The 55345-nt window shown below is 75.5% G+C and carries 53 protein-coding genes and 1 pseudogene; 40 read left to right on the top strand and 14 right to left on the bottom strand.

Annotation, left to right across the window (positions count from 1 at the left end; genetic code table 11):
• Positions 1 to 56: 56 nt before the first annotated feature.
• From NF338_RS11135 to NF338_RS11125, 3 genes are all read right to left on the bottom strand, one after another.
• Positions 57 to 365: an SHOCT domain-containing protein gene (locus tag NF338_RS11135; protein ID WP_264030832.1), complete on the bottom strand. Its 309-nt coding sequence runs from the start codon at positions 363 to 365 to the stop codon at positions 57 to 59.
• A 171-nt stretch (positions 366 to 536) separates the two neighbouring features.
• Positions 537 to 1202, bottom strand: a complete 666-nt coding sequence (locus NF338_RS11130; RefSeq protein ID WP_087470667.1) for a response regulator — start codon at positions 1200 to 1202, stop codon at positions 537 to 539.
• On the bottom strand, positions 1199 to 2527 hold the full coding sequence (locus NF338_RS11125) for a sensor histidine kinase (RefSeq protein WP_264030831.1): 1329 nt from the start codon (positions 2525 to 2527) through the stop codon (positions 1199 to 1201). Before NF338_RS11125 ends, NF338_RS11130 begins: the two co-directional genes overlap by 4 nt.
• A 233-nt stretch (positions 2528 to 2760) precedes the next feature.
• Here NF338_RS11125 and NF338_RS11120 point away from each other — a divergent pair, with 233 nt between their 5' ends.
• A complete protein-coding gene (locus NF338_RS11120) occupies positions 2761 to 3126 on the top strand; it encodes a hypothetical protein (protein WP_264030830.1) in 366 nt (121 codons plus the stop codon).
• A 20-nt stretch (positions 3127 to 3146) separates the two neighbouring features.
• Positions 3147 to 3743 (top strand): VanZ family protein, encoded by a 597-nt coding sequence (locus NF338_RS11115; RefSeq protein WP_264030829.1) that lies wholly within the window; start codon positions 3147 to 3149, stop codon positions 3741 to 3743.
• A 57-nt stretch (positions 3744 to 3800) separates the two neighbouring features.
• On the opposite strand, the gene NF338_RS11110 is transcribed toward NF338_RS11115, so the two are convergent.
• The 3 genes from NF338_RS11110 to NF338_RS11100 all read right to left on the bottom strand — a co-directional run bounded on the left by NF338_RS11110 (position 3801) and on the right by NF338_RS11100 (position 5908).
• A complete protein-coding gene (locus NF338_RS11110) occupies positions 3801 to 4283 on the bottom strand; it encodes an SRPBCC family protein (RefSeq protein WP_264030828.1) in 483 nt (160 codons plus the stop codon).
• Positions 4284 to 4381: 98 nt separating this feature from the next.
• Positions 4382 to 4843 carry a hypothetical protein gene (locus NF338_RS11105; protein ID WP_264030827.1) on the bottom strand — a complete coding sequence of 154 codons (462 nt, stop codon included), beginning with the start codon at positions 4841 to 4843 and terminating at the stop codon, positions 4382 to 4384.
• Positions 4844 to 4978: 135 nt separating this feature from the next.
• Entirely contained in the window at positions 4979 to 5908 is a 930-nt protein-coding gene (locus NF338_RS11100; protein ID WP_264030826.1) for a quinone oxidoreductase family protein, read from the bottom strand.
• A gap of 189 nt (positions 5909 to 6097) precedes the next feature.
• On the opposite strand from NF338_RS11100, the gene NF338_RS11095 reads away from it, so the two are divergent.
• From NF338_RS11095 to NF338_RS11085, 3 genes are all read left to right on the top strand, one after another.
• Positions 6098 to 6475 carry a TraR/DksA family transcriptional regulator gene (locus tag NF338_RS11095; protein WP_264030825.1) on the top strand — a complete coding sequence of 126 codons (378 nt, stop codon included), beginning with the start codon at positions 6098 to 6100 and terminating at the stop codon, positions 6473 to 6475.
• A gap of 131 nt (positions 6476 to 6606) precedes the next feature.
• Positions 6607 to 9930, top strand: coding sequence for a bifunctional lysylphosphatidylglycerol synthetase/lysine--tRNA ligase LysX (gene lysX, locus NF338_RS11090; RefSeq protein ID WP_264030824.1), 3324 nt, complete (start codon positions 6607 to 6609; stop codon positions 9928 to 9930).
• Positions 9931 to 9932: 2 nt separating this feature from the next.
• Complete coding sequence (locus NF338_RS11085; protein ID WP_264030823.1) at positions 9933 to 11126, top strand: alpha/beta hydrolase; 1194 nt, start codon at positions 9933 to 9935, stop codon at positions 11124 to 11126.
• Between the two features lie 25 nt (positions 11127 to 11151).
• Here NF338_RS11085 and NF338_RS11080 read toward each other — a convergent pair whose 3' ends face one another.
• From NF338_RS11080 to NF338_RS11070, 3 genes are all read right to left on the bottom strand, one after another.
• A complete protein-coding gene (locus tag NF338_RS11080) occupies positions 11152 to 11574 on the bottom strand; it encodes a hypothetical protein (protein WP_264030822.1) in 423 nt (140 codons plus the stop codon).
• A gap of 50 nt (positions 11575 to 11624) precedes the next feature.
• Entirely contained in the window at positions 11625 to 13160 is a 1536-nt protein-coding gene (gene gadC / locus NF338_RS11075) for a putative glutamine/gamma-aminobutyrate antiporter GadC (protein ID WP_264030821.1), read from the bottom strand.
• An 81-nt stretch (positions 13161 to 13241) separates the two neighbouring features.
• The gene (locus NF338_RS11070) at positions 13242 to 14516 is read right to left on the bottom strand and encodes an amidohydrolase (protein WP_264030820.1); all 1275 of its coding nucleotides are present in this window, start codon (positions 14514 to 14516) and stop codon (positions 13242 to 13244) included.
• 574 nt (positions 14517 to 15090) lie between these two features.
• On the opposite strand from NF338_RS11070, the gene NF338_RS11065 reads away from it, so the two are divergent.
• The 10 genes from NF338_RS11065 to NF338_RS11020 all read left to right on the top strand — a co-directional run bounded on the left by NF338_RS11065 (position 15091) and on the right by NF338_RS11020 (position 23227).
• On the top strand, positions 15091 to 15294 hold the full coding sequence (locus NF338_RS11065) for a cold-shock protein (RefSeq protein WP_087472681.1): 204 nt from the start codon (positions 15091 to 15093) through the stop codon (positions 15292 to 15294).
• Between the two features lie 206 nt (positions 15295 to 15500).
• Complete coding sequence (locus tag NF338_RS11060; RefSeq protein WP_264030819.1) at positions 15501 to 16193, top strand: Pr6Pr family membrane protein; 693 nt, start codon at positions 15501 to 15503, stop codon at positions 16191 to 16193.
• 10 nt (positions 16194 to 16203) lie between these two features.
• Positions 16204 to 16899 (top strand): hypothetical protein, encoded by a 696-nt coding sequence (locus NF338_RS11055; RefSeq protein ID WP_264030818.1) that lies wholly within the window; start codon positions 16204 to 16206, stop codon positions 16897 to 16899.
• Between the two features lie 89 nt (positions 16900 to 16988).
• Positions 16989 to 17675, top strand: coding sequence for a copper resistance protein CopC (locus tag NF338_RS11050; protein WP_264030817.1), 687 nt, complete (start codon positions 16989 to 16991; stop codon positions 17673 to 17675).
• Between the two features lie 88 nt (positions 17676 to 17763).
• On the top strand, positions 17764 to 18300 hold the full coding sequence (locus tag NF338_RS11045) for a hypothetical protein (protein ID WP_264030816.1): 537 nt from the start codon (positions 17764 to 17766) through the stop codon (positions 18298 to 18300).
• A 169-nt stretch (positions 18301 to 18469) separates the two neighbouring features.
• Positions 18470 to 19216 (top strand): YcnI family protein, encoded by a 747-nt coding sequence (locus NF338_RS11040; protein ID WP_264030815.1) that lies wholly within the window; start codon positions 18470 to 18472, stop codon positions 19214 to 19216.
• Between the two features lie 3 nt (positions 19217 to 19219).
• Positions 19220 to 20947 carry a FixH family protein gene (locus NF338_RS11035; RefSeq protein WP_264030814.1) on the top strand — a complete coding sequence of 576 codons (1728 nt, stop codon included), beginning with the start codon at positions 19220 to 19222 and terminating at the stop codon, positions 20945 to 20947.
• Positions 20944 to 21564 carry a DUF1775 domain-containing protein gene (locus NF338_RS11030; RefSeq protein WP_264030812.1) on the top strand — a complete coding sequence of 207 codons (621 nt, stop codon included), beginning with the start codon at positions 20944 to 20946 and terminating at the stop codon, positions 21562 to 21564. Before NF338_RS11035 ends, NF338_RS11030 begins: the two co-directional genes overlap by 4 nt.
• A gap of 236 nt (positions 21565 to 21800) precedes the next feature.
• Positions 21801 to 22442, top strand: a complete 642-nt coding sequence (locus NF338_RS11025) for an RNA polymerase sigma factor (RefSeq protein ID WP_264030811.1) — start codon at positions 21801 to 21803, stop codon at positions 22440 to 22442.
• The gene (locus NF338_RS11020; RefSeq protein ID WP_264030810.1) at positions 22439 to 23227 is read left to right on the top strand and encodes a peptidase M56 family protein; all 789 of its coding nucleotides are present in this window, start codon (positions 22439 to 22441) and stop codon (positions 23225 to 23227) included. The genes NF338_RS11025 and NF338_RS11020 overlap by 4 nt, the downstream gene beginning before the upstream one ends.
• A 309-nt stretch (positions 23228 to 23536) precedes the next feature.
• Here NF338_RS11020 and NF338_RS11015 read toward each other — a convergent pair whose 3' ends face one another.
• Positions 23537 to 23977, bottom strand: coding sequence for a DUF1772 domain-containing protein (locus NF338_RS11015; protein WP_264030809.1), 441 nt, complete (start codon positions 23975 to 23977; stop codon positions 23537 to 23539).
• A gap of 79 nt (positions 23978 to 24056) precedes the next feature.
• Between NF338_RS11015 and NF338_RS11010 the strand changes: the two genes are divergently transcribed.
• The gene (locus tag NF338_RS11010) at positions 24057 to 24650 is read left to right on the top strand and encodes a TetR/AcrR family transcriptional regulator (protein WP_264030808.1); all 594 of its coding nucleotides are present in this window, start codon (positions 24057 to 24059) and stop codon (positions 24648 to 24650) included.
• A 56-nt stretch (positions 24651 to 24706) separates the two neighbouring features.
• Entirely contained in the window at positions 24707 to 25453 is a 747-nt protein-coding gene (locus NF338_RS11005) for an SDR family oxidoreductase (protein ID WP_264030807.1), read from the top strand.
• 66 nt (positions 25454 to 25519) lie between these two features.
• On the opposite strand, the gene NF338_RS11000 is transcribed toward NF338_RS11005, so the two are convergent.
• The gene (locus tag NF338_RS11000; RefSeq protein WP_264030806.1) at positions 25520 to 26782 is read right to left on the bottom strand and encodes a GTP-binding protein; all 1263 of its coding nucleotides are present in this window, start codon (positions 26780 to 26782) and stop codon (positions 25520 to 25522) included.
• 175 nt (positions 26783 to 26957) lie between these two features.
• On the opposite strand from NF338_RS11000, the gene rpmB reads away from it, so the two are divergent.
• The 7 genes from rpmB (at position 26958) to NF338_RS10965 (ending at position 30118) form a co-directional block, all read left to right on the top strand.
• A complete protein-coding gene (rpmB, locus tag NF338_RS10995) occupies positions 26958 to 27194 on the top strand; it encodes a 50S ribosomal protein L28 (protein WP_021483267.1) in 237 nt (78 codons plus the stop codon).
• Positions 27194 to 27361, top strand: coding sequence for a 50S ribosomal protein L33 (gene rpmG, locus NF338_RS10990; protein ID WP_021483268.1), 168 nt, complete (start codon positions 27194 to 27196; stop codon positions 27359 to 27361). The genes rpmB and rpmG overlap by 1 nt, the downstream gene beginning before the upstream one ends.
• The gene (rpsN, locus tag NF338_RS10985; RefSeq protein WP_264030805.1) at positions 27361 to 27666 is read left to right on the top strand and encodes a 30S ribosomal protein S14; all 306 of its coding nucleotides are present in this window, start codon (positions 27361 to 27363) and stop codon (positions 27664 to 27666) included. Before rpmG ends, rpsN begins: the two co-directional genes overlap by 1 nt.
• A gap of 61 nt (positions 27667 to 27727) precedes the next feature.
• Positions 27728 to 28039, top strand: a complete 312-nt coding sequence (locus NF338_RS10980) for a type B 50S ribosomal protein L31 (protein ID WP_264030804.1) — start codon at positions 27728 to 27730, stop codon at positions 28037 to 28039.
• Entirely contained in the window at positions 28036 to 28158 is a 123-nt protein-coding gene (gene ykgO / locus NF338_RS10975; protein ID WP_021483271.1) for a type B 50S ribosomal protein L36, read from the top strand. The genes NF338_RS10980 and ykgO overlap by 4 nt, the downstream gene beginning before the upstream one ends.
• Positions 28159 to 28220: 62 nt before the next feature.
• A complete protein-coding gene (gene aztD, locus NF338_RS10970) occupies positions 28221 to 29681 on the top strand; it encodes a zinc metallochaperone AztD (RefSeq protein WP_264030803.1) in 1461 nt (486 codons plus the stop codon).
• Positions 29682 to 29836: 155 nt separating this feature from the next.
• Positions 29837 to 30118 carry an HU family DNA-binding protein gene (locus NF338_RS10965; protein WP_087470693.1) on the top strand — a complete coding sequence of 94 codons (282 nt, stop codon included), beginning with the start codon at positions 29837 to 29839 and terminating at the stop codon, positions 30116 to 30118.
• A gap of 193 nt (positions 30119 to 30311) precedes the next feature.
• Here NF338_RS10965 and NF338_RS10960 read toward each other — a convergent pair whose 3' ends face one another.
• On the bottom strand, positions 30312 to 30683 hold the full coding sequence (locus tag NF338_RS10960) for a hypothetical protein (protein ID WP_087470694.1): 372 nt from the start codon (positions 30681 to 30683) through the stop codon (positions 30312 to 30314).
• Between the two features lie 178 nt (positions 30684 to 30861).
• Between NF338_RS10960 and rpmF the strand changes: the two genes are divergently transcribed.
• The 5 genes from rpmF (at position 30862) to NF338_RS10935 (ending at position 39203) form a co-directional block, all read left to right on the top strand.
• Complete coding sequence (gene rpmF / locus NF338_RS10955) at positions 30862 to 31032, top strand: 50S ribosomal protein L32 (RefSeq protein WP_264030802.1); 171 nt, start codon at positions 30862 to 30864, stop codon at positions 31030 to 31032.
• A gap of 230 nt (positions 31033 to 31262) precedes the next feature.
• Positions 31263 to 32573, top strand: coding sequence for an aspartate--tRNA(Asn) ligase (gene aspS / locus NF338_RS10950; RefSeq protein WP_264030801.1), 1311 nt, complete (start codon positions 31263 to 31265; stop codon positions 32571 to 32573).
• A gap of 56 nt (positions 32574 to 32629) precedes the next feature.
• Positions 32630 to 33919, top strand: coding sequence for a YibE/F family protein (locus tag NF338_RS10945; protein ID WP_264030800.1), 1290 nt, complete (start codon positions 32630 to 32632; stop codon positions 33917 to 33919).
• Positions 33920 to 33975: 56 nt separating this feature from the next.
• Positions 33976 to 34893, top strand: coding sequence for a ketopantoate reductase family protein (locus NF338_RS10940; RefSeq protein WP_264030799.1), 918 nt, complete (start codon positions 33976 to 33978; stop codon positions 34891 to 34893).
• Positions 34894 to 35000: 107 nt separating this feature from the next.
• Positions 35001 to 39203, top strand: a complete 4203-nt coding sequence (locus NF338_RS10935; RefSeq protein WP_264030798.1) for an SCO7613 C-terminal domain-containing membrane protein — start codon at positions 35001 to 35003, stop codon at positions 39201 to 39203.
• Positions 39204 to 39314: 111 nt separating this feature from the next.
• Here the strand turns inward: NF338_RS10935 and NF338_RS10930 are convergent, their stop codons facing one another.
• Positions 39315 to 39788, bottom strand: a complete 474-nt coding sequence (locus NF338_RS10930) for an Lrp/AsnC family transcriptional regulator (RefSeq protein ID WP_264030797.1) — start codon at positions 39786 to 39788, stop codon at positions 39315 to 39317.
• 142 nt (positions 39789 to 39930) lie between these two features.
• On the opposite strand from NF338_RS10930, the gene NF338_RS10925 reads away from it, so the two are divergent.
• From NF338_RS10925 to NF338_RS10880, 10 genes and pseudogenes are all read left to right on the top strand, one after another.
• Positions 39931 to 41382: a thiamine pyrophosphate-dependent dehydrogenase E1 component subunit alpha gene (locus NF338_RS10925; protein WP_264030796.1), complete on the top strand. Its 1452-nt coding sequence runs from the start codon at positions 39931 to 39933 to the stop codon at positions 41380 to 41382.
• Entirely contained in the window at positions 41379 to 42455 is a 1077-nt protein-coding gene (locus NF338_RS10920) for an alpha-ketoacid dehydrogenase subunit beta (RefSeq protein WP_264030795.1), read from the top strand. The genes NF338_RS10925 and NF338_RS10920 overlap by 4 nt, the downstream gene beginning before the upstream one ends.
• Positions 42452 to 44200: a dihydrolipoamide acetyltransferase family protein gene (locus NF338_RS10915; protein WP_412846625.1), complete on the top strand. Its 1749-nt coding sequence runs from the start codon at positions 42452 to 42454 to the stop codon at positions 44198 to 44200. Before NF338_RS10920 ends, NF338_RS10915 begins: the two co-directional genes overlap by 4 nt.
• Positions 44197 to 45861, top strand: coding sequence for a carboxyl transferase domain-containing protein (locus NF338_RS10910; RefSeq protein ID WP_264030794.1), 1665 nt, complete (start codon positions 44197 to 44199; stop codon positions 45859 to 45861). The genes NF338_RS10915 and NF338_RS10910 overlap by 4 nt, the downstream gene beginning before the upstream one ends.
• A gap of 4 nt (positions 45862 to 45865) precedes the next feature.
• The gene (locus tag NF338_RS10905) at positions 45866 to 48508 is read left to right on the top strand and encodes a biotin carboxylase N-terminal domain-containing protein (protein ID WP_264030793.1); all 2643 of its coding nucleotides are present in this window, start codon (positions 45866 to 45868) and stop codon (positions 48506 to 48508) included.
• Positions 48505 to 49680, top strand: coding sequence for an acyl-CoA dehydrogenase family protein (locus NF338_RS10900; protein WP_264030792.1), 1176 nt, complete (start codon positions 48505 to 48507; stop codon positions 49678 to 49680). Before NF338_RS10905 ends, NF338_RS10900 begins: the two co-directional genes overlap by 4 nt.
• 133 nt (positions 49681 to 49813) lie before the next feature.
• Positions 49814 to 50287, top strand: a pseudogene (locus NF338_RS10895) (MaoC family dehydratase); the annotation flags it as partial.
• Between the two features lie 191 nt (positions 50288 to 50478).
• Positions 50479 to 51372: an HpcH/HpaI aldolase/citrate lyase family protein gene (locus NF338_RS10890; RefSeq protein ID WP_412846622.1), complete on the top strand. Its 894-nt coding sequence runs from the start codon at positions 50479 to 50481 to the stop codon at positions 51370 to 51372.
• A 74-nt stretch (positions 51373 to 51446) separates the two neighbouring features.
• A complete protein-coding gene (locus NF338_RS10885; protein WP_264030791.1) occupies positions 51447 to 53603 on the top strand; it encodes a tetratricopeptide repeat protein in 2157 nt (718 codons plus the stop codon).
• Between the two features lie 62 nt (positions 53604 to 53665).
• Positions 53666 to 54253: a hypothetical protein gene (locus NF338_RS10880; RefSeq protein WP_087470716.1), complete on the top strand. Its 588-nt coding sequence runs from the start codon at positions 53666 to 53668 to the stop codon at positions 54251 to 54253.
• Between the two features lie 6 nt (positions 54254 to 54259).
• Here NF338_RS10880 and NF338_RS10875 read toward each other — a convergent pair whose 3' ends face one another.
• Positions 54260 to 54745 carry a MarR family winged helix-turn-helix transcriptional regulator gene (locus tag NF338_RS10875; RefSeq protein WP_264030790.1) on the bottom strand — a complete coding sequence of 162 codons (486 nt, stop codon included), beginning with the start codon at positions 54743 to 54745 and terminating at the stop codon, positions 54260 to 54262.
• A 92-nt stretch (positions 54746 to 54837) separates the two neighbouring features.
• On the opposite strand from NF338_RS10875, the gene NF338_RS10870 reads away from it, so the two are divergent.
• Positions 54838 to 55272, top strand: a complete 435-nt coding sequence (locus NF338_RS10870) for a nuclear transport factor 2 family protein (RefSeq protein WP_264030789.1) — start codon at positions 54838 to 54840, stop codon at positions 55270 to 55272.
• The last annotated feature ends 73 nt before the right edge of the window (positions 55273 to 55345 follow it).

Genomic DNA, 55345 nt, shown 5'->3' with positions numbered 1-55345 from the left:
AGCACGACGTTGCTGCCGTTGTCCGCGGGATAACGGCAGCAACGTCGTTTTCGGCGTCAGGGTTGGGGGCGACCCTCGCGCAGGACGGCGAGGCGCGAGCGGTACTCCTGCTCGTCGATCTCGCCGCGCGCGTACCGCTCGCCGAGGATCGCGACCGGGTCCGGGCCGGTGGCGCGCCAGCCGCCGGGAGCGCCCGGGCCCCAGCCGCGCCGCGCGCGGCGGGCGACGAGGAAGATCACGGACGCGAACAGCAGGAACCACAGCAGGGGGAAGACGAACCACCACGGTCCGGGCCCCCAGCCGGCGTGCGCCACGGACGCGACGGCCTCCGTGGGGACCACGGCCCCGGTGAGTGCGGTGAGCATGACGACCTCCGGTGTCGGTGCGCCCCGCCGGTCGGCGGGGGCGGCCACGATCCGGCCGCACCTCCAGGCTCCCCGTCGCCCGACGGCGCGTCGTCACCCGTGCGTGCCGACCTCGCTCGTCCCGTGGTGCCGGTCGGGACGACGCCGCGTGGACCGACGGCAGGGTGCCGGTCAGCCCGCCCAGCCCGGGCGCACGAGCCCGGACTCGTAGGCCGCGACGACGAGCTGCGCGCGGTCGCGCGCGCCCACCTTGGCCATGACGCGCGACACGTGCGTCTTCACCGTCGACTCCGACAGGTAGAGCGTCCCCGCGATCTCGTCGTTCGAGAGCCCGCCCGCGACCTCGACGAGCACCTCGCGCTCGCGCGGCGTGAGCTCCGTGAGACCGGGGACCGGCCCGACGGCGCGCGTCGCGTCCGCGACCCGGGACAGCAGGCGACGGGTCACCGTGGGCGAGAGCAGGGCGTCGCCGCGCGCCGCGACCCGCACCGCCCGGACGAGGTCGACCGGCTCGGTGTCCTTGACGAGGAACCCGCTCGCACCGCCGCGGATCGCGTCCGTCACGTACTCGTCGAGCTCGAACGTGGTGACCACCACGACGTGCACGTGCGCCGCCGCGCGGTCGGCGACGATCCGCCGGGTCGCCTCGAGCCCGTCGAGCCCGGGCATCCGGATGTCCATGAGCACGACGTCGGGCAGGTGCTCCAGCGCGAGCCGGACGGCGTCGTCCCCGGTCGCGGCCTCGGCGACGACGCGCATGTCGTCCTCGGAGTCGATGAGCGCGCGGAACCCGCCGCGCACGAGCGCCTGGTCGTCGGCCAGCACGACGTCGATCATGGTGCCTCCTCGTGCCGCGGCGGTTCCTCGTCGGACCGCCCGGTGGTGCTCGGCCGGGGCGTGGTGCCCGGCCAGGGAAAGACTGCCCGCACCCGGAATCCGCGTCCAGCGGTGTCGTTCTCCGGTGGTCCGTGGGTCGGCTCGGCCACCGACCCCGTCGTGAGCGTGCCGCCGACGCTCTCCACGCGCTCGCGCATGCCGCGCAGGCCGTAGCCGGGCTCGGCGTCCGACCGCGTGCCCGGGCCGTCGTCGGTGACCGTCACCGTCACGCTCCGCGAGGCACGGTCCCCGTCCACCCCGGCGGCGCGGGCGTCGGACCCGGACCTGCTGCCCGCGTCGACGTCGACGCGGACGTCGACGTGCGTCGCCCCGAGCGCGTGCCGCCGCACGTTCGTCAGCGCCTCCTGCACCACGCGGTAGACGACCCCGGCGAGGCGGTCGGGCAGTCCTGCGGTGGCGGGGTCCACGGCGAGCGCGACCGTGAGCCCGCCTCCCGCCGCCTGCCGCACGAGCCGGGGGAGCGCGGCGAGGTCCCACGTCGGGGCGAGCGGGGCGCCGTCGTCGATCGCGGGGCCGTCCGCGCGCGACTCTCCCCGGACGACGCCGAGCACCGCGCGGACCTCGTCGAGGGCCTCCGTGCTCGTCGCGCGGATCGCGGTGAGGGCGCTGCGGGCCTGGTCCGGGTCGCGGTCGAGCAGGTGCAGCCCGACGCCCGCCTGCACGGTGATCGCGGAGAGCGAGTGCGCGAGGACGTCGTGGACCTCGCGCGCGATGCGCAGCCGCTCGTCCGCGACGGCCGTGCGCTCCCGCTCGGCGCGCGCGACCCGCTCGGCCTCGCGCGCGGCGGCGATGCGGGCGGACCGGTCGCGGATCCCGCCCGCGACGAGCAGCACGACGACGGTCCAGGCCGCCCCGCCCAGGAGCGTCGCCCGCGGCGGGGCGTCGGGACGCAGCGCCGCGGCCCCCACGACGGCCCCCGCCAGCAGCACGGCCCCGCCCCACGCCACGCGGCGCCCGCGCTCCGCGGGCCCGCTGAGGAGCACCCCCACGAGCACGCCGACGGGCCCCGCGAGCACCGGTCCCCACGCGTACCCGGCGACGAGGAAGACCCCGGCGGCCGCGACCGACACCGCGACCGCGACGACCGGCCGCGGCACGAGGAGCACGAGCGCGAGCGGCGACACGAGGAGCAGGGCGACGGCGGCGAGGTCGAGCGGCCGCGCGCCCGGCTGACCGTGCGTCGCGCCCGCCGACCCGAGGACCGAGACCACCGCGAGCACCACGGCGAGGAACGCCCGGGGGCGGCGACGGTCGAGCGGGCCCATGCGTCGCACGCTACGCCGCGCAGGGCCGGGCCGCGTCCGACCGGGGTGCCGGCCGCCGTCGTCCCGGGGTGCCGTGCGCGGGCGAACCCGCATCCCCGAGCGGTCCGATCCGTCCGAGGCGTCACACGCGAAGCCCCGCCGGCGACATCGCGGGAGACGCTCGGAACGGCCCGGACCCGCACGGTTCCCGCGCACAGGGCGCACCGGACGTGCAGGAGGATGCGTCAGGATCCATGACCGTGGACACCGACCAGGGCCCGATCGCTCCTCGCACGGCCGACGAGTTCCGAGCGCACCGTCGCCGCGTGATCGCGGGCTGGGTCGTCGGCTCGGTCGCGCTCGTCCTCGTCGCACTGCCGGCTGCGGTGGCGCTCCTGCTCGGACTGGACGCGAGCAGCGACCAGTGCGTCGATCCGCCGACCTTCGACGCGCCCGCGTGCAAGAACGCCCCGGGAGCGTTCGCCGTCCTGGTGACCCTGCTCGCGCTGCCTCCGCTCCTCGGAGTCCTCACCGCGCGGCCGCGGCGCGCGATGCGCACCGTCGCGGCGATCGGGACGGTGGCGCTCCTCGCCTACGCGATCCTGCTGTTCGCGCTCTGAGCGCCGGTAGCCTGCGCCCCATGGCAACGCACGACCCGCACGTCGACCCCCGGCTCGTCGAGGAGCACGAGGACCGCGCCGCCGACGGCGGCGCGCCCGCCCCGGCCCGCCCGGGCAGGACCGCGGAGCGTGTCGTCCTCGGGCTCTACGTCCTGGTGCTCGTGTGGGTCGTGCTGCTCAAGATCCACACCGGCGACTTCGGCGACCTCGTCGGCCGCCGGTCGGTCAACCTCGTTCCGCTGGGCGGCACGGCCACCGGCGGGCTCGGCTCCCGAGAGCTCGCCGTCAACGTCCTCGCGTTCGTCCCGCTCGGCGTCCTCGTCTACCTGGCGGCCCGGCAGCGGCGCCTCGCCACGATGCTCCTCGTCGTCGTCGGGGTGTCCGTGGCCTTCGAGATCGTCCAGTACGTCGCCGGCATCGGAGCCAGCGACGTCACCGACGTCCTCACCAACACCGCCGGAGGCCTGGTCGGCCTGGGCGTCGCCTGGCTCGCCCTGCGCCTGTTCGGCGACCGCGCCCAGCGGCCGCTCCTCGTCGCCCTCGTCGTCGTCCTCGTCGCGCTGGCCGCGGGGTTCTTCGCCTGGCTCCAGGTGACCGGCGTCCGGTTCCGGCTGTAGCGCCGCCGCGGGACGGCCGGGCCGGCGGCCCGGGGCGCGGGGCCGAGGCGCCGGCGTCTACCCGGTCGGCTCGCGCACCGCGGCGAGCACGACGGGGTCGGCGCAGCCGCGCGCGAAGCCCGCGATCCGGTGGTCGACGTCGCGCCCGAGCACCCACGAGCCGACGCGCTCCGCGAGCGGGGCGAGCCAGCGGGGGCGGCACCGGAAGGAGTAGCGCCACGTCGCGCGCGTGCCCCCGGACGGGTCGGGGGCGAACCGCCACCCGCCCGCGAGGTTCTCGAAGAACCACGACCCGCGGACCATGCGCATCCCGACGTTCGTCGGCGGGTTGTACGAGACGTACTCGCTCACCATGGACAGGCCGCTGCGGTGCCGGGTGAAGGTGCGCACGCCCTTCGCAGGCGCCGTGGCGCCGTCGAGGAAGTGCTGCCGTCGGATGAACGGGTCCCAGCGCAGGCGGACCGCACCGGTCGTCTGCGAGACGGCGAACGCGGTCGCGGGGTCGACGGGGACCACCAGCGAGGACTCGACGACGGGCATCCTCGGATGCTCCCACGGCGTGCCCGGATGCACGAACGGCCCGCCCCTGGGTGAGGGACGGGCCGCACGGACCGCGGCGCGCGGGGGCGTGCGAGGGGTCAGGACGCGAACGCGTACCCGGCCTCGGTGCACTGCGCACGGAAGGCGTCGATGGACTCCTGCAGGCTCGACGTGTCGATCGTCTCGCCCTGCACGGCGGCCTCGAACGGGGCCTTGATCCCGTTGAGGTTCTGCTGGAGGTCGGGGTCCGCGAAGTTCTGGACCGCGACGAGGCGCTCGCGCGTGGTGTAGATCGCGGCGGCGGCGGCCTCGTCCTCGGGCGTCTCGAGCAGCGGCGTCGACTCGGTGACGAGTCGCTCGGCGGAGTACTCGCCGCCGTAGTACATGTTGCACGTGGTGGTCACGGCGACGACGGCGGGCGTCACCTCGGGGGTCGCCTCGGTCGTGGTCGTGGTCTCGGGGGTCGCCGCGTCGTCGCTCGCCGGGTCGGTCGGCGAGGCGCAGGACGCCAGCAGGAGGGCACAGGAGAGCGCCGCGGTAGCGGCAAGAAACTTACGCATGCTAACGATTTCACACTCTCGCGCACTCGGGGCGCAAGAAGATTCGCGCGCGACACGTGCAGGAACGGCGGAATCCTGCGGTTCCCGGGGCAACCTTGTGCCCAGCGTCACAACCTTCCGGGACCGAGGTCCCGGTCAGGGCACGTCGAGGACGACCTTGCCGCGGACGTGCCCGTCGGCGACGAGGCGCAAGGCCTCGGCCGCCCCCGTCAACGGGAACCGGGCCGAGACCTCCGCCCGGAGCCGCCCGTCCTCCGCGAGCGCGAGCACCTCGTCCAGGGCACCCTTCGCGTCGACCTTGTCGACGACGCCCGCCGCGCGCGACGCGTCGGACCCGACGATCGTCACCGCGCTCGGCGGGTCGTCCGGCGTCGCGGGGGCCAGGTCCTCGCCCAGCAGGGCGACGGTCGCGGCGACCGTGTCCGCGGAGCCCACGAGGTCCACGACGACGCTCACCTCGTCCAGGCCGTCCGGCAGCGCCCGCACCGCGTCGACGAGCCCCGGCCCGTACGCCACCGGGGTCGCGCCGAGGCCCCGCAGGTAGTCGTGGTTCGCGGGCGACGCCGTCCCGACGACGCGCGCCCCGAGCGCGGTCGCGATCTGCACCGCCGCCGACCCGACGCCCCCGCTCGCGCCGTGCACCAGCACCACGTCGCCCTCGCCGACGTCGGCCTGGACGAGCGCGGAGAACGCGGTCGCCGCCGCGACGGGCAGCACCGCCGCCTGCTCGAAGGGCACGGACGCGGGCTTGCGCCGGACGTGGTCGGCACGCACGAGCGACAGCTCGCGCTGCGCGCCCGTCCCGTGCCACACGACCTCGTCGCCGGGCGCGAGGTCGGGCACGTCCGGGCCGACGGCGTCGATCACGCCCGCGGCCTCGAACCCCAGGACGCCGGGCACGCGACCCCCGAACGCGCCCGCGAGCCGCTTGAGGTCCGCGGGGTTGACGCCGACGACCCGGTTCGCGACGCGCACCTGGCCGGGTCCGGGCTCGCCGACGTGCTCGTCGTCGACCCGCAGCGTCTCCGGCCCGCCGAAGGCCTCGAAGACGACGACCGTGCTCATGCAGACCCCCTGTGGTCTCGCCGTCGGACGTCGGTCGCGCGCCGCGGGGGCGAGACCGCGCGGGCGGGCCCGGGGGGAGCCGGGCGGTTCCACTCTTCCATCCGCCGCCCGCCGCTGTCATGCGTCGGCCCCGGGCAGGACTCCCCGCCCGGGACGGTTTCACCCCCTCCCTGACGTTGAGGGAGCGAGATGACGACACCAGGCACCGGCCGAGCATCCGGCCCCGACGACGCCGCGCGCGAGCGCCTGCTCGCCGTACGGCACGACGCCGTCGCGCGGCTCGGCGCGCTGCGCGCGGAGGTCGCGGGCATCGTGGAGGCCTCGCGCGACTCGAACGCGGACGACGAGCACGACCCGGACGGCGCGACCATCGCGTTCGAGCGCGCCCAGGTGGACGCGCTCGCGCGCGACGCGGCGGCGCGGGTCGAGGAGGTCGACGCCGCCCTCGCCCGGCTCGACGCGGGCTCCTACGGCGTGTGCGAGGCGTGCGGGCAGCCGATCGCCGCCGGGCGCCTGGAGGCGCGACCCACGGCGCGGACGTGCGTCGGCTGCGCCGCGAGCCGCTGAGGCCGACGGCGGACGACGGTGGACGGCGGCGTGGACTGCCCGTGCGCGCTCCGCCGGGCACTCGCCCGGCCGCGGTCGTACCGTCGGACGAGCGGCCCGCGCTCGCGGGCGGACCAGACCGAGGGGCGAGCATGGTCACGAGCGAGCCACGTCCTGGATCGACGCCGTCCCGCCCCGCGGAGCGGTCCGACGCCGCGTCGCCGTGGGCCGAGGCCGTCGCCCGGTGGGGCGGGCGGGTGCTCCAGGTCTACGCCGTCTGGCTCCTGGCCGGGTTGCTCTTCCGGCCCGTCGCGCGGCACGCCGAGCGACCGGTCGCGGAGGTCCTGTCGATCACGAACGTCCCGTCGTACCCGTCGCTCTTCACCGCGGTGGTCGTCGGCCTCGTCGCGAGCGGCTTCCTGCGGAGGCGGCGCGTCGCCCTGTGGTTCGTGATCCTCGTCTGGCAGCTCCCGTCCGCTCTGGTCATGCTCCTCGCGGTCGCGCTCGACCGCGTCGACCCGACCGCCGGCGTCCTCGACGACGTGCACTGGACCGCGTACGCGGGAGGCGTCATCGGCCTCGTCCTGACCGTCGTGCTCATCGCCGCTCGTCGCGCCTTCCCGGCCCGCATCGCGCGCGGCGCATGGTGGGCGGCAGGCCTCGTCCTCCTGCTCGGCATCTCGCTCGCCGCCGCGATCGTCACCGCGCTCCTGTGGGTCGTCCCGTCGAGCCTCGACACCCCGGCAGAGCGGATCGGCTGGGCGGCGAGCGTGTCCGTCGGCCTGTCTCCGCACGAGGAACCGTTCGCCATCGACGGCAGCGCGCCGGGCTGGCTCGCGCTCGTGGGCGGCCTCGTCGCCGGGGCGGCGCTCCTGCTCGCCGTCGTCGTGTTCCTGCGCACCGGTCCGCGGGACGCGCCCCGCCGGCCCGACGAGGAGCTCGCCCTGCGTCGTCTGCTCCTGGAGCACCCGAGCGACGACTCGCTCGAGTACTTCGCGACGCGCGACGACCGCGACGCCATCTTCTCCGCCGACGGGCGAGCCGCCGTCTCCTATCGCGTCGTGAGCGGGGTCGTCCTCGCCGCCGGAGACCCGCTCGGGGACCCCGCCTCGTGGCCGGACGCCATCGACCGGACCCTGGCCTTCGCGCGCGGGCACGGCTGGGCGCCCGGCGTGCTGTCCGCGAGCGAGAAGGGCGCCCGCGCCTACCGCGACGCGGGGCTCGCCGTCGTCACCATGGGCGACGAGGCGATCGTCGAGACGCGTGAGTTCGACCTTGCGGCACCGTCGATGCGGCCCGTGCGTCACGCGGTCGCCCGACCCCAGCGAGAGGGGTACTCGGTGCGCCTGCGCCGCCAGCGCGAGATCCCGGCCGACGAGCTCGCGGCGCTCGCGCGTGCCGCCGACGAGTGGCGGCACGGAGAGGACGAGCGCGGCTTCTCGATGGCGCTCGAACGGCTCGGCAGCCCCCGGGACCCGCGCGTCCTCGTGGTCACCGCGCACGACCGCGACGGGGAGCCGCGCGGCCTGCTCACCTTCGTCCCGTGGGGGCGCAAGGGCGTCTCGCTCGACTACATGCGTCGGTCCCCGGACGCGGCCCCCGGGGTCACGGAGCTCATGATCTCGACCCTCGCGAGCGAGGGCGCCGGGATGGCGATCGACCGGGTCTCCCTCAACTTCGCGATGTTCCGCGGGCTCATCGAGCAGGGTGAGTCGGTCGCGGCGAACCCGTGGCAGCGGTTCCTCCGCCGGCTCGTGCTCGCGGCGTCGCGGTGGTGGCAGCTCGACCAGCTCTACCGGTCCAACCAGAAGTACGAACCCCGGTGGCGCACGCGCTACCTCTGCTACGCGGCGTCCGCGCAGCTCACCTCCGTGACGGTCGCGGCCGGGCAGGCGGAGGGGTTCGTCCCGCTCTGGCCGACCCCACGGAGCGCCCGTGCGGGGGCCGGGTCGTCCGCCGACGCCGCGCTCGGCACGGCCGTGCGCGAGCAGGAGGACGCGCTCCTCGCGCTCGACGTCCCGACGCAGCGGCTCACCGACCAGGAACGGGCCCGCCGCGCCAAGCTCGACGTGCTCGCGGCCGCGGGCATGCCCGCCTACCCCGTCGGCGTGCCGCGCACGCACCGCCTCGCGGACGTCGACGAGCTGCTCCTCGGCCACGGGGTGTCGGTGTCGGGGCGGGTCGTGCGGCTGCGCGACCTGGGCGGGGTGTGCTTCGCCGTCCTGCGCGAGGAGAACCACGAGCGCCAGGTGCTGCTCACGGCCGACGGGGCCGCGGACATCGCGCTCTGGCGGCGTGCGGTCGACCTGGCGGACCAGGTGAGCGTCACGGGGACGGTCGTGCGGAGCCGCACGGGCGAGCTCTCCGTGCACGCGGACTCGTGGGTCATGGCGTCCAAGTCGCTCAAGGCCCCGCCGGACAAGTTCCGCGGGCTCGCGGACCCCGAGACGCGCATGCGCCTGCGGCACGTCGACCTCGCTCTCGACACCAAGGCGTCGGTGACGCTCCGGGGTCGTTCCGCGGCGGTCCACGCGCTGCGGACGTCGCTCGTCGAGCGGGGGTTCATCGAGGTGGAGACCCCGATCCTGCAGCGCGTCCACGGCGGCGCGAACGCGCGCCCGTTCCGGACCCACATCAACGCGTACGACATGGACCTGTACCTGCGCATCGCGCCCGAGCTGTTCCTCAAGCAGCTCGCGATCGGCGGCATCGAGCGTGTCTTCGAGCTCGGCCGCAACTTCCGCAACGAGGGGGCGGACGCGACGCACAACCCCGAGTTCACGTCGCTCGAGGCGTACCAGGCGTTCGGTGACTACACGACGATGCGCCACCTCACGCGCGAGCTCGTCGTCGCGGCCGCCGTCGCGGTGCACGGCGACGCCGTCTCGCGCCGTCCCGACGGGAGCGAGGTCCGGCTCGACGGTGAGTGGCCGGTCGTCACCGTGCACGACGCCGTCTCGCGCGCCGTCGGGGCCGAGGTCACGCCCGACACTCCCGAGCACGAGCTGCACGCCCTGTGCGCGCGGTTCGGCATCGAGGTCGGCGAGGACGAGACGCACGGCGCCGTCGTCAACGAGATGTACGACCGCCTCGTCGAGGGGCAGACCGTCGAGCCCACGTTCTACACCGACTTCCCCGTGGAGACGTCGCCGCTCACACGCGTCCACCGCCGCGACCCCCGGCTCGCCGAGCGCTGGGACCTCGTCGGCTTCGGGGCGGAGCTGGGCACGGCGTACTCCGAGCTCATCGACCCGATCGACCAGCGCGAGCGGTTCACGCAGCAGTCGCTCCTCGCAGCGGCGGGCGACCCCGAGGCGATGGAGATCGACGAGGACTTCCTCTCCGCGCTCGAGTTCGCCATGCCGCCGACCGGGGGCCTCGGCCTCGGTGTCGACCGGATCTACATGACGATCATCGGCGCGTCGATCCGCGAGACGCTCGCGTTCCCGTTCGTGAAGCCCCAGCGGCGGTCCTGACCGTGGGCGCGGACCTGCCGACCCCGGACACGGACCCCGCGCTCCCCACGGACGTCCTGCACCAGCTCCAGCCCACGGGCACGTACCTCACGAGCTACCCGGTCGCGGTCGGCCTCGCCGTGGTCGGGGTGGCGGGCATCGTCTGGGCGGTCGTCCGAGCGCGACGCGCCCGGCGTCGTCGCCCGGAGCGACGAGCACGGAGCGACGACGCGCGCCGGCCGCGCCGCTACGGGTGGGCGACGGCGGGCCTCGCCGTCGTCGGCACGCTGTCCCTCGCGCTGGGGCTCGCGATCGGGGTCAACGCGTACGTCGGCTACGTGCCGACGTGGGACGCCGCCCGCGTCCAGCTCGTCGGGCTCGGGCTGACCGACCTCTCGCCGCGCTCGCCGGGCGGCGCGCACCGCGGCCAGGTGCGCACCCTGGCGATCCCGGGCACGGCGGCCGAGCAGATGGAGGACCAGGACGCCTGGATCTACCTGCCCCCAGGGTTCGACCCGGACGCGTCGACGCGCTACCCCGTCGTCTACCTGGTCCACGGGTCGCCCGACGAGCCGAGCAGCTGGTTCGCCGCGGGTCGGGTCCCCCGCACCATGGACGTGCTGATCCGCCGCGGCCTGGTCGACCCGATGATCGTCGTCGCGCCGACCGTGAACGGCACCGGGCCGGGGGGCCTGGACACCGAGTGCCTCGACTCGACCAAGGGTGGGGAGCAGGTCGAGACCTACCTCACGACGACCGTCGTCGAGGCGATCGACTCGACGTACCCCACGCTCGCGGACCGAGAGCACCGGATCATCGGTGGCATGTCGTCGGGCGGCTTCTGCGCGCTCAACGTCGGGCTGCGCCACCTCGACCTGTACGGGACGGTCCTCGGGATCGAGCCCTACGGGAACCCCGGCGCGGGGCCGGAACGGACGATGCTCTCGACGCAGGCGGAGGTGGACGCCAACACCCCGACCACCTACCTGCCGACGATGACGTTCACGCACCCCCTGCCCGTCTTCCTCGACTCCGGCGAGGACGCGCCGCAGGAGGCACTCACGACCGTCCGGCAGATCGCCGCCGACCTCGAGGCCCAGGGGCAGACCGTCGAGCTCCGCGAGGAGCCCGGTCAGGCGCACACGTGGTCGATGGCCGCGATCGCGCTCCCGTACGGGCTCGTCTTCGCGCACGAGCAGATGGCGTCCGACGGCTGATCGCGTCCGCCGGGTCGTCCACCCGTCAGAGGTCGGAGAGGAAGTCGCCGCCGATCCCCGCCTGGGTCTCCAGGAGGTCGCCGGTGTCGCCGAGGACCACCCAGTTCGGGCCTGCCAGCGCCGCCTGGCCCTCCACGGCCGGCTCGACCGGCAGCAGGCCGAGGAACTCGTCCTCGTCGACGCCGTCCGCGAAGACGGCGAGGAGCGTGGTGTCGTCGCACTCGCCGAGCTCGACGTCGGGTGAGCCGGAGTCCTCGGGCGTGAACGACAGGCACGTCAGCCCGGCCGTGGTCGCGGCCTCGTGGAGCGCGTCGAGCGAGTCGTACTCCACGTCCTTCTCACCGGGGCCCGGGCCGGAGCACGCGGCGAGGAGCCCGGCGAGCACGACGAGGCCGGCGAGGGGTGCTCGTGCGGGTCGACGGGACGAGGATCCGAGTCGGGTGCGCATGCCTCGATGGTCCGCCGTCGCCCGGGATCGCGCCACGGGAGACGCGCCGGTCAGCGGTCGTGCGCCGTGCGGTCGGGTGCGGCTCGACGTCGCGGAGGGTCGTCCGTGGCGCCGGTCGACTGCCAGGTGAACGGCTCGAACGACGACTCGGCGTCCCGCCACCCGGGCGTGCGTGCCCGGTAGACGAGCAGCGGGAGCACGACGAAGACGACCGACAGGACGACGAGCAGGACGACGTACGTGACCGGGCTGCCCACCGCGACCTGGCCGGGGGGCGCGAAGCTCGTGACCAGCGCGAGGAGCGAGGCGACGAAGCCGACGCCGCCGACGACCCACACCCCGGGGCGACCACCGGGGACGCGGTACGGTCGCGGACGCTCCGGCTGGCTGCGGCGCAGCGCGACGACCGCGGCGAACATGAGCAGGTACGCGACGAGGTACAGGATCACGGTGAGCTGGCTGAGGAGCTGGTAGGCCGACTGCACCGAGGGCATGACGACGAACATCACCGACAGGACGGTGACGACGAGCGCCTGGACGAGCAGGATGTTCGTGGCCATACCGCGGCGGTTCGTCCGGTGGAACCACCGGGGGAGGAACCCGGCGCGCGCGACCGCGTGGAGACCGGTCGCCGGACCGGCGACCCACGTCGTGACGCCCGCCAGCACGCCGACCGCGAGCATCGCCGCGACGACCGGCCCCGCCCAGGGGATCCCGGCCCAGGCGAGCAGGTGGTCGAACGCCTGCAGCAGGCTCGTGGTGAGGCTGATGTCGTCCTGCGGCACGACGACGGCGATGGTCAGCGTCCCGAGCGTGAGGACGACGACGGCGACGAGGGCCGCGACGAGGATCGCGACGGGGTACGTCCGCTCGGGACGCCGGATCGACCCGACGTGCACGGCGTTCACCTCGATGCCCGCGTAGAAGAGGAAGATCCCTGCCGCGAGGACGACGTTGTCGAACCGGGTCAGGTCCGGGACGAACGCGCCCCAGGACAGCGTCGTCCGGGAGGGTTCCCCGCTGAGGAGGTAGGCCGCCCCGAGCCCGACGAGCAGCGCCGCCGGCACGAGCGTCCCGACGATCCCGCCCCAGCGAGCGGTCCGGGCGAACGCGGAGGCGCCACGGAGCGCGATGAGCGTCGCCGCCCAGAACACGACGAGAACGATCGCCAGCACGAAGACGCGGTCGTCGGCGACCTGCTCGTCGAGGCGCGCGTCGGGGCCGGTGTACGCGAGGGTCACGGCGGCGAACGTCAGGACCGTGGGGAACCAGATGCAGCCCTCGACGAACACCATGGCGATCGCGAGGAACCCCCACCGGCTCCCGAACGCCTCGCCGACCCAGCGGAACATCCCACCCTCGGCCGGCCACGTCGAGGCGAGCTCCGCCGCGACGATCGCGACCGGCGCGAGGAAGCACACGGCGGCGAGGAGGTAGTAGAACGCCGACGAGAGCCCGTACTCCGCCTCGGCCGGCAGGCCGCGCAGGCTGACGACCGCGGCGACGTTGAGCATGACCAGCGAGGTCGCGGTGATGGTCGCCGCCGCGGGGCGGGCGGGGCGCTGCGGGATGTCGGTCCGAGCCATGCCTTCCCCCTCGGCGGGCGCACCGGCCCTCGAGGGAACGCTAGCGACGCCAGCCCGGACAGGCGAGCGGTGGCTCTCGCGTCAGGCGCGGAAGCGCTCGCTGCGCTCGACGACGCGGCCCGCGCCGCGGCCGTCGTTCGCCGTCGCGTCCCAGATGTAGACCTCCGTGCCCGTGACGAGCACGTGCTCGGCACGTGACGTCACGTCCAGCGGGTCGCCCGACCACACGACGACGTCGCCGTCGAGGCCCGGGACGAGCGCGCCGACCCGGTCGTCGAGGCCCAGGAACGCCGCCGGGTTGACGGTGAGCGCCCGCAGCGCGGTGTCGCGGTCGAGGCCCTCCTTCACCGCGAGCGACGCCTGGTGCACGAGGAAGTTGATCGGCACGACCGGGTGGTCGGTCGTGATCGCCACGCGGACGCCCGCGCGCGCCAGCGCCCCGAGGTTCGCGATGTCGCGGTTGCGCAGCTCGATCTTGGATCGCGAGGTGAACAGGGGGCCGAAGATGACGGGCACGTCGCGCTCCGCGAGCACGTCCGCGACGGCGGCGCCGTCGGTCCCGTGGTTCACCACGAGCTTGTAGCCGAACTCGTCCGCGAGGCGCAGCGCCGTCGCGATGTCGTCGGCGCGGTGCGTGTGCTGGTCCCAGTAGAGCTCGCCCGCGAGGACGCGCGCGAGGGTCTCCTTGGCGAGGTCGCGGTCGAACGGCTCGCCCTTCGCCTCGGCCGCGTCGCGCTTCGCGGCGTAGTTCTGCGCGTCGACGAACGCCGCACGGATGACCTTCGCGACGCCGAGGCGCGTGGACGGCGTCTTCTTCTGGTCCCCGTACACGCGCTTGGGGTTCTCGCCGAGCGCCGACTTCACGGACACCGCCTCGCGGATCACCTGCTCGTCGACCGTGCGTCCGCCCCACGTCTTGATCGCGACCGTCTGGCCGCCGATCGGGTTGCCCGAGCCCGGCTTCACGACGGCGCTCGTCACGCCGCCCACGAGCGCGTCGCGGAAGCCCTCGTCCTCGACGTTGATCGCGTCGATCGCGCGCAGGGCGGCGCCGTTCGGGTCGGTCATCTCGTTGGTGTCGTTGCCGGCCCAGCCCTCGGCCTCCTCCATGACGCCCATGTGGGCGTGCGCCTCGACGAAGCCGGGGAGCACCCAGCGACCGCCCGCGTCGAGGGTGGGCACGCCGTCGGGGACGACGACGTCCGCCCCGACCGCAGTGATGACCCCGTCCTCGACGAGGACGGTCCCGTTCTCGATCGGGTCGGAGGCGACCGGGACGACGTAGCCGTTCACGACGGCGACGCTGCGGCGGGCGGTGCGAGGAGCGGTGCGGGCGGGGGTGGGGGGAGTCGTCATGCCCTCATCATCGCCCGGGGCAAGAGTCGTCGCCGACCCCTGCTCTCCGGGCCGCCGCTCCGGGCGGCGGACCGCTCTCGTGTACCCTGGAGGTCGCGCTCATGTCGCCGGACCCGTTCCGCGACGTTCTTCGGTCCTCAGCATCGGAGCAAGGCCGTGCGCGCCAGGCAGCAGAAGCTGCCATCGACGATCTCCGCCCACAGAGCGCGGAGCGAGAGCAGAGAACATCTTTTCCTCCATCCTTGAAAACCCCGAGACTGCCCCTGCGGTCACGGACACGTCCGGACCAGACCTCGTGCTGCGCCGCGCCGACGACGACCTGTGGGTCGCGACGGCCGACGGCGAGTACGCCGGTCTGGTCACCCGACTCCCCGACGGCTTCCACGTCCACGACCGCTACACGCGGCCCGTGGGCGTCGTCGCCGACCTCCACCACGCGAAGCGACACCTCGTCGCCCGGCGTGAACGCCCGGCGGGCCCTCGCGGGACCCGCCTCCACGACCGTCGGCGCCCTGCGGGGCGCGACAACCGGACCCGCGCTCGTGGGCCGGTCGCATCAACGAGAGAAGACATCATGGCTACAGGCACCGTGAAGTGGTTCAACGCGGAGAAGGGCTTCGGCTTCATCGCCCCCTCCGACGGCACCGCCGACGTGTTCGCCCACTACAGCGAGATCAACTCGAGCGGCTACCGCTCGCTCGAGGAGAACCAGAGCGTCTCGTTCGACGTCACCCAGGGCCCCAAGGGCCCGCAGGCGACGAACATCCAGGCACTCTGACCTCGCTCCCGCCCGGCGTGCAGCCCCGGGCGGGCGACGACGTCCCGAGGGGGCCGCGCCACCGCGCGGCCCCTTCGGCGTTCCCGGACGGACCGCGCGGCCGGCCTCGCGCGACCCCGGTCGAAGGCGCCCGCCGGGTGCACCGGGGTGGGTGGGGAGCACTAGGCTCCTGAACGCACCACCGCACCGCGCGCGAAGGAGCTCGCATGCACGTCGTCGTCGGACTGTTCCGGCTGTTCCTCGTCGTCCTCGCCCTCGTCGGTACGCGCGCCATCTGGCGCGACGGCGACGTCGAGGGGCTGATCTACTTCACGAACCAGACGGGCTTCCTCATCGCCGTCGTGTTCACGTGGGCGGGCGTGGCGTCGATCCTGCGCCGTCGCCAGCCGCCGGGATGGCTCAAGGGCGGCGTCACCCTGTTCGCCGCCATCACCGGTCTCGTCGCCAACCTCGTGCTCGCGCCCGAGGCGCCCGACGCCCCGGTGGTGTTCCTCGGCCTGACCGACGGTCAGATCGAGCACGAGCTCCTGCCGCTCGCGGTGTTCGTCGACTTCCTCCTGCTCGACGCGCACCGGCGCCTGCGCGGCCTCGACGCCGCACGCTGGCTCCTGTACCCGCTGGCGTACTTCGCGTTCACGACGATCCGCGGGTTCGTGAGCCCGGGCAGCGAGTACCCGTACGGGTTCGTCGACCTCGACGCCCTCGGGTGGACCGGCCTGCTCGTCAACGTCGTGCTGTACGGGGCGGGCTTCTTCGTGCTCGGCCTCCTCATCGTCGGGATCGACCGGCTCCTGCCCACCGGTCCTGCGATCGGCCGGTACGCGGACCGCTCGCCCGCCCCGGCGTCGCCGGAGCCGGCGGCGGCAGGCAGCCCGGACGACGCGCCCTCGTCGCGCTAGGGTGGCCGTCGTGCCCTCCCCGGTCGTCGGTCCGCTGCGCGTCGCCCGCGCCGCGCTCGTGGCGACCCTCGTGCTCGCGCTGACGGCCCTCGCGCACCGCGTCGCCGGGGGAGTCCTCCCGGACCCGCTGGTCCTCGCCGCGCTCGCCGCGTTCACGCTCGCCGGCACGACGGCGGCCGCGCGGCTGCGCTTCACGCCCGCCCGGCTCGTCGTGCTCCTCGGCGGTGCGCAGGTCGCGCTCCACCAGGCGCTCGTCGTGCTCGCGCCCGTCGGGTCGTGCGTCCCGGTCGGGGTCACGTCCGGGCACGGCGGGCACGTCGCCTCGGTCGGCGACGTCGTGTGCACGGCGCCCGTCGGCGCGACGCCGCCGGCCGACGGCGGGGCGAGCCTCGCGCACCCGGAGCACCTCGCGACGTCGGGCACCGCGGGGCTGTGGATGGTCGTCGCGCACGCGGTCGCGACCGTCGTGCTGGCGCTCGTCCTCGCGCGCGGCGAGCGTGCGCTCGAGCGGCTCCTCGCGTGGGTGACCCCGCGCGACGCCCTCCCCGCCCTCGCGCCCGTGGCGCCGGTCGCACGCCCCGTCGTGCCGTCGACCGGTCCGGTGCGCGTCGCGTCGCGGTGGCGCTCGCGCCGCGCTCCGACCCGGGGTCCGCCCCGGTCGGCCGGCCCGTCGGGAGCACTGCTGCGCCCCCTCGCCGCGTCCTGACGCGGCCCCCGACGAGGCCGACCCGGTGACGACCGCGCCACGGGGCACCACCGTGCGGCGACCGCCGCGCCTCGGACGGAAGAACCCTCATGACCCTCTCCCTGCGCCGACCCCTGTCGGCCGTCCTCACCCTCCTCGCCGCCGCCGCACTGGCCCTGGGCCTCACCGCCGCGCTCGCCGCCCTCACCGCGGCGCCGGCGTCCGCGCACGACCGCATCCTCAGCTCGGACCCGGCCGACGGCGCGCAGCTCGCGGCGCCCCCGGCCGCGATCACCCTGACCTTCAACACGGAGCCGCTCCCCGTCGAGCCGCAGGTCGTGATCTCGGACTCCGCCGGCACGGTCGTCACGCAGGGCGCGCCCGCGATCGACGGCAGCACCGCGACGTTCGCGCTCGACCCCGCCGTCGCGCTCGGCGGCGACACCTACACCGTCGCGTGGCGTGTCGTCTCGTCCGACGGCCACCCCATCGAGGGCACGTTCGCGTTCACCGTCGCGGCCCAGCCCGAGGCGCCGGTCGCCGAGGAGCCCGCCACGGACGAGGCGACGCCGGAGGAGTCCGCGTCCGAGGAGGCCACCACCGACGCGGCCGAGGAGACGTCGCCGGAGCCCGCGACGCCGGTGGCGACGGACGCGGAGGACGGCGGATCGTCGGCCGTCCCCGTGCTCGTGGGGCTCGGCGCGCTCGTGGTCGTCGCCGCGGTCGTCGTCGTGATCGTCCTGCGCCGCCGCGGCGCGGCGCCGGGCGACGACGCGCCGCACGACCCCGAGGACTGACCGTGCCGGCGCACGCCGTCCTCCCCGCCCCGGGGAGGACGGCGGCCGACCCTGCCGCGCGCACCCCTCCTGCAGCTAGGGTGCGTCCGTGACGTCGCCCGGAGCAGGGGTGCTCCGCGGCGTGCGGGTGCTGCTGCTCGCCGCCGCGGTCGTCGGGCTGTCCGTCGTCGCCCACGCCCTCGCCGGCGGGACCGATCCGGGAGCCGTCCCGCTCGGCGTGCTCGCCGTCCTCACCGCCGTCGCCGTGCGACCCCTCACGCGCCGCCAGGTCGGGCTGCCGCGGCTGCTCGGCCTGCTCGGCGCGGGCCAGCTCGTGCTGCACGTCGTCTTCGACCGCTGCGCCGCGCTGTCCCCGGCCGACGCGTCCGCGCACGCGCACGCCGCCTCGCCGCTGACGATGCTCGGGGCCCACGCCGTCGCGACGCTCGCCGTCGCGCTCGTCCTGCGCTACGGCGACGCCGTCCTGTGGCGCCTGTGGACGTGGCTCGCCGGACGCCGGGTCCCCGGCCGCCCGCGCGCCGTCGTCGTCCTCGCGGCGCCTCCCGCGGTCGGCGCGCTGCCGACGGTCCGCGACCTGCTCGTGCGCGGCGCCGCGCCCGGGCGCGGTCCGCCCGCCGTCGCCTGACCTCTCCCGGACGCTCCGCGGACTCTCCGCGGCGTCCCGCTCCCGCGCGCCTGCGCGTCCCGTGCCCACCCCGCCCGGCCGGCTCCGCCCGGCCGCCCCGGGGCGTGCCCTGACGTGCCGTCGAGCGCCGGAGCCCTCCCGCTTCCTCATCTCCCCGAAAGGCACCACCATGCGAAAGACCCTGCGCGCCGTCGGCGCCGCCGCCCTCACCACCGGGATCGTCGTCGTCGGCGCGGGCGCCGCGTCCGCCCACGTCACCGTCACGCCGGACACGACCGACGCGGGCGCGTACGCGCTCCTGACGTTCGGCGTCCCGCACGGCTGCGGCGACTCGCCGACCACGAAGGTCTCCATCCAGGTCCCCGAGCAGGTCGTCACCGTGACGCCCACGGTCAACCCCGGCTGGGACGTCGAGAAGGTCATGGCGGCTCTCGACGAGCCGGTCGACGACGGGCACGGCGGCCAGTACACCGAGCGCGTCGCCGAGGTCGTGTACACCACCAAGGCCCCGCTGCCCGACGGCTACCGTGACGCCCTCGTGCTCTCGCTCAAGCTCCCCGACGCGGCGGGGGACACGCTCGTCTTCCCGACGGTCCAGGAGTGCGCCGAGGGCGAGACCGCCTGGGTCCAGGTCGCGGCCGAGGGCGAGGACGGGCACGACCTCGAGGCGCCCGCGCCGCTGGTCGAGCTGACGGCCGCCGAGGGCGACGGGCACGACGCCGCGGCCGAGACCGTCGCGGACGACACCGACGCCGCGGTGTCGGACGGCTCGGCGGCCGACGGTGCGGCGTCCGCGGAGCCGGCGGACGGTTCCGACGGCGCGCCCGCAGCGCTCACCTGGACGGCGCTCGTCCTCGCGGCGGCGGGCCTCGTGCTCGGGGCGCTCGGGTTCGTGCGCTCGCGTCCGAAGGCCTGACCGGTGGGCCGCCCCTCGGTGCTGCGCCGGGTGGTGGCCGTCGTCGTCGGTGCCGCGGCCGCGGTCCTGCTCGCGATCCTCGCGAGCGGCCCGGCCGCGGCCCACGCCGTCCTCGTGGGCACGGACCCGCGGGACGGCACCGTCCTCGACGCGCCGCCCGACGCGCTGACCATCACCTTCAACGAGCCCGTCCAGGTCGTGACCGGCGGGACGACGGTCCTCGCCGCCGACGGCTCGCCCGTCGACGTGGACGTCGCCGCGGTCGACGACGCGCTCGTCGTCACCCCGGCCACGACGCTCGACGACGGCACGTACGTCGTGAGCTGGCGCGTCGTGTCCCTCGACACCCACCCCGTGGCGGGCGCCTTCACGTTCTCGGTGGGTGCGCCGAGCGCGACGTCCGTCGAGGCCCGGGTGGCCGAGCCGACGGCGGCGCTCGTGGCCGTGCGCGCGCTCGACCAGGCCGCGGTCTACGCGGGGACGTTCCTCGTCGCGGGACTCGTCGGGTTCGAGCTCCTCGTGCTGCACGCGTCGCCCGGGGCCGCGCCGGTCCTGCGCCGCCGCCTGCAGCGCGTCCGACGGTGGGCGCTCGTCGCCGCGGGCGTCGGCATCGTGCTCGCGGTCCCGCTCACCCCGGCCTGGCAGGCCGGCGGCGGGCTGGGGGCGCTCGCCGACCCGGCGACCTGGGCGGCGGGCCTCGCCACCGACTCCACGCTCGCGGGTGCGCTCGGCCTCGCCGGGCTCGTCGTCGCGACCCTGCTCGCCCCTCGTGCGGCGCGCGAGACCCGGGCGGCGTGGCCCGCTGGCACCGTGCTCGGCGCGGCGGCCCTGGCGCTGGGGTCGCTCGTGCTCGTGGGGCACACCCGCACGTTCGGCCCGCCCTGGCTGGTCGTCACGGCGGACGCGCTCCACGTCGTGGCCGGGGCCGTGTGGCTCGGCGGGGTCGTCGGCCTCGCGCTCGTGCTCGCACCGTCCGCGCGCGTCGACGCGCGGCGGTCGGCGGTCACCGTCGCGCGGTTCTCGGCGCTCGGCGCGTGGGTCGTCCTCGCGCTCGCCGTCACCGGGACCGTCCTGGGATGGCGCATCCTCGGCACGCTCGATGCGCTCGTGTCGACGACGTACGGCCAGACCCTGCTCGTCAAGGTCGGCGTCGCGCTGTGCCTCGTCGGCATCGCGGCCTGGAACCGGTACCGGCTCGTCCCCGCGCTCGCGGGCGACGACGGTCCGGGCGGGCACGGTGCCCGGCAGGTGGGTGGGACGGCCGGGGCGGCCGCGCGCCGTCGGCTCGGTCGGACGGTCGCGGCCGAGGCCCTGCTGCTCGTGCTCGTGCTCGTCGTGACGGGCGTGCTCGTCTCGCGCAGCCCGGTCATCACCGCCGACCCGTCCGCCGAGGAGGCCACGACCCCGGCCGTCGAGGTGGTCGAGGAGCTCGGCGACGGGACCCTGCACGCACGGGTCACCCCGGGCCGGGTGGGCGTCAACGCGCTCGAGATCGAGCTGCTCGACGCCGACGGGCAGCCCTTGGAGCCCGTCGCCGTGCCCGAGCTGTCGACGACGCTCGCCGACCCCGCGCTCGGCCCGTTCACCCGTCCCCTCACGCAGACGGGGACCGGCGCGTACGAGGCGACGCTCGACCTGCCGATGGCGGGCGACTGGACCCTGCACGTGAGCGTCCGGACGTCCAAGTACGAGAACCCGATCGTCGAGATCCCCGTGGAGGTGTCCTCATGACCAGTCCCCAGCGGTCACGCCCCGGGCGGCGGGGGTCGCGCGTCGTCCTCGCCGCGGTCGCTGCCGGCACGCTCGCCGTCCTGACCGCCGGCCCCGCGGCCGCGCACGTGCTCATCGAGACCGTGGAACCCCACGGTGACGGCACGTCGACGCTCACGTTCACGTTCGACCACGGGTGCGACGGCGAGCCCACCGACGCGCTGCGCGTCACGCTTCCCGAGGGCGTCGAGGCGCTCGCGGCGGGACAGCCCGACGGGTGGGTGTCCGACGTGACGGACGACGCGGTGGCGTGGTCGGGCGAGCCCGTGCCGGACGGCGAGCGCGCGGCCTTCACGCTCGACGTCCGGGTCACGGGGGACGTCGGGCAGGCGTTCGTCTTCCCGGCGGTGCAGGAGTGCCCGTCGGGGGCGTCGTACGCGTGGACGGACACCGACCCGTCGGGGGCCCGCCCCGCGCCGACGTTCGTCGCGACGGCGGCGTCGCTCGCCCCCGCGCCCGTCGCGGCAGGAGCGCCCCCGACGCCGACGGCGCCCCTCCTCGCGGCCGTCGTCCTGGGGGCCGCGGTCGTCGGGGTCGTCGGTGGGCTGTCGGCACGCCGTCTCGCGCGCCAGACCTGAGGGCGAGGCCGACCTGGTCGCACTCACCTCCGGCATTCGCGCGTCCAGTGCCGGAGGTGAGTGCCCGACGCCCTGGTGCGATTCAAGGTGGGCAAGCAGTTCGCCTGGCGCCCGGCAGAGGACATCGCGAGCACGCTGGTGGGCTGAGAGCGCCTGCGCCAAACCTGGGCGGAACTTGGCGGAGCTGTGGCGCAGTTCCGGCGAAACCCTAGAGGCCCTCCTGGACACTACGGGGCATGGACGGCGATCCGGGCCCTGCCGACGAGCAGGGTGACGCAGGGACCGACGCCGCGCTGTGGGCCGCCGCGCTCGGCGGTGACGGCGCGGCGTTCGGCGTGCTCTTCGACCGGCACCGTGACCGCGTGTTCCGGCACGCGTACCGGCTCGTGGTCGACCGGCACCAGGCGGAGGACGTGCTGGCGGCGGCGTTCCTCGAGCTGTGGCGCCGCCGCGCGTCGGTGCGGCTCGTCGACGGCTCGCCCTTGCCATGGCTCCTCGTCACGGCGTCGAACGTCGCGCGGAACGTCCGCCGGGGGACCGGACGCCACCGCAGGCTGCTCGACGCCCTGCCCCGGGGCGGCGACGTGCCCGCCGCCGAGGACGCCGCGTTCGTCGACGACCCGGCCGAGGTCGTCGACCCGGCGCTCGGCGCGGCGCTGCGCGCGCTGCCGGCGGCCGACCTGCGGCTCCTCACCCTCGTCGCGCTGGAGGGCTGGTCGCTCTCCGACGCAGCCGGGGTGCTGGGCCTGACGCCGTCGGCGGCCAAGTCCCGGCTGCACCGGGCGCGCGTCCGGCTCCGCACCGCGGTCGGAGAGGTAGAACCAGGGCGCGCGAGGCCGCGTCCGAGCGGTGCGTTCGTCGAAGGAGGGCGCTCATGAACGGCGAGAACCGCATGCCGGACCTCGATCCCGTGTTCGCCGACGCGCTGCGTGGCGCGCTCGTGGGCCAGGCGTCGATGGTGGCCCCTCCTCGTGCGGCACGTCGCCGGTGGTGGGCGGGCGTCGGTGCGCTCGGTGCGCTCGCGGTCGCCGGCGGGACGGCGTACGCCGTGACGGCGCTCGTCGAGCCCGGGGGCACGGTCGTGACGCGTCTGGCGGAGCCGGTCGAGGTCACGCGCGCGGGCACCTCGACGGTCGAGATCGGGCCCAGGCCGGACGGCGCGACGCACGTCGAGCTGTCGCTCGTGTGCCTCGACGCGGGGCGGTTCGTGCTCGAGGACGGCGCGAACATGACGTGCTCGGCCGAGGACGCGCAGGACGAGGCGCGCCGGCTCGCTGCGGGGCAGCCCGCCGGCATGGGCTGGAGCGTCGTCGCGGCGCCGGGTGACGGGTCGGTGCGCGTGGAGGCCGAGCCGGGGGCGCGGTGGCACCTCGTCGCCACCTACGTCGACGAGACGGTCACCGCGTGGGCGACCAACGCGAACGGCGACAAGTACGGGGTCGCGAACGACACGGGCTGGCCCGACCTCGTCTCGATCTACGCGACGAACGGGCGGGTCGGCTACGCGTACGCGCGGGATCTGGAGGAGGCGCAGAGCGGCTCGCCCACGAGCCCCGAGGAGGCCGCGGCGTGGCAGGAGGAGCGCGAGGGCACGACCGTCAGCGTCCCGGTGTACGAGTCCGACGGAGAGACGGTGATCGGGGAGTTCGTCTTCGGCGGATGAGGTCGGCCTCGGGAGCGCGCTGCTCATCGTCGATCCACGCCGGGACGAGGCCGGACCTGGTCGGCGGGCGTCGGGGCGACGACCGACGTACTGTGATCCAGATCACTGTTCGTGAACGTCCCGAACATGCGCCCACCGCCTCTTGCACTGGTGGGGGACGTCGCCGCGACGGGTCACGCGGCGACACCTGGACCGGTGGCGGTCCGCGACGAGAGCTTCGCTGGGGGGAGCTCTCGCGGCGGATCGCCACCGGTTCCTCTCTGTCTTCCTCCGTGCGCCCCTGTGCCTGGGACCGGTTCGGCAGGGTGGTCAGGCGGCGACCGCGACAGCCAGCAGCGTGAGCGCGACGACGAGCAGGACGATGCGGACGAGGTGGTACCGGTCCCAGCGGGCCATCTGCTCGCGCCAGTCGGCAGGTGCTGTCTCGGGGGTCCACGTCTTCCCGCGGTTGTTGATGGGCACGAGCACGGCGACCGTCAGGATGATGCTCAGTGCGAGGACCGCGGCAGCTGTCCACGCCGCCCATCCCCCGGCGGGCAGCACGAGCGCGGTGCCCGCGGTGAGCAGGAGCGACCCGAAGTACCAGAACGGCATCGCCCGTCCAAGCATCCGTCCGCCGTCAGCGCGGGCGAGCAGGCCCGCGTTCTCCGGCAGCCGGTCGACGATCGGGTTGATGACGAACGAGACCGACACCTCGACCCCCACCATCAGCCCGAGGACGACCACTGCGACGATCGGCAACCACTGCATGTCCGGCTCCTTCGATCCAGGGAATCTAGCAACGCTAGGAAAACTAGCACAGACAATCTAGCGACGCTAGACTCGGGCCATGAGTACACCGGCAGCAGCGCGCAAGGCACGGCTCCTCCAGGAGCGGGAGGCGCAGATCGTCGCGGCGGCGCGCGTGCTCGCCGAGGAGCAGGGGTGGGAGGCCGTCACCACGCGTCGCCTCGCCGAGGCGATCGGATACAGCCAGCCCGTGCTCTACGGGCACTTCCCGGAGGGCCGGTCCCAGATCGTCACGGCCGTCGCGCTCGTCGGCTTCGAGGAACTCGCCGCAGCGCTCACCGCGGCCCGTCCGCAGCCCGGCGACGGTGCAAGCAGCGAGGACCGGGTCCGCGCGCTGGTCGTGGCCTACCTCGACTTCGCCGCGCGCCACCCGGCGACGTACGAGGCGATGTTCCACCTGCCGATCGGCGCCGCGTTCGCCTCGGACGAGACGCCGCGCGCGATGCGCGAGGGGTTCGACGCGATCGTCGACACGCTCCTCGCGCTCGACCGGCCGCCGTCGGACGTGGGGACGGCGGCCGAGGTCGTGTGGGGGGCGGTGCACGGCGTCGCGACGCTGCAGCGCGCGGGCCGGTTCTCCGCCGAGAACTACGAGCGTCGCGTCGCCGAGCTCGTCCGACGCGTCGTCGGGTGAGGGTCCGGGCGACTCGCTCGTCGAACGGCGATCCTCCTGCGTCGTAGCGTGACGCCATGATCTCTCGACTGACGCTCGTCACGGGCGGGACCCGTGGCATCGGGGCGGCCGTGGCCCTCCGGCTCGCCGCGGCCGGGCACGACCTCCTGCTCGGCTACGCCCGGGACGACGCCGCGGCCGCGGAGACGCGCGCCGTGGTGGCCGCGCGCGGGGTGCGGTGCGCCGTGGTCCGCGCCGACCTCACCACCGAGCGCGGCGTCGAGGAGACCTTCGCCGCGGCCGCTGGGCTCGGCACGCTCACGGGAGTCGTCAACAACGCCGGCGCGACGCTCCACATCGGCGCGCTCGCGGACACGCCGGCCGACGTCGTGCGCCGGGTCGTCGACCTCAACCTCACCGCCGCCGTCCTCGTGGCGCGCGCGGCGGTGCGGGCGATGAGCACCGTGCGGGGCGGGCGAGGCGGCGTGCTCCTCAACGTCTCGTCCGCGGCGGCGACGCTCGGATCGCCCGGCGAGTACGTGCACTACGCGGCGGCGAAGGCCGGCGTCGACGTCTTGACGAAGGGTCTCGCGCACGAGGTCCTCGGGGAGGGGGTCCGGGTCGTGGGGGTGGCGCCCGGCCTGATCGAGACAGGTATCCACGCCGACGCCGGCGACGGCGACCGGTCACGGCGCGCCGCGGCGGCGCACCCGTGGGGGCGCGTGGGATCACCCGAGGAGGTCGCCGCCGCCGTGGCCTTCCTGCTCTCGGACGACGCGTCGTACATCACCGGAGAGACGCTGCGCGTGGCAGGTGGCCGCTGAGTCGAGCGGGGAAGCGGTCCCGCCGACGGTCTCTCGCCCGCGGCCGCGTGCCCGTGGGGCCCGTCGTCACACCGCGTCGCTGCGCGCGCCGAGCCACGGTGCGAGGACGTCGGTGCGGCCGAGCCAGCGCAGGCCGCCGTCGGCGAGCTCGTCCGGCGTCGCGAGCACGTCGCGGAACGCGTCGAGGAGGCGGCCGCGTTCGTCGTCGCCGCCGTCACCCTCGCCCTCGGGCGTGGCCCCGACGATCACGACCCGCGTGTGCGGCTCGACGGGCCGCCCCTCGGCGGTCGTCGCGTCGTCCCACGTGCCGAGCGTGCCGATGCAGAGCTGACCGCCCGCACCGTCCCACGCGCACAGCGAGTCGGGGCGGTTGGCGACGTGGAACACCCCGCGGGACCGGACCCGTCCGGTGCCGAGGTCCTCGATGCGGCGCAGCAGACGCTCGGGGTCGAACGGCCGGGCGGACCACAGGTCGATCGTCCAGCTCCGGTCGCCGTCGGGCGTCACGCGCCGGGGGAGCGGGCCCCGCACGCCGAGGGGGTGGGCGCGGCGCTCGCCGGCGGCGGGGTCGTGCGTGCGCCGGGCGAGGTCGTCGGCGGCGACCGCGTGGAGCCCGTCGATCCGCCGGGTGCCGACGCCGCGGAGCCGGTCGACGAGCCCGGAGCCGGTCGCCGCGGCCCCGAGGCCGCCGGTCATCACGACGAGGTCGGCGTGCTCGAGCTGGGCCGCCAGCACCTCGCCGACGGCCCGCTGGTCGTCCTCCGTCAGCCCGACGCCGCGCTCGGAGACGAGGTCGTCGTCGAGCAGGTCGTGCTCGAGCGTGTCGACGTCGGCGACGGCGAGCACGGTCGCGAGGCGGAGGCGTTCGAGCTCGTTGCCGGGCGTGGCCTGCGCGGCGAGCGCCCGGACGACGGGCAGCGACTCGGCGGCGACGGGCAGCGCGAGCACGACGTGGTCCCACCGGCCGTCGTCGGCGAGCCGGCGCAGCGTGGGGACGGCGTCCTCGCGCACCGCGCACGAGAGGCACGCGTGCTCGAGCGGCACGACCTCGTCCTCGATCACGCCGGTCGCGTCGACGACGACCCGGCGCAGCGCGCCCTCGGCCGCCCGGATGTCGTGCCGGAGAGCGACGACGCGCGGCGCCCCGACGACGAGCCCGAACACCGCGCTGTCGCGCAGCACGGGGTCGATCGTCGCGAGGACGCTCAGGGCGACCCGCGTGTCCCGGGTGTCAGTAGGCGGGCCGGCAGGGGCGCCGGGCGCGGCCTCCGGGAGGTCGTGCGCGTCGTCCGGCCAGGGGCCCGACGAGCGGGATGACGAGAAGGGCATGAAGCGCTCCGATCGATGGTCTGGGGCGTCCCCGCGCGGCCTCGCGGCCGGCTCGGGAACAACCTGCTCCTGAGAACTGTTCTCGACAGCGGGTCAGCATAGCGTCTTGACGGGAATGATTCTCACTATCTAGTGTCGTCTCCCGTCGCCTCACCCGACCCCGAGAGGAACTGCCATGTCCGCCGTCTGCCAGGTGCTCGGCACCGCTCCCGGGTTCGGCCACGCGATCTCGCACTCCCACGTGCGGACCAAGCGTCGCTTCGACCCGAACATCCAGAAGAAGCGCTACTGGGTGCCGTCGCTGGGTCGCCACGTGACCCTGCGCGTCAGCGCCCGGGGCATCAAGACCATCGACCGACAGGGGATCGACGCCGTCGTGGCGCGGATCCTCGCCCGAGGGGAGAAGCTCTGATGGCTACCCGCACCGACCTCCGTCCCGTGATCAAGCTCCGGTCCACCGCCGGCACCGGGTTCACCTACGTGACCCGCAAGAACCGCCGCAACGACCCCGACCGCATGGTCCTGCGCAAGTTCGACCCCGTCGTCCGCCGCCACGTCGACTTCCGCGAGGAGCGCTGATGGCGAAGCGGTCCAAGGTCGCGCGCAACGACCGGCGCGTCGAGGTCGTCGCCCGCCACGCCGAGCGCCGTGCGGAGCTCAAGCGCGTCGTCGCGTCGCCGTCCTCCTCCCCCGAGGAGAAGGCGTCCGCGGTGCGCGAGCTCCAGCGCCAGCCTCGCGACGCGAGCGCGACGCGCGTGCGCAACCGCGACGTCGTCGACGGCCGCCCCCGCGGCTACCTGAGGAAGTTCGGGCTCTCCCGCGTCCGCCTGCGCCAGCAGGCGCACCGCGGCGAGCTGCCCGGAGTCACGAAGTCGAGCTGGTGACCGCCACCGCCCCGAGCGGCGGCCGGCCCCGGCCCGTCACTGGCCCAGCAAGGAGACCACCATGAAGAAGGACATCCACCCCGTCTACGGGCCCGTCGTCTACCGCGACAAGTCCGCCGACTTCGCGTTCCTGACCCGCTCGACCCTCGCGGGCGACCACCCGCAGGGCCCGGGCGTCCCGCGCGAGACCGTGACTGTGACGGACGGGAACGGACGTGCCGTCGTCGTCCCGGTCGTCGACGTCGAGATCTCGAGCGCGAGCCACCCGTTCTACACGGGCACGCAGCGCGTCGTGGACACCGCCGGACGGGTCGAGAAGTTCCGCCAGCGCTACGGCGCCCGCGACGGCGCGCAGGGCGGGGGTGCGCGATGAAGGTCCGCGCCTCGCTCCGCTCGCTCAAGGACAAGCCCGGGGCGAAGGTCGTGCGCCGCCACGGCAAGACCTTCGTCCTCAACAAGGCCAACCCGCGCTGGAAGGCCCGTCAGGGCTGACCCGCGCACCCACCACCACCGGAGAGGAGCGGCCGACCGGGTCCCCGGGCGGCCGACCACGCATGCACCACACCGCACCCGACCCGACCGACGCCCACGCCGATCCCGCCGGGGCGAGTCCCCCCTCCGGTGACGCCCCTCCCGGGGCACGGGCCCGACGGCGCCCGCTCGCCCTCGCCCTCGGCCTCGCCCTCCCGCTCGCGCTCGTCGCGGCGTGCGCGCAGGGGGCGGGCTCCGAGGGCGAGCAGGGCGACGGTGCCGACCCCGCGCCGTCGGCCACGTCCGACGTCAGCGAGGCGGCGGCCCTCACGCCGCGCCTCGCGATCACCTATGACGGCGGCGTCCAGGTCCTCGACGCGACGACGCTCGAGGTCGTCGACGACCTCGAGCTCGCCGGCTTCAACCGCCTCAACCCCGCGGGCGACGGGCGCCACCTGCTCGTCTCGACGTCGGGCGGCTTCCAGGTGCTCGACGCCGGCACCTGGGCCGAGCCGCACGGCGACCACGACCACTACTACACCGCGGACCCCGTCCTCACGGACGTGACGTACGCGGCCGAGAAGCCGGGCCACGTCGTCGTGCACGAGGGCCGCACCGCGCTCTTCGACGACGGCACGGGCGAGATCACCGTGCTCGACTCCGTCGCGGTGGCCGACCCGCACGGCATCGACGACGCGCGCACCCTGACGACGCCCGAGGCCCACCACGGCGTCGCGGTCGAGCTGACCGACGGCTCGCTCGTCGTCTCCGAGGGCACCGAGGACGCACGCACCGGCGTCCGCCTGCTCGACGCCGCGGGGGACGAGGTCGCGGCGACCGACCAGTGCCCCGGCGTGCACGGCGAGGCCGTCGCCGCGGACGAGGCCGTCGTGATCGGGTGCGAGGACGGGGCGGTCGTCGTCGCGGGCGGCGCGATCAGCAAGGTCGCAGCCCCGGACGCCTACGGGCGCATCGGCAACCAGGCGGGCAGCGAGGCGTCGCCGTTCGTGCTCGGCGACTACAAGTCCGACCCTGACGCCGAGCTGGAGCGGCCGACCCGCGTGTCGCTCATCGACACGCGCGACGCGAGCCTGCGCCTCGTCGACCTGCCCGCGAGCTACACGTTCCGCTCGCTCGGCCGGGGCGACGCGGGCGAGGCGCTCGTGCTCGGCACGGACGGGTCGCTGCACGTCATCGACCCGGAGGCGGGCACGGTCGTGCGCTCCATCCCGGTCGTCGACGCGTGGGAGGAGCCCGAGGAGTGGCAGGAGCCGCGGCCCGCGCTGCTCGTCCAGGACGGCATCGCGTACGTCACCGACCCGGCCGGCCGCGCGATCCACGCCGTCGACTACGTCGGCGGCGAGGTGTGGAAGACCGCGGAGCTCGACGTCGTCCCGAACGAGCTCGCCGGCGTCACCGGGAAGCCGGCCGCGGCGGGCGCGCACGACGACCACGAGCACGCCCACGAGGAGGGCGAGCACGGTCACGACGAGCCCGCGGAGGAGGGTCACGAGGACCACGACCACGAGCACGAGGAGGGCTGAGCGCAGACACGCGACGCTCGGAGGCCGCGAGAAGTCGCGCGAAACTCCGCGTGTTCCCTAGTGTTGTCCCCGGTGCACGGCTTCGCGGCTGGCACACTGAGACCGTGACGACGGGTGGTGACCACCGCGCGTCGTGAACCGAAGAAGGGATTCGCATGTCGCTCAACAAGTCCGAGCTCGTCTCGGCCATCGCCAGCAAGGCCGACCTGTCGAAGGCGGACGCCGAGAAGGCTCTCAACGCCTTCCAGGAGGTGCTCATCGAGTCGCTGGGCAAGGGCGAGGCCGTCAAGGTCACGGGCCTCCTGTCCGTCGAGCGCGTCGAGCGTGCCGCCCGCACGGGCCGCAACCCCCGTACGGGCGAGGAGATCTCGATCCCGGCCGGCTTCGGCGTGAAGATCAGCGCCGGCAGCCTGCTCAAGAAGGCCGTCGCCAAGTGACGTCTCGCTGACCGGCCGCTGCCGGTCCGGTCAGCAGCACGAAGGCCCGGAACCCCGCGAGGGGCTCCGGGCCTTCGTCGTGCCACCCCCGCGCCGAACACGAGGTTGGTATCGCTATCCGCGCGATGACGACACCGACGACGTGCTCGAACGCGAGGAAGCCCGTGCTCGGCGACCTGTGTCGGCCGCGGTCTCAGGCGTGGACGACGTTCGCGAGGATGCCGTGGTTCGTCAGGCGCGTGCCGATGGCCTGGTCGACCTCGGAGAACGCCTTGTTCGAGCGGGCCACGCCGACCGCGCCGGCCATGGCGCCGTGCCCGGTCGGGCGGTCGATGCGCGCGACGAGCTGGTCGCCGTGGAGCATGAAGTCGACCGTGAACACGAGGTGCTGGGCCTTGCCGGCGAACGCGCCGAGCCAGAACGTCTTCTGCTTGCTCCCGCGCTCGGCGGCCCACTGGCCCGTCGGGCGGGTGGTGACGGTGAAGCCCTGCTCCTGGAGCGCGGCGTGCAGGTGCTGCTTGGCGACCTCGGGGTCGCCGGACAGGAAGTAGTCGACCGTGGCCATGGTGGCTCCTCGTGGTGTTCGGTGGCTGGCTGTGGCGGGTGTGACGGCGGCGGTGCCGCCACACGGGCGGACAGCCCTCGGGATGCTACCGCCGTCCGAGGGCCCACCCTCGACCCGTCTTGAGAACCATTCTCATGGAACGCTAGGCTGGGCGCTCCACCCACCGGAAGGACCTCTCATGGCCGTGCCCAAGCGCAAGCTCTCCCGCTCCCACACCCGCGCCCGCCGCTCGCAGTGGAAGGCGCAGGTGCCCGAGCTCGTGACCGTCGTCGTCGACGGGCACGAGGTCACCCTCCCACGCCGACTCGTCGCGGGCGTGCGCCGCGGCTACGTGACGCTCCCCGGATGACCCTGGCCGCCGACCACCGCAATGCGGTGGTCGGGGCGCGGGTCGGTCGGTATCGTCGCTCGCGGAGGCTGCGAGGCGTGACGACCCTCGGCCGGTGGCGACACCGGCGGCGGCACCCCGCGCGTGACGGCGTACCGACGAGAGGTCGACGAGACGTCGACGAAGGTGTGGTGGCACCGCGACCTAGCCCCCGCCCGCACCTCCAGGGCCCGCCCTTCCCTGGAGGAGTCATGAGACCACCCGCCCCGCCCGCCCCCGCTCGCACCCTGGCCGCCGACGTCGCCGTCGCACCACCCGGACGCGTGGTGACCCTGAGCGGGCACGTGCACCGCCGCCGCGAGCTCGCGACGGTGTCCTTCCTGGTCCTGCGCGACCGCACCGGACTCGCCCAGGTCGTCCTGCGTCCGCACGAGGTGCCCGCGGAGGGACTGCCGCCGGAGGAGACCGCCGTCCAGGTCACGGGGACGGCCACGGTGAACGCGCAGGCACCGGGCGGCGTCGAGATCACCGCGCCGACGATCACGCTGCTCGGCGCGCCCGCGACCCGCCCGCCGGTCGAGCTGTGGCGCCCCGACCTCGACGTCGCGCTGCCGACCCTCCTGGACCACGCGGCCGTGACGTGGCGGCACCCGGCCCGGCGGGCCCGCTGGGAGCTCGCCGCCGCGAGCCTGCGCGGGTTCCGCGCCACGCTCGACGCCGCGGGCTTCACCGAGATCCAGACCCCCAAGCTCGTCGCGTCCGCCACGGAGTCCGGCGCGAGCGTGTTCCCCGTCGACTACTTCGGTCGCACCGCCTACCTCGCCCAGAGCCCGCAGTTCTTCAAGCAGCAGCTGGTCGGCGTGTTCGAGCGCGTGTACGAGGTCGGGCCGGTCTTCCGGGCGGAGCCCCACGACACGGCACGCCACCTCGCGGAGTACGTCTCCCTGGACGTCGAGCTCGGCTTCGTGCGCGACCACCGGGACGTCCTGGCGGTGCTGCGCGACGTGCTCGCCGGCATGGTCGGGGCGCTCCGGGACGGGGCGGGCGACGCCGTCGAGCGGCTCCGGCCGGCGCTGCCGGTCGTGCCGTCCGAGATCCCGGTGATCCACTTCCGCGACGCGCTCGCCCTCGTGGGTGCGGCCGACGACGAGCCGGACCTCGCCCCCGAGCACGAGCGGGCCCTCGGTGCGTGGGCGAGGTCGACCCACGGCTCCGACTTCCTCGCGGTCGAGGGCTACCCGATGCGGAAGCGGCCCTTCTACACGCACCCGCAACCCGACGACCCCCGCTGGAGCAACAGCTTCGACCTGCTCTTCCGCGGCCTGGAGCTGGTGACGGGCGGGCAGCGGCTGCACCGCTACCAGGACTACGTCGCCGCGCTGGCGGCGCGGGGCGAGACGACGGAGCCGTACGAGACCTACCTCGAGGCGTTCGCCCACGGGATGCCCCCGCACGGCGGCTTCGCCATCGGCCTCGAGCGCTGGGTCGCCCGCCTCGTGGAGGCGCCCAACGTCCGTGAGGTCGCGCTCTACCCCCGGGACCTGCACCGCCTCACCCCGTAGTGCCCGACGGCGCGTGCCACCACGCGCCGTCGGCCCGCCGTGGCAGCATCCTCGGGGTGAGCGAGCCGAGCCCCGACCTGACGTCCGGCCCCGTCCCGGGGCGCCGGGAGCGCCGCGAGCAGCACGGGCGGTCGCGCGCCGAGCCGCACGGCCACGCGCACGGGCCGGCGGCGCCGGCGACGCGGCGCGTGCGCCTGACGCTCGCGGCGCTGCTCGTCCCGGCCCTGCTCGCGACGCTCGCCGGGTTGGTCGCGCTGTGGCCCGCGTCGGCCGACGTGCCGGACCGCATCCCCGTCGCCGCGGAGGGCAGCACGGTGCTGCGCGCCACCGTCACCGGGCCGATCGACGCGGAGACGGGCGAGGTGCCCGCCCGCCTCGACGCGGGGTCGCGCGCGGGCGGCGAGGACGTGGGTGGCGACGCGATCACCGTCGGCGCGCCGCCCGAGTACGTCGCCTACGGGTTCGACGAGGGCGACCGGCTCCGCGTCCTCTACATCGCCGAGGCCGTCGGGGCGGGCGTGAGCCCGTACGTGTTCATGGACTTCGAGCGCGGGCTGCCCATCGGGGTCCTGGCGGTCGCGTACGCCGTCGTGGTCCTGGCCGTCGCGCGCTGGCGGGGCCTCGCCGCGCTCGCCGGGCTCGCGGGCGCGTTCGTCGTCATCACGTGGTTCACGCTGCCCGCGCTGCTCACGGGGCAGAACGCGCTCGGCGTCGCGCTCGTGACGTCGTCGCTCGTCATGTTCGTCGTGCTGTACGTCGCCCACGGCTTCACCGCGCGCACGTCGACGGCGCTGCTGGGCACGCTCGTCGGGCTGGCCATCACGGCGGTGCTCGGGTGGTGGGGCTCGGGCGCGTCGAACATCACGGGGCTCACCTCGGAGGAGTCTCTGTGGATCCCGCAGTACGCGCCCTCGCTCGACATCCAGGGCGTCGTGCTGTGCGGCATCGTGCTCGCGGGCATGGGCGTGCTCAACGACGTGACCATCACCCAGGCATCGGCGGTGTGGGAGCTGCGGGCGGTCGCGCCGCTCGCGACCCGGCGCGAGCTGTTCGCGCGCGCGATGCGCATCGGGCGCGACCACATCGCCTCGACCGTCTACACGATCGCGTTCGCCTACGTCGGCGCGGCCCTGCCGCTGCTCATGGCCGTCTACCTGTCCGACCAGAACCTCGCCACGAGCCTCACCTCGGGCGAGATCGCGGAGGAGGTCGTGCGCACGCTCGTCGGCTCGATCGGCCTCGTCCTCGCGATCCCGATCACCACGGCCATCGCGGCGCTCACCGTGCCCGGCACCGCGTCGGTGGCGTCCGTCCCCGTGGGTAGGGTCGAGGTCCCCGCGGCATGACGACGGGGCGTCCCCGCCCGTCCGGACGGGACGACCTGGACGACCGGAGGACGACGGTGACGGAGACGACGAGCGGCCGGGGCGGTCGGGACGGCCGAGACGTAGCGGTGCTCGGACCGGGCGGGGTCGGCGGGCTGGTCGGCGCGCTGCTCGCACGGTCCGGGGCCGACGTGACGTTCCTCGCGGGGGAGGCCACGGCGGCGGCGCTGACCGAGCACGGCGTGCACGTGCGGAGCAGCCAGGTGGGCGAGGTCCACGTCCCCGCGCGGGCGGCCACGCGGCTCGACGAGCCGGTCGACGTCGTGCTCGTGGCGGTCAAGCAGACCGCGCTCGCCGACGCGCTCGACCGCGTGCCGCCCGAGGCGCTCGGCGACGGCGTCGTCGTCCCGTTCCTCAACGGGCTCGACCACCTCGACGTGCTGCGCGCGCGGTACGGGACCGAGCACGTGCTCCCCGCGACGATCCGCGTCGAGTCGACCCGCGTCGCGCCCGGCGAGATCGAGCACACGAGCGCGTTCACCGACGTCGACCTCGCCCCCGGCGGCGTCCCGCCCGAGCGGGTGGAGGCCGTGCGCGCGCTCCTGGACGGGGCCGGCGTCTCGACCACCGTCCACCCCGACGAGACGGCGCTGATGTGGGCCAAGCTCGGCTTCCTCGCCCTGTTCGCCCTGCTCACGACGACGCACCGCGCCCCGATCGGCGAGGTGCGGACCGTGCACCGCGCCGAGCTCGAGGCGCTCGTGCGCGAGGTCGCGGCGGTCGCCGCAGCGAGCGGGGCGCCGTCGGACCCCGCGCGCACGCTCGCGTTCTACGACCGCTTCGCGCCCGAGGCCAAGTCGTCGATGCTGCGGGACGCCGAGGCCGGGCGCCTGCTCGAGGTGGACGCCATCGGCGGCGCGATCGTCCGGGCCGCCGACCGCGCGGGCGTGGACGCGCCGCTCACACGCGCGCTCGTCGCCGGCCTCGGCGGCTGACGGGCGGACGCCCGGGACGACGCAGGCCGGGACCCTTCACCGGACCGCCACGTGACCCCCTGTGGACGCGTCCCCAGGAGCCTCACAGGTTCGCCAGGATGTCCGTCATGAGAGAGCCGTGGGTCGACGTCGCGCTGGCGCGGCTGCCCGAGACGCGTTCCTGCCCCGCGTGCGCCGCGACGCTGCGGTCGTCCCGCTGCGACCGGTGCCTGCTCGAGCTCACCGGCCCGCTCGCGTTCGAGGTCGCCGCGGCGTCGAGCGAGGCGGCCGACGCGCTCTCGCGCCGCCAGGTCGCCCTCGACGCCCTGCGCGCGGCCCAGCCCGAGGCCGCCGCGTGGGCGGCCCGCGCGGCCGTCACGGCGCCGCCCGGTGCGCGCGCGGTCCCCGCCGGTCCGCCGCGCGCGATGCGCCCGCTCGACCCGAGCGGCCGCGGCCAGGCGGGCCCGCGCCCCCCGGTCGTCGCGCCGGTGGCCGGGACCGCGGCCGGCCCCCGCCGTCCGGTGCCCGTCCGTCCCTCGGCCCCCGGGTCGCCCGCGACGGCCGGGCCGGTCTCGCCCGCACCCGCAGGGTCGCGCGCCGTCGTCGTCCCGGGCGTGGCGCCGTCGCGCTCGGTGGGACTCCAGCCGGTGCTCGCCGGGGCGGGGGCGGGTCTCCTCGCCGTCGCGACGGTCGTCTTCGTGTTCTTCACCTTCGCCGACGACCTCGCCCTGCGCGCCCTCGTGACCGGGGTCGTCACGGTGCTCACGGTCGCGGCCGCGGTGCTCCTGCGGTCGCGCGGCCTGCGCTCGTCCGCCGAGGCCGTCGCGGCGCTCGCCGTCGTGCTCGCGGTCGTGGACGTCGAGCTCGCGCTGAGCGCGTGGGGGCTCGGCGCCGTCGGCACCGCGGTGGCGCGCGCGTCGCTGCTCGCCGCGGTCGTCGCGGGCCTCGGCGTCGTCGGGGACCGGGCGCGCGTCCGAGCGTGGGTGACGAGCGCCGTCGTGCTCGGGCCGCTCGTCCCGCTCGTCGCGGCGCCCGCCGCGGGGGCGCCCTGGGGCTGGGCGGTCGCCCTCCTCGCGACGGCGTGCCTCACGGCGCTCGCCGCGCCCGTCGCGGCGCGCTCCGGCGCGCGGGTCGGCAGCACCCTGCGAGGCGAGCAGGGGCTGCTCGGCGTCGTGCGCACGGTCGCGGTGCCGCTCGCCGTGGCCGTCGGGCTCACCGTCACCGCCCCGCCAGGGCTCCCGACCGGCGCGGGGGCCGCGCTCGTCGCGCTCGGCGCGGCGCTCGCGGCCACGCTCCTGCGCGTCGCGACCCGCGAGCGGCGCTGGTACGCGGTCGGCGGCGCGACGGCCGTCCTCGCGGGGGCGTTGATCGGGACCGGGGGCGACGTCGCCTGGCTCGGCCTGGTCCCCGCGCTCGCCGCCGCGACGTGGCTCCTCGTCCTCGTGCTCACCTCGCCGCGCGTGGTGTCCGGGGCGCTCGGCTCCCCGGTCCCTGCCGTCGGGCGGTCGGACGCCCTCCTCGGCGGCGCGCTCGTCGCCCTCGTCGGAGCGGGGCCCGCGCTGGCCGTCGCGGGGGTGCGCGCGGCCGAGGTCCTCGTGACCGGCACCGCCGGGACCGCCGCGGCCCTGGACGACACGCCGCTCGGCGTCGGCGTCTTCTCCTCCGGCCTGTGGGGCGAGGGCGTCCGGGGCGGCACGGCCGGCGCCGCGCTGCTCGACGGGACGCTCGTCGGCCTGCTGTCCGCACTCGTCGTCCTGCTCGTCGCCGCCCGGCTCCCGCTGCGCACGCCGTCCCCCGTGCCCTTCCCGCACCTGGCCGGGGCGCGGCGGCTCGGCGCCGCCCCGGTCGTGCGGACCGGGCGTGCGCTCGGGCCGTGGGTGCTGCTCGCGCTCGTCGTCGCGCTCGTGCTGGACCCCCGCCTCGCGGGCGTCACCTCGCTCCTGCTGCTCGCGCTGCTCGCGGCCCTGCTCGTCGTCGTGACCGCCCGGCCCGCCGCGACCGGTGCGCCCGGGGGCGCCGCTGCGCCTGGGGGCGGCGCCGCGCCCGGCGCGCTCGTCCGGGCGGTCCGGCGCGGGTTCGGTCGTGCCGTGCGCCCGGCCGTCCGGCGGCTCCCGGACCCGCGCACGGCGGTCCGGCGCGGCGTCGTCCCCGTCGGACGGGCCGAGGCGCGCGTCTGGTACGCGGCCGCCGTCGCCGGCACGATCGTCACCGTCCTGCTCCTCGTGGCCGGGTCGTGGGTCACGCGCCCGACCGCGACGGCCGGGGCGGTCGTCGTCGGCGCGCTCCTGCTCGCGGCCCGGGCGGTCGTGCCGCGCGGTCTGCACGCCCCGCTCGTCGGCACCGCCTACGGCTACGCGCTGCTCGTGCTCGGCGTGACGCTCGCGTGGAGCGGCGCCGGGACGGTCGCGGTCCTGTGCGCGGTCTCCGGCGTCGCCTCGCTCGCCGCGCTCGCCGTGACGCTCGTCCCGCGCGTCGACCGGGAGTCGTGGTGGGCCGTGCTCGGCGTGACCGCGGTGCCCTTCGGCCTCGGCGTCCTCACGGTCGTCGACGAGCGCAGCTGGTGGTCCGTCGCCGCGTGCGTCGCGATGCTCGCGCTCGAGGTCGTGCTCGTCGGCTCGCGGCGGCCCGGGTCGGTCACCGCGCTGCGCGTGCTCGCGGCGGCGCTCGTCCTGCCGACGGCCGCCGTCGCCGTCGTCAGCGCGGGCGCCCTCGTCCTGCCGGGCAGCGGGTCGCCCGTCGTGCTGCCGGTCGTCGCGCTGCTCGTCGCGACGGCGCTCGCCGCGGCCCGCCCGGTCACCGCCCGGATCCACCTGACCGCCGGGCGCGTCGCCGTCGAGGCGAGCGCCGCGCTCACGGGGGTGATCGCCGTGGGGCTCGCGTTCGGGCGCCCCGCCGCCGGGCCGACGGTCGCGGTCGCGGTGCTGCTCCTGCTCGCCGTGGGCGCGGGGCTCGCCGCGCGCGACCGGGACCGGCGCTCGGAGTGGTGGCTCGCCGCCGCCCTGGGTACCGCCGCGCTGTGGACCGCGCTCGCCGCCGCGGACGTCGGCCTCGTCGAGGCGTACACCGCGCCGCCGGCGCTCGCGGCCCTCGTGACGGGGGCGCTGCTCGCCCGGCGGTCGCGCCGCTGGTGGGAGCTCGCGAGCGCGGGCCTGGTGCTGCTCGTCGTGCCGTCCGTGCTCGCCCTGGGCGCGGCACCGGGCGCGGGCGACGTCCGGGCCCCGCTCCTCGTCGTGGCCGGGGCCGGGTGCGTCCTCGCCGCGGTGCTGCTGGGCCGCGGGACCGGCGCGGGCGAGGGCGAGGGCGGGTGGCGACGCGCCGCGGCCCTGCGGCTCGCCGGCGCGGGGGTGCTGGCGGCGACCGGCGGGACCGTCGAGTCGCTCCACGTCGCGCACGCGCCGGGCGGCGGCGCGGTGTTCGTGCTCGGGTTCGCCTGGGCGCTCGCCGCTGGCGGGGTCGCGCTCGGGGCGGGCCTCGTCGCCGCCCGGGTGGCCCCACGGGACCGGGGCCGGGGTGCCGCCGTCGCGCGGCGCTGGGCCATGGCGCCCGCCGCAACCCTCGTGGTGGTGGGGACCGTCGCGAACGTCCGGCCGGTGTGGGGCGTCATCGCGACGGTCTGGCTCGTCGAGGTGGCCCTGCTCGCGCTCCTCGTGGTCGGGGTGCGGCGCGCGGTCCGCGGCCGGCTCGACCTCCCGCCCGCCTGGTTCACGTGGTCGCTCGCGCTCGTCGCCGCGATCGGCGCGTGGTGGCCGCGCGAGCTCCGCGTCGAGGTCTTCTCGCTCCCGCTCGGCGCCGGGCTGCTCGTCGCGGGGTACCTCGCGCTCGCGGCCGGCACGACGGCGGTGCGCGGCACGGCGGGCGGCGACCCCGGTGCCGTGACCGCTCCGGGCAGCCCGGGGAGCAGCCACACCGACCCGGCCCCCGGCGGAGCTCCGGTGCGCACGACGCGGACCCTCGCCGGGTGGCCCGTCGGGTTCGCCGGGTCGTGGCGGACGCTCGCCCCGGGCCTCCTCGCGCTGCTCGGCCCGTCGGTCCTCGCGACGTACACCGACGCGCGCACGTGGCGCGCGGTCCTGGTCATCGTGCTCGCGCTGGCCGCGGTGCTCGTCGGGACGCGCACGCACCTCGCGGCGCCGTTCCTGCTGGGCGTCGCGGTGCTGCCGGTCGAGATCCTCGTCGTGTTCGTGTCCCAGCTCGGCACGCGGATCTCGGCGGGGCCGTGGATGCTCACGCTCGCCGCGGCGGGCGGACTGCTGCTCATCATCGCGACGTACTACGAGCGCCGGATCGCCGCGTACGACGGCGCCGCAGCCTACGTGCGCGACCTGCGCTGACCCCGCCCACGCCCGGGGTCCGCACGGTCTGGCTGTCGTCGTGCGCTCGACAGCGGGGCGGCGGTCGTGCCCCGCGGCGAACCGAGGCGTCCCTCGACGCGGGACGCCGCGTCAGGCACGGCGGCGCTGCTGCTCGATGAGCGGGTGCAGGCGGTAGGGGATGAGCTCGCCCATCGAGAGCGAGGTCTCCGTGCGCTCGACGCCGTCGATCGCGAGGATCGCCGCGTCGATGCGGAACAGGTGGTCGGTGTCGCGGCACGCGACGGTGACGCGCAGGTCGGCCGTCCCGCTGCGCCCGAACGCCTGCACGACCTCGGGGATGCGCGCGACGTCGTCGACGATCCGGGCGAGCTCCTTCTGCCGCACCTGGACCTCGACGAACGCCGTGAGCGGGTGCCCGAGCACGTGCGGGTCGATCCGCCGGTCGAGCGCGAGGAACGCGCCCTCGGCCTCCAGCCGCGCGAGGCGCGCGGCGACGGTGTTGCGGGAGATCCGCAGGCGGTCGGCGAGCGCGACGATCGTCGCCCGCGGGTCGTCGGCGAGGGCGAGCAGGAGGTCGAGGTCGACAGCGTCGGCGCTGTGCATGCTGCTCACCCTAGCCGAGTGACGGCGGTCACACTGCGCAGCGTGTCGGAGGTCGGTGGAGCCATGTGCGCGCCAGGGGTTACGTTCGCCCTACCTCGGTCCTCGACGGAGAGGACCGGCTCCCCGAGGTGAGGTGGCGACGATGCCCAGCGAACCTGCGGTGCGGACCGGACCGACGGCGGCGACCCCGCCGAAGGCGCAGAACGGTCACCGGGCGGCAACCCCGCGCGACGCACGAGCAGACCGGAAGACCATGGCGCACGACGTGCGCCCGGACACGCCCGCCGCCCGGCGCGCGGGTGCTCCGGGCAGCCCGCCCCGCACCGGTGACGCTCCCCGGGACGTCGGGGACACGCCGTCGGGCACGACCCCGACCCTGCGCCTGCTGACCGAGGACGGCACGCGCCTCCCGGACCCCGAGCTCGACCGGTGGCTCGCCGACCTCGACCCCGCGGCACCCGACGACGACGCGCGCGAGGCCGCCCGGACGACGCTCCTGCGGCTCTACGAGGACATGGTCGTCGCGCGGCGCATCGACGCGGAGGCGACGGCCCTCCAGAGGCAGGGCGAGCTCGCGCTGTGGCCCCCGCTGCTCGGTCAGGAGGCGGCCCAGGTCGGCTCGGCGCGCGCGCTGCGCGACGACGACTTCGTCTTCTCCTCCTACCGCGAGCACGCCGTCGCGCGCGTGCGCGGCGCCGAGCTCGTCGACCTCGTGCGCGTGTGGCGCGGCGTCGCGGTCTCCGGCTGGGACCCGTACGCGATCGGGATGGCGTCGCCGCAGGTCATCATCGGCGCGCAGACGCTCCACGCGACGGGCTGGGCGATGGGCGTCCAGAACGACGTCGACGCCGGCCGTGTCGACGCGTCCGCCGGGCTCCCCGTGGGGGTCGCGTACCTCGGCGACGGCGCGATGAGCCAGGGCGACGTGAACGAGGCGTTCGTCTTCGCGTCCACGTACCGCTCGCCGGTCGTCTTCTTCTGCCAGAACAACCAGTGGGCGATCTCCGAGCCGGTCGCGCTCCAGTCGCGCGTCCCGCTCGCCGACCGCGCGCGCGGGTTCGGCATGCCGGGCGTGCGCGTGGACGGCAACGACGTGCTCGCCGTGCTCGCCGTGACGCGTGCCGCGCTCGACCGGGCCCGCCACGACGGCGGCCCGACGCTGATCGAGGCCGTCACCTACCGCATGGGCCCGCACACCACCGCCGACGACCCGAAGCGGTACCGCGACGCGGCCGAGGTCGAGAAGTGGACCGGGCGCGACCCGCTCGCGCGGTTCGAGGCGTACCTGCGGTCCGTCGGCGTGCTCGACGACGCGGGGGCGGCCCGGGTGCAGGGCGTCGCCGACGCCGCGGCGGCCGAGCTGCGCGCCGGGTGCGTCGCGCTCACCGACCCGCCGCCGCTGTCCCTCTTCGACCACGTCTACGCCGAGCCGCACCACGCGCTGGAGCGCGAGCGCGCGGAGTACGCCCACTACCTCGCGTCCTTCGGGGACGACGACGGCTCGGCCGGGGACGACGGCGCGGGTGGGCCGGGCGCCGCGGGCGACCGGGCGGCGTCGGGCACGGGGGCGACCGCGACGGGGGTGGCGCGATGAGCACCCTCACCGTGGCGAAGGCGCTCGGCGCGGGGCTGCGCCGCGCGATGACGGACGACGACCGCGTGGTCGTCATGGGCGAGGACGTCGGCCGGCTCGGCGGCGTCTACCGCGTGACCGACGGGCTCCAGGCAGAGTTCGGGCCGCGGCGCGTGCTCGACACGCCGCTCGCGGAGTCCGGGATCATCGGGACGGCCGTCGGGCTCGCGTACCGCGGCTACCGGCCGGTGTGCGAGATCCAGTTCGACGGCTTCGTGTTCGTCGCGTTCGACCAGATCCTGTCGCAGCTCGCCAAGATGCACGCCCGCACCGGCGGGAACGTGCGCCTGCCGATCACGATCCGCATCCCCGTCGGCGGCGGCATCGGCGCGGCCGAGCACCACTCCGAGTCGCCCGAGGCGCTGTTCGCGCACGTCGCGGGGCTGCGGGTGGTGTCGGTCGCGAACCCGCAGGACGCGTACACCGTGCTGCGCCAGGCCGTCGCGTGCGACGACCCGGTGATCTTCTTCGAGCCCAAGCGGCGCTACCACCTCAAGGGCGAGGTCGACCTCGACCCGGTCGACCCGCTGCCCATGGACCGGGCGCGCGTCGTGCGGGAGGGCCACGACGTCACGCTCGTCACGTGGGGCGGCCTCGTCGGGACCGCGCTCGACGCCGCCGTCGCCGCGTCCGACGACGGCGTGTCGGTCGAGGTGATCGACCTGCGCTCGCTCTCGCCGATCGACCACGACACCGTCGCGGCGTCGGTCCGGAAGACCGGGCGGGTCGTCGTGACGCACGAGGCGCCGCGGCAGGCCGGGCTCGGCGCGGAGATCGCCGCGACCGTGACCGACCGCTGCTTCGAGTACCTCGAGGCCGCGCCCGTCCGCGTGACCGGCCACGGCATGCCGTACCCGCCCGCCAAGCTCGAGGGCCACTACCTGCCCGACCTCGACCGCATCCTCGACGGCGTCGACCGCGTCCTGGGTCGGGTCGAGCCGTTCGTGCCGTCGTCCGTGCCCGACGCCGCGGCGCCGGTCGGGGCTCCCGCGTCGCGCGGCGCGACCCGCACCGTCGAGGCGGTGGCCCGATGATGACGATGCGCGAGTTCCGCCTCCCCGACCTCGGGGAGGGCCTCACCGAGTCCGACATCGTCAGCTGGCACGTCCACGCGGGCGACCACGTCGAGCTCAACCAGGTCATCGCCGAGGTCGAGACGGCCAAGGCACTCGTCGACCTCCCGTCCCCGTACGCCGGCGTGGTCGCGTCCCTGCACGCGGAGGAGGGGCAGACCGTCATGGTCGGCGCCCCCTTGGTGACGTTCGAGATCGACGACGGCACCCCTGCCGCCCCGACCCGGGACAGTGCCCCTCCCGCGACACCCCAGGCTGCCGAACCCGGGGTCGCTCCTCAGACGGCTGCTCCCGTGAGGAGAGACCCCGGACTCGGCGAGCCGGGGGACGACGACGGGCCAGAGCCGAACCTCGTCGGGTACGGGGCCGCGCCGGAGCGTGCGGGCAGGCCCACGCGCCGCCGTCGGGCCCCTGTGGCTGCTGCCGGACGCGAGCCCGAGCCGGCCGAACCCGGGGTCGCTCCTCAGGCGGTCCCGATCCTGGGGACGGATCCCGGGCTCGGCGCGCGAGGGGACGACGGCGGGGCGCGCGGCCGGGCCGGCGAGCGGCCGCGGTCGACGCCGCCCGTCAGGGCGCTCGCGAAGAAGCTCGGCGTGCGCATCGACCGGGTCGCGGGGACGGGGCGGGACGGCCTCATCACGCGCGACGACGTCCTCGCGGCGGTGAGCTGCCACCGCGACGTCGCGCGGCAGCCGCGCGACGTGCACGGCACGCTCGCCGCCCCGACCGCGCGGACCGCGACGCTCGCCGCGTCGACAGCGCGGGCCGCGACGCCCGTCACCCCGACGGCGCCGACGGGCGAGAGCGGAGAAACGGCCCCGGGAGGTGCTGGCCGAGGGGCCACGTCTCCCCTCTCGGGGGCCGTCGGTGCCGACGCGAGGGCCGGGCTCGAGCCCGAGGTCGTGCCGGTGCGGGGGGTACGCAAGCACACCGCGGCGGCGATGGTGGCGAGCGCGTTCACCGCACCGCACGCGACGGTGTTCCTCACGGTCGACGTGACGCGCAGCGTCGAGCTCCTGGAACGCCTGCGGACCCATCGCCTCGCGCGCGGCGCGCGGATCACCGTGCTGGCGCTCGCGGCCCGCGCGCTGTGCCTCGCGCTGCCCCGCCACCCCGCGCTCAACAGCGCGTGGCACGACCTCCCGGACGGCACCGCGGAGATCGTGCGGCACCGCCGCGTGCACCTGGGCATCGCGGTCGCGACGGACCGGGGGCTGGTCGTGCCGCACGTCCCCGACGCGCAGGACCTCGACCTGCCCGACCTCGCCGCCGCGCTCACCGACCTCACGGTCACGGCGCGCGAGGGTCGCACGACGCCCGAGCGACTCACCGGCGGGACGATCTCGATCACCAACGTCGGCGTGTTCGGCGTCGACGCGGGGACGCCCATCCTCGTGCCCGGCGAGGCGGCGATCCTCGGCCTGGGCGCGGTGCGGCGTCGGCCGTGGGAGCACGACGGCGAGGTCGCGCTGCGCGACGTCGTCACCCTGAGCCTGTCGTTCGACCACCGCGTGGTCGACGGCGAGCAGGGCGCGCGCTTCCTCGCCGACCTCGGCGCGCTGCTCGAGGACCCGGCCCTCGCCCTCCTGGCGAGCGGTCCGGTGCCCACGGGCGGGACCGCGCCCGGCCGAGCCCTGGATTCCTCCCCAGGATCAGCCTCCGCTGGGGAGCGATCCCGGGTTCGGCAGGGAGGGGTGACCGGATGACGGTCCTGACGAGCGCCGTCGAGCCCGGGTCGGATGCGGCCCGGGCGAACGACGCCGCGCAGCGGGCGCTCTCCGGCGAGCTGCGGGAGCGCACGGCGGACGTCGCGCGCGGGGGACCGGCGTCGGCGCGCGACCGGCACGTCGCGCGCGGCAAGCTGCTGCCGCGCGACCGCGTCGACCGGCTGCTCGACGAGGGCAGCCCGTTCCTCGAGATCGCGCCGCTCGCCGGGTACGGCGTGGACGACGGCGCGTGGCCGGCTGCCGGGGTCGTCGCCGGGATCGGTGTGGTGAGCGGGCGGCAGGTCATGGTCGTGTGCAACGACGCGACCGTGAAGGGCGGGACGTACCACCCGCTCACGGTGAAGAAGCACCTGCGGGCGCAGGAGATCGCGCTCGAGAACCGGCTGCCGTGCGTCTACCTCGTCGACTCGGGCGGCGCGTTCCTGCCCCGGCAGGCCGAGGTGTTCCCGGACCGCGACCACTTCGGCCGGATCTTCTACCACCAGGCCCGGCTCTCGGCGGCGGGGATCCCGCAGATCTCCGCGGTCCTCGGGTCGTGCACGGCGGGCGGTGCGTACGTGCCGGCCATGAGCGACGAGACGGTGATCGTGCGCGACCAGGGCACGATCTTCCTCGGCGGGCCGCCGCTCGTGAAGGCGGCCATCGGCGAGGTCGTCACGGCCGAGGAGCTCGGCGGCGGCGAGCTGCACGCGCGCCGGAGCGGCGTCGTCGACCACCTCGCCGACGACGACGAGGACGCGCTCGACACCGTGCGCCGCATCGTCGCGACGCTCCCGCCCGACCCCGCACCTGCGTGGAACGTCGCAGCGAGCCTGCCCCCCGCCGTCGGCCACGATGACGCCCGCGCGTCCGGACCGGGGACGACGAGCCGGTCCGGCGAAGGTCTGTACAGTGCCGTCCCGACCGATGTACAAGCACCGTACGACCCGCGCGAGATCATCGCGCGACTCGTCGACGGCAGCCGGTTCGACGAGTTCAAGCGCGAGTACGGCGACACGCTCGTCACCGGGTTCGCGCGCGTCCACGGCCACCCGGTGGGCATCCTCGCGAACCAGGGCGTGCTCTTCGGGGCGTCGGCGCTCAAGGGGGCGCACCTCATCGAGCTGTGCGACCAGCGCGGCATCCCCCTGCTGTTCCTGCAGAACATCTCCGGGTTCATGGTCGGCACCGACGCCGAGGCAGGTGGCATCGCCAAGGACGGCGCCAAGATGGTCACGGCCGTCGCGACGACGCGCGTCCCGAAGCTCACCGTGATCGTCGGCGGGTCGTTCGGCGCCGGCAACTACTCGATGTGCGGGCGCGCGTACTCGCCGCGGTTCCTGTGGTCGTGGCCCGCGAGCCGCATCTCCGTCATGGGCGGTCCGCAGGCCGCGTCCGTGCTGTCGACCGTCAAGCGCGACCAGCTCGCCGCACGCGGCGAGACGTGGGACCCCGACGAGGAGGCCGCGTTCTCCGCCGGCATCCGCGCCGACTACGACGAGCACGGCAGCCCCTACTACGCGACCGCGCGCCTGTGGGACGACGGCGTGATCGACCCCGCCGACACGCGCCGCGTGCTCGGCCTCGCCCTCGGCGTGTGTGCGCGCACGCCCCTCGCCGAAACCTGGACCGGTGACCGGTTCGGCCTCTTCCGGATGTGAGCCGATGACCTCCGACACCCCCCACGAGGCGACGGCCCGGCCGGCGGACCGGCCGTCCGAGCGCCCGGCGGACCGGCCGACTGCCCTACCCGGCGGCGATCCCGGGTTCCGCACGGTCCTCGTCGCCAACCGTGGCGAGATCGCGTGCCGCGTGATCGGCACGCTCCGGCGCCTCGGTGTGCGCTCGGTCGCCGTCTTTTCCGACGCTGACGCCGACGCTCGCCACGTGCGCGAGGCCGACGTCGCCGTCCGGATCGGTCCCGCGCCCGCCACGCAGAGCTACCTCGACGTCGACGCCGTCGTCGCCGCGGCCGTCGCGACCGGCGCCGAGGCGGTCCACCCCGGCTACGGCTTCCTGTCCGAGAACCCTGCGCTCGCCCGCGCGTGCGAGCGCGCGGGCATCGCGTTCGTCGGGCCCGGCGTCGACGCGCTCGAGGCGATGGCGGACAAGCTCGCCGCCAAGCGCATCGTCGGCGCCCGGGGCGTGCCGGTCGTGCCCGGCGCGGGCGAGCCCGGGATGTCCGACGACGACCTGCTGGCCACCGCGCGCGACGTCGGGTTCCCGCTGCTCGTCAAGCCGTCCGCCGGGGGCGGCGGCAAGGGCATGGTCGTCGTGCGGACGGCCGAGGGCCTGCCGGGTGCGCTCGCGTCCGCGCGTCGCGTCGCCGCGTCGTCGTTCGGCGACGACACGTTGCTGCTCGAACGGCTCGTCGAGGCACCGCGCCACATCGAGGTGCAGGTGCTCGCCGACGCGCACGGGACCGTGGTCCACCTCGGCGAGCGCGAGTGCTCGCTCCAGCGGCGCCACCAGAAGGTCGTCGAGGAGGCGCCCTCGCCGCTCCTCACCCCCGCGCAGCGCGCCCGCATGGGCGCGGCGGCGTGCGAGGTCGCTCGGTCCGTCGGGTACGTCGGCGCCGGGACGGTCGAGTTCCTCGTGCCCGCCGCGTCGCCCGACGCGTTCTTCTTCATCGAGATGAACACGCGGCTGCAGGTCGAGCACCCCGTGACCGAGATGGTCACCAGCCTCGACCTCGTCGAGCTCCAGCTCCGCGTCGCGGCGGGCGCGCCGCTCGGCGTCGCCCAGGACGACGTCGTGCTGCGCGGCCACGCCGTCGAGGCGCGCCTCTACGCCGAGTCGCCCGAGCGCGGGTTCCTCCCGGCGACCGGCTCGGTCCTGGTCTACGACGACGACGGCGTCCCCGCCGGGCCCGGCGCCTCGCCGCTGCGCCTCGACTCCGGCATCTCCGCCGGCGCGGTCGTCGGGGGTCACTACGACCCGATGCTCGCGAAGGCCGTCGCGTGGGGCGAGTCCCGCGACGAGGCCGTCGACCGGCTCGACGGGCTGCTCGCGCGGACGGTCGTGCTGGGGGTCGAGACGAACACGGCGTTCCTGCGGTCTCTGCTGGCGGACGGTGACGTACGGGCGGGACGGCTCGACACCGGGCTGATCGACCGGCTCGTGTCTTCTGGTTCGTCGTCGGGGTCTGTGGTCGGGTCCGGTGAGGGGTCGGGGGGTGTGCGCGCCGTCTACCATCCGCGCCCTCGTTCCTCGGGCGCTCCCGCCAGGCCCAGCCACGACGGCGCGCACACCCCCCGACCCCTCACCTCTGCGGTCGGCTCGCCCGCCGAGCACGACGGCGCGCACACCCGCCGTCCCCTCGCCTCGGAGGTTGGCTCGCCCGCCGAGCACGACGGCGCGCACACCCGCCGTCCCCTCGCCTCGGAGATTGGCTCGCCCCTCGAGCACGACGGAGCACACGCCCCTCGGGTCCTCACCCCGGAGGTCGGCTCGTTGTCCGACGGCGTCGCGTGGGCCGATCTCGTGGCCGCAGCGCTGTTCGCGACAACCACGCGCCGTGCCGAATCCGGGGTTGTCGACAGGTTCGCTGACGATGTGCGCGACAACCCCGGGTTCGGCGGGGCGGCGGGGACGGGCGAGGACGATCCGTGGCGGGTCAGGGACGGGTGGCGGCTCAACGCGGCCGCCGCTCCGCGGTTGGTCGTGCTGGTCGATGGCGCCGGTGGTGGGCACGAGGTGCGGGTCTCCGGGTCGGCGCGGGACGCCGTCGTGCAGTGTCCGCCGGCGCGCGACACCGACGGCGGGTGGGGACCCGGCGCCGGGCGACCGCGTGAGGTGCGGGCGTCGATCGAGCGCGACGCCGGGGCCGACGGCGCGTGGTGGCTCACCGTGGACGGCGTCCGGGAGCGGGTGCGGCTCGCGCTCGACGTGCCGCCCGCCGACGGCGAGCCCGCGACGGTGTGGCTGTGGCGCGACGGGCGGACCGTCGCGCTGGCCGCGCCGAGCCGGGAGCAGCGCGCCGCGCGGGCGCGGGACGAGCGGCGTCGGGCCCGGGGGGACGCGCCGGGGGCGACGGACCCCGAGGTGCGGGCCGCCATGCCGGGCACGGTCGTGACGGCCGTCGCGGACGGCGAGCCGGTCGCCGCCGGGGACGTCCTCGTCACGGTCGAGGCCATGAAGATGGAGCACCCGCTCCTCGCCCCGCACGACGGCGTCGCGACGGTGCGCGTGCGCCCCGGCGACCTCGTGCGCCGGGACCAGGTGGTCGCCGTCGTCCACCCCCACGACTCCGGCGCGGCACAACCCGCCGCCCCGGTTCCGCAACCCGACACCCAGGGAGCATCATGATCGAGGCCGACGTCCTGCTCGACGACGAGCAGCGGAAGCTCAGCCAGGTGGTGCGCGACTTCGCGGACAGCGTCGTCGCGCCCGCCGCCTACCGGTACGACACGGAGCGCCGCCTGCCGATGGAGATCATCGAGCAGATGGGGGAGCTGGGGCTGTTCGGGCTCCCGTTCCCGCGCGAGATCGGTGGCCAGGGCAAGGACTACGTGTCGTTGTGCCTCGCCGTGGAGGCGCTCGCGCGCGTCGACCAGTCCATCGCGGTGACGCTCGAGGCGGGCGTCGGGCTGGGGATCGTGCCGATCTTCCGGCACGGCTCGCGCGAGCAGCAGGAGCGCTGGCTGCCCGACCTCCTCGCCGGGCGGGCGCTCGCGGCGTTCGGGCTCACGGAGGCCGACGCCGGCTCCGACGCGGGCGGTACCCGCACGACCGCGCGGCTCGACGGCGACGAGTGGGTGATCGACGGGTCCAAGCAGTTCATCACCAACTCGGGGACGCCGATCACGAGCCTCGTGACCATCACGGCCGTCACGGGCGAGCACGTCAGCCAGGACGGCGAGGTGCGCAAGGAGCTGTCGAGCATCGTCGTGCCGGCGGGGACGTCCGGGCTGGAGGTCGGGCCGGCGTACGACAAGGTCGGGTGGCACACCTCCGACACGCACCCCCTCACGCTCACCGACGTCCGGGTCCCGGGGGACAACCTGCTCGGCGAGCGTGGCCGGGGGTACGCGAACTTCCTGCGCGCGCTCGACGAGGGCCGCATCGCGTTCGCCGCGCTGGCGACCGGTGCCGCGCAGGGCTGTCTCGAGGAGGCGCTGCGGTACGCGAAGGAACGGGTCGTCTTCGGGCGGTCGATCGGCGAGAACCAGCACGTCGCGTTCACGCTCGCGCGCATGCAGGCCCGTGTCCACACGGCCCGGCTCGCGTGGCTCGACGCCGCCCACAAGCTCGTCGCGGGCAAGCCGTTCAAGGCGGAGGCGTCGGTCGCGAAGCTCGTCGGCGGCGAGGCGGCGATGGCGAACGCGCGCGACGCGTCGCAGATCTTCGGCGGCTACGGCTTCCTCAACGAGAACCCGGTCGCCCGGCACTACCGCGACGCCAAGGTGCTCGAGGTCGGCGAGGGCACCACCGAGGTGCAGCTGATGATCATCGCGAGGAGCCTGGGCCTGTCGGGGTAGACCGGCGCTGCCGAACACGACGTTGCTGTCGTTCTGGGCAGCCATACCGACAGCAACGTCGTGGTCGACGGCGGGGGACGTCGTTCTCGGCGGACGGCAGCAGGCGGGTGGTCCAGGACGAGGGAGGAGCAGTATGCGCGAGGTGGTCCAGCGGGGTCTGTACTACGACGAGCTCGAGACGGGCGTGGTGTACCGCCACCGGCCCGGCCGCACGCTCACGGAGGCGGACGACGTCGTCTTCTCCACGCTCACGATGAACCACCAGGCGCTGCACCTCGACGCCGCGTGGGCCGCGACGCAGCCGTTCGGGCAGCGCCTCGTCAACTCGATGATGACGCTGTCCACGCTCGTGGGGCTGTCGGTCGGGCAGGTCACGCAGGGCACGATCGTCGCGAACCTCGGCTTTCGCGAGGTCGAGTTCCCGAAGCCGCTGTTCCACGGCGACACGCTCTACGCGGAGACGGAGGTCGTCGAGAAGCGGCTGTCGGCGTCCCGCCCGGGGCAGGGCGTCGTCACGCTGGAGCACCGCGGACTCAACCAGGACGGCGTCCTCGTCGCGCGCGCCGTCCGCACCGCGCTCTTCTGGACCCGCGCCGCCCACGAGGCGGCGTCGGCGGCGGTGCCCGACGGCGCCGGGTCGCCGGGGGCGTCCGCCGCACCCGTGGCCGGGCACCCCGGACCTGCCGAACCCGGGATCGCTCCCCAGCCCGGCGCCCGCGTGGGGAGGGATCCAGGGCTCGGCGGCGAGAGCGGGCCCCACGACCCCGTCCTGGAGCGCGGCGACGAGGAGAGCGCGTGGTGAGCGACGCCGTCGGCGCGGACCGCGCCGTGACCGACGACGCGGGGTCGCTCAGGTTCCGGCTCGGGCCGGCGCTGCTGTTCTGCCCCGGCGACCGGCCCGACCGGTTCGGCAAGGCCGCCGACCGCGCCGACGCGGTGATCCTCGACCTCGAGGACGCCGTCGCCGCGCCGGCGAAGGCTGCCGCCCGGCGGGCGGTCGTCGAGGCGTCCGCGACGCTCGACCCGGCGCGGACGGTCGTGCGGGTCAACGCCGTCGGGACGCCGGAGCACGCGCTCGACGTCGCGGCGCTCGTGGACACGCGGCTACGGACGGTCATGGTCGCCAAGGCCGGGCCGGAGCTGCTGGGGTCGCTCGGCGCGCTCGCGACCACCCTCCCGGGCGTCCGGGTCCTCGCGCTGTGCGAGACGGCGGCGGGCGTCGTCGCGGCGCCGGAGCTCGCCCGGCGGCCCGAGGTCGTCGCGCTGATGTGGGGTGCGGAGGACCTCGTCGCGTCGCTCGGCGGGACGTCGAGCCGACGCCCGGACGGGTCGTACCGCGACGTCGCGCGGCACGCGCGGTCCGCGGTGCTCCTCGCTGCCGGCGCCGCGGGCAAGGCCGCGGTCGACGCGGTGCACGTCGACGTGGGCGACCTCGACGGGCTGCGGGCCGAGGCGGACGACGCCGCCGCGTCGGGGTTCGCGGCGACCGCGTGCATCCACCCGAGCCACGTCCCCGTGATCCGCGCGGCCTACGCCCCGACGCCGGACCAGGTGGAGGCGGCACGCGCCCTGCTCGACGCGGCGGCCGCGAACCCCGGCGGACGGGACGCGGTCTTCACGCACGACGGCCGGATGGTCGACGGCCCTGTGCTGCGCCACGCGGAGGCGGTCCTGCGCCGGGCGGGCACCTGACCGGTCGCACGATGGGGACCGGTCCCCATGCCAGGTCGGTGCGGCGCGTCGGGGGTGCCGCATAGCCTCTCCCCGTGACCGACGCGAACCCGCAGAGCCCGCAGAACCAGCACTGGACCGAAGGGTTCCCGCACCTCGCCGACCGCGCCGCGACCCTCCTCGGCATCGACGTCGCGACGGTCGCGCGCCACAACAAGGTCGTCCCGGGTGGCTTCCACGTGTGGACCCCGGGCCGCGGCGGGGCGCAGGCGATCGTCGGCTTCGACGGGTCGGCGTACGTACGCGAGTCGTGCTTCACGCAGGCCCAGCTGGTGGAGGCGTTCCACGCGGGCCACCGCAACGACGCGAACGCCGCGACCCTGCCGGTGAACCACGCGGCGTCGGCCGTGGCCTCGATGGTCGGGATCCTGCGCGGCGACCCGGCGCAGCCCGCGACGCCCACCGGCCCGAGCGAGGCGGAGCTCGCGGAGCTCGTCGGCGGCGCGTTCGAGCAGACGACGCCGGACGAGATCGCGGACCGGCTGCGCGCCCGCGGCAAGGGCGCCTTCGTCGTCGTCGGCGTGGACCGCGCGCACGGGCCGGGCCACTGGTACGTCGCGTACTTCGACGGGGACGACGTGCTCGCGCTGGACCCGGTCGCCAACGGTCGCACCGCGTGGCCGCCGCCCGCGGCGGACGCCGTGCGCTGGTGGGCGGACGGGACGCCGACGACGGTGCCCGCGCAGGTCGTGCTCGACGTCCGGTCGGCCACGGGTCGCCGCGTGTGGACGCAGACGACGCCGTTCCTCGCCCCGACGGCGCAGTCGTTCCTGGACTGGGTCGCGACGCTCCCCGCGGAGAAGGTCGTGACGGGCTACCAGGTCTGGCACGGCTTCTGGTGGGTCGTCCTCTCGGCGTCGGGCGACGACCTGCGCGTCGCCGTCACGGACCTCACGAAGGACGGGATCTCGACGCTCACGTGGGACGTCGACCCGATGCTCGACACCTACCGGCAGCAGCGCGAGATGGTCGCCTTCTGCAAGGTCGGCTCGAAGAGCACGCGCTTCACGGAGACCGTGCTGGTCTACAACGACGTGTACGACGCCCCGGAGATGTACGTCGAGCGCACCGGACCGGTGGGCGACGGCGCGTCGGGGTGGGTCGTGAAGTCGATCGCCGCGCAGCCCCGCGGCGGGCTCCTCCCCGTGCCCGCGCACGAGCTGTACCGCCGGGCGCCGCACCTCGTGCGCTACCTCTCGCTCCCCGAGGGCTTCCGGGCGGTGTGGGCGAAGAACCGGACGAACCAGATCTGGAACCCGGACGGCGAGCTCGTCTGGGACGCCGACGCGCGCGACGCGGCGAAGGCGGCGGAGGCGGGTGACGCGTCGGCGAGCGCGACCGCGGAGGGGGCGCCGACGTCGGGCACGCCGCGCCCGCGCGGCAGCGTCGCCTACGAGGCGGCGCGCGACGTGCTCGACGACCGCGCCGTGAGCCGGGAGCGGGCCCTGGCCGCGGCGCACGGGCTGCGCGACGCGTTCGTCCGCAACGAGCACGTGATCGGCCTGCTGCCGGGCGACGCGGAGCAGGTGCTCGTCGACACGTACCGCAGGGCCGACGCGGGCGGGGCGGACGCGGTGTCGCGCGAGGCGGCGACGTCGTGGGTGCGCGAGGCGTACTTCCGCCGCCTGCCGCTCGCCGTGGAGGCGGCCGAGCGGGTCGACCGGCTCGCCGAGGACGACCCCGACGGCGGGGCGCACGTGCTGCGCGGGTGGATGCGCTACAACGGCTACGGGTTCGCGCAGGACGCCACGGCGGCCGTCGCCGACCACGAGGAGGCGGCGCGCCGCGGGAACGCCGACGCGCTGTTCGAGCTGTCCGTCCTCACCGCGACGGGCCAGGGCGCGCCGGTGGACGAGGCACGCTCGCGCGCCTTCCTCGAGCAGGCCGCCGACGCCGGCCACCCCCGCGCGCTCTACAACCTGGCGGCGGAGCACGCGACGGGTCGCGGTCGTCCCCGGGACTCCGCGCGGGCCCTGGAGCTCTACCTCGCCGCGGGCGACCGGGGCAACGGCCGCGCGGCGTTCACGGCGGGCGTCATGATGCTCACGGGGGACGGGTCGCTGCCCGACCCTGTCCGCGCCGGCCGGGCGTTCGCGCTCGCCGAGGACCTCGGGTTCGACGTGCGCGACGCCGCCGCGCAGTTCCCTCCGCAGCTCGCCGAGCAGGTCGTCGGAGCGCTCGCGGCGGGCTGACCGGACAAAATACCCCCGCGGGCCGTTCCACTTGCGGGCTCGGGCATCGTATGGTCACTCGCGTGAACGTCTACGTCGTCCTGTCCCGCAGCCGTACGGTCCTGTCCCGGACCATCGCGCTGGCGACCCGCGACGAGTTCACGCACTCGGCCCTGGCTCTCGACCCGGGGCTCGACCTCATGTTCAGCTTCGGGCGACGTCGGGCCGGGAACCCGTTCGTCGGGTGCTTCCGACGCGAGCGGTTCGACGACGGCCTGTACCGCGGCATGGACGTCGTGCCCGGGGTCGTGCTCGCGGTCCCCGTGACGCCGGAGCAGCACGAGGCGATCCGGGTGCGGATCACCGAGTTCCTGCTGGACTCGCACGCGTTCTCCTACAACGTGCGCGGGCTCGTCGGGGCCCGCTTCGGGCGCGGCCACGAGGCGGAGGACCGGTTCTTCTGCTCCGAGTTCGTCTACCACGTGCTGCACGGCGCCGGGGTGTGCGACCTCGGCGTCGAGCGGTGGCAGGTGCGGCCGCAGACGCTGCTCGACCTGCCGGGCCGCGTCGTCTTCCGGGGCGACCTCAAGGACTACGTCGCGGCGCACGGTGAGCTCGAGACGCTCCCGTCGCTCACGTTCGGCCACGCCCGCGAGCGCGTGCTCGGCTGAGCCCTCTCAGGGGCGGTCGGCCCCGGCGGCGAGGTGCGCGTTGACGCGTCCGAGGAGGTCGAAGAGCTGCGCCCGTTCGGCCGGGGAGAGCGGCGCCATGACCCGGTCGTTGACCCCCGCGAGGATCGCGTCCAGCTCGTCGAGGCGGCGCTCTCCTGCGGGCGTGATCGACACGACGTTGCGGCGCTTGTCCGCCGGGTCAGGGGTCCGCTCGACCCAGCCTCCGGCGCCGAGCTCGTTGAGGACGGCGACGAGGTCGCTGCGGTAGACCCTCGTGCGGTCCGACAGGGCCGACTGGCTCGCGGGGCCGAGCTCGGCGAGGGCGGCGAGCACGACGAAGTGGTCCTTGTGCGCGCCGACGGCCCGCAGGGCGTCTCCGGCGACGCGACGGGTCTGGGCCGCGGTCATGCCGACGAGGCGGGAGAGCTGTCCCGTGAGCCGCGCCGGCGTCTCGTCGCCGCGGTCGAAGCGGAGGTCGTCCTCGGTGTCCACGACCTGATCCTACCCTTGCGTTAGTCGCTCTAACGATCTAGGTTTCGTGAGAGGGGCGAACGTTAGTCGCTCTTACGATATGAGGAGGAGACATGACCACGACCGAGACGCTCGTTCGCGAGCTCGCCGACCGGGCCGAGCTGGCCGACCTCGTCGCCCGCCACAGCCTGTGGATCGACGAGCGCCGGTACGACGAGACCGACCGGCTCTTCACCGACGACGTCGTCGTCAGCTCGCTGCGCGGCGAGTCACGGGGCCTCGACGCGCTCGTCGCGCTCGTGCGACGCGGCCACGACGGCTACGCCCGCACCCTGCACCACAAGGGAAACCTCGTCGTCGAGATCGACGGCGACTCTGCGACGGTGCGCGCGCACGACCTCGCCGTGTTCGTCGTCGACGACGCGACCGAGTCGATCGCGGCCGCGGTCCACCGCTACGGCGCGCGACGCACCGAGGACGGCTGGCGGCTCGACCGCCTGGAGGTCACACCCGTCGCGCTGACGGGCGCGCTCGTGCGAGCGCTCTAGGTGTGATGTCCAGGGAGGTTGGTCAGCCGGCTGACCGGCGGCTGGTTGCCGATCGCGCTGTGGAGCCTGTGGT

The sequence above is a fragment of the Cellulosimicrobium sp. SH8 genome (assembly GCF_025818875.1).
GTDB classification, from domain to species: domain Bacteria; phylum Actinomycetota; class Actinomycetes; order Actinomycetales; family Cellulomonadaceae; genus Cellulosimicrobium; species Cellulosimicrobium cellulans_D.
Note: the sequence above shows the minus strand (reverse complement) of the source record. Positions and strands in the feature narration are given on the sequence as shown.

What these genes read in the sequence shown, in the direction of transcription:
- NF338_RS11065 (WP_087472681.1), top strand. Translation starts at nt 15,091, where the DNA reads ATGGCTACAGGCACCGTGAAGTGGTTCAACGCGGAGAAGGGCTTCGGC.
- NF338_RS10965 (WP_087470693.1), top strand. Translation starts at nt 29,837, where the DNA reads ATGTCGCTCAACAAGTCCGAGCTCGTCTCGGCCATCGCCAGCAAGGCC.
- NF338_RS11000 (WP_264030806.1), bottom strand. Translation starts at nt 26,782, where the DNA reads ATGCCCTTCTCGTCATCCCGCTCGTCGGGCCCCTGGCCGGACGACGCG.
- NF338_RS10910 (WP_264030794.1), top strand. Translation starts at nt 44,197, where the DNA reads ATGACGGTCCTGACGAGCGCCGTCGAGCCCGGGTCGGATGCGGCCCGG.
- ykgO (WP_021483271.1), top strand. Translation starts at nt 28,036, where the DNA reads ATGAAGGTCCGCGCCTCGCTCCGCTCGCTCAAGGACAAGCCCGGGGCG.
- gadC (WP_264030821.1), bottom strand. Translation starts at nt 13,160, where the DNA reads ATGGCTCGGACCGACATCCCGCAGCGCCCCGCCCGCCCCGCGGCGGCG.
- NF338_RS10960 (WP_087470694.1), bottom strand. Translation starts at nt 30,683, where the DNA reads ATGGCCACGGTCGACTACTTCCTGTCCGGCGACCCCGAGGTCGCCAAG.
- NF338_RS10915 (WP_412846625.1), top strand. Translation starts at nt 42,452, where the DNA reads ATGATGACGATGCGCGAGTTCCGCCTCCCCGACCTCGGGGAGGGCCTC.
- NF338_RS11010 (WP_264030808.1), top strand. Translation starts at nt 24,057, where the DNA reads ATGAGTACACCGGCAGCAGCGCGCAAGGCACGGCTCCTCCAGGAGCGG.
- NF338_RS11015 (WP_264030809.1), bottom strand. Translation starts at nt 23,977, where the DNA reads ATGCAGTGGTTGCCGATCGTCGCAGTGGTCGTCCTCGGGCTGATGGTG.
- NF338_RS11110 (WP_264030828.1), bottom strand. Translation starts at nt 4,283, where the DNA reads ATGCCCGTCGTCGAGTCCTCGCTGGTGGTCCCCGTCGACCCCGCGACC.
- NF338_RS10905 (WP_264030793.1), top strand. Translation starts at nt 45,866, where the DNA reads ATGACCTCCGACACCCCCCACGAGGCGACGGCCCGGCCGGCGGACCGG.
- rpmG (WP_021483268.1), top strand. Translation starts at nt 27,194, where the DNA reads ATGGCTACCCGCACCGACCTCCGTCCCGTGATCAAGCTCCGGTCCACC.
- NF338_RS11020 (WP_264030810.1), top strand. Translation starts at nt 22,439, where the DNA reads ATGAACGGCGAGAACCGCATGCCGGACCTCGATCCCGTGTTCGCCGAC.
- NF338_RS11105 (WP_264030827.1), bottom strand. Translation starts at nt 4,843, where the DNA reads ATGCGTAAGTTTCTTGCCGCTACCGCGGCGCTCTCCTGTGCCCTCCTG.
- rpmB (WP_021483267.1), top strand. Translation starts at nt 26,958, where the DNA reads ATGTCCGCCGTCTGCCAGGTGCTCGGCACCGCTCCCGGGTTCGGCCAC.
- rpsN (WP_264030805.1), top strand. Translation starts at nt 27,361, where the DNA reads ATGGCGAAGCGGTCCAAGGTCGCGCGCAACGACCGGCGCGTCGAGGTC.
- NF338_RS11070 (WP_264030820.1), bottom strand. Translation starts at nt 14,516, where the DNA reads ATGACGACTCCCCCCACCCCCGCCCGCACCGCTCCTCGCACCGCCCGC.
- rpmF (WP_264030802.1), top strand. Translation starts at nt 30,862, where the DNA reads ATGGCCGTGCCCAAGCGCAAGCTCTCCCGCTCCCACACCCGCGCCCGC.
- NF338_RS11125 (WP_264030831.1), bottom strand. Translation starts at nt 2,527, where the DNA reads ATGGGCCCGCTCGACCGTCGCCGCCCCCGGGCGTTCCTCGCCGTGGTG.
- NF338_RS11135 (WP_264030832.1), bottom strand. Translation starts at nt 365, where the DNA reads ATGCTCACCGCACTCACCGGGGCCGTGGTCCCCACGGAGGCCGTCGCG.
- NF338_RS11030 (WP_264030812.1), top strand. Translation starts at nt 20,944, where the DNA reads ATGACCAGTCCCCAGCGGTCACGCCCCGGGCGGCGGGGGTCGCGCGTC.
- NF338_RS10980 (WP_264030804.1), top strand. Translation starts at nt 27,728, where the DNA reads ATGAAGAAGGACATCCACCCCGTCTACGGGCCCGTCGTCTACCGCGAC.
- NF338_RS11025 (WP_264030811.1), top strand. Translation starts at nt 21,801, where the DNA reads ATGGACGGCGATCCGGGCCCTGCCGACGAGCAGGGTGACGCAGGGACC.
- NF338_RS11040 (WP_264030815.1), top strand. Translation starts at nt 18,470, where the DNA reads ATGCGAAAGACCCTGCGCGCCGTCGGCGCCGCCGCCCTCACCACCGGG.
- NF338_RS11115 (WP_264030829.1), top strand. Translation starts at nt 3,147, where the DNA reads ATGGCAACGCACGACCCGCACGTCGACCCCCGGCTCGTCGAGGAGCAC.
- NF338_RS10930 (WP_264030797.1), bottom strand. Translation starts at nt 39,788, where the DNA reads ATGCACAGCGCCGACGCTGTCGACCTCGACCTCCTGCTCGCCCTCGCC.
- NF338_RS10920 (WP_264030795.1), top strand. Translation starts at nt 41,379, where the DNA reads ATGAGCACCCTCACCGTGGCGAAGGCGCTCGGCGCGGGGCTGCGCCGC.
- NF338_RS10900 (WP_264030792.1), top strand. Translation starts at nt 48,505, where the DNA reads ATGATCGAGGCCGACGTCCTGCTCGACGACGAGCAGCGGAAGCTCAGC.
- NF338_RS11120 (WP_264030830.1), top strand. Translation starts at nt 2,761, where the DNA reads ATGACCGTGGACACCGACCAGGGCCCGATCGCTCCTCGCACGGCCGAC.
- NF338_RS10870 (WP_264030789.1), top strand. Translation starts at nt 54,838, where the DNA reads ATGACCACGACCGAGACGCTCGTTCGCGAGCTCGCCGACCGGGCCGAG.
- NF338_RS11080 (WP_264030822.1), bottom strand. Translation starts at nt 11,574, where the DNA reads ATGCGCACCCGACTCGGATCCTCGTCCCGTCGACCCGCACGAGCACCC.
- NF338_RS11100 (WP_264030826.1), bottom strand. Translation starts at nt 5,908, where the DNA reads ATGAGCACGGTCGTCGTCTTCGAGGCCTTCGGCGGGCCGGAGACGCTG.
- NF338_RS11095 (WP_264030825.1), top strand. Translation starts at nt 6,098, where the DNA reads ATGACGACACCAGGCACCGGCCGAGCATCCGGCCCCGACGACGCCGCG.
- aztD (WP_264030803.1), top strand. Translation starts at nt 28,221, where the DNA reads ATGCACCACACCGCACCCGACCCGACCGACGCCCACGCCGATCCCGCC.
- lysX (WP_264030824.1), top strand. Translation starts at nt 6,607, where the DNA reads ATGGTCACGAGCGAGCCACGTCCTGGATCGACGCCGTCCCGCCCCGCG.
- NF338_RS11005 (WP_264030807.1), top strand. Translation starts at nt 24,707, where the DNA reads ATGATCTCTCGACTGACGCTCGTCACGGGCGGGACCCGTGGCATCGGG.
- NF338_RS11050 (WP_264030817.1), top strand. Translation starts at nt 16,989, where the DNA reads ATGACCCTCTCCCTGCGCCGACCCCTGTCGGCCGTCCTCACCCTCCTC.
- NF338_RS10935 (WP_264030798.1), top strand. Translation starts at nt 35,001, where the DNA reads ATGAGAGAGCCGTGGGTCGACGTCGCGCTGGCGCGGCTGCCCGAGACG.
- aspS (WP_264030801.1), top strand. Translation starts at nt 31,263, where the DNA reads ATGAGACCACCCGCCCCGCCCGCCCCCGCTCGCACCCTGGCCGCCGAC.
- NF338_RS10925 (WP_264030796.1), top strand. Translation starts at nt 39,931, where the DNA reads ATGCCCAGCGAACCTGCGGTGCGGACCGGACCGACGGCGGCGACCCCG.
- NF338_RS11060 (WP_264030819.1), top strand. Translation starts at nt 15,501, where the DNA reads ATGCACGTCGTCGTCGGACTGTTCCGGCTGTTCCTCGTCGTCCTCGCC.
- NF338_RS11130 (WP_087470667.1), bottom strand. Translation starts at nt 1,202, where the DNA reads ATGATCGACGTCGTGCTGGCCGACGACCAGGCGCTCGTGCGCGGCGGG.